The organism is Mycobacterium sp. (assembly GCF_049683935.1).
Taxonomy (GTDB): domain Bacteria; phylum Actinomycetota; class Actinomycetes; order Mycobacteriales; family Mycobacteriaceae; genus Mycobacterium.
This window is the reverse complement of record NZ_JBAUJR010000489.1, coordinates 1-40,445: the sequence shown is the minus strand read 5'-3', so window position 1 is coordinate 40,445 and position 40,445 is coordinate 1. Positions and strand designations below refer to the sequence as shown.

42 protein-coding genes, 1 tRNA gene and 1 pseudogene are annotated in these 40,445 nt (G+C 67.4%); 20 read left to right on the top strand and 24 right to left on the bottom strand.

The window, feature by feature from the left end; genetic code table 11:
- Window positions 1–295 (bottom strand): acyl-CoA dehydrogenase family protein (locus tag WA965_RS28095; protein ID WP_526448257.1); only part of this gene is annotated, 295 nt, incomplete at its 3' end.
- The gene (locus WA965_RS28090; RefSeq protein ID WP_526296765.1) at window positions 292–1,308 is read right to left on the bottom strand and encodes an NAD-dependent epimerase/dehydratase family protein; all 1,017 of its coding nucleotides are present in this window, start codon (window positions 1,306–1,308) and stop codon (window positions 292–294) included. The genes WA965_RS28095 and WA965_RS28090, both read right to left, overlap by 4 nt.
- Before the next feature lie 105 nt (window positions 1,309–1,413).
- Between WA965_RS28090 and WA965_RS28085 the strand changes: the two genes are divergently transcribed.
- Genes WA965_RS28085 through WA965_RS28075 form a run of 3 tightly spaced genes read left to right on the top strand, consistent with a single transcriptional unit; the run spans window position 1,414 to window position 4,296 of the window.
- The gene (locus WA965_RS28085) at window positions 1,414–1,989 is read left to right on the top strand and encodes a TetR/AcrR family transcriptional regulator (protein WP_526296763.1); all 576 of its coding nucleotides are present in this window, start codon (window positions 1,414–1,416) and stop codon (window positions 1,987–1,989) included.
- A 37-nt stretch (window positions 1,990–2,026) separates the two neighbouring features.
- Window positions 2,027–2,473 carry an SRPBCC family protein gene (locus tag WA965_RS28080; protein WP_526296761.1) on the top strand — a complete coding sequence of 149 codons (447 nt, stop codon included), beginning with the start codon at window positions 2,027–2,029 and terminating at the stop codon, window positions 2,471–2,473.
- Window positions 2,470–4,296 (top strand): sulfatase-like hydrolase/transferase, encoded by a 1,827-nt coding sequence (locus WA965_RS28075; protein ID WP_526448256.1) that lies wholly within the window; start codon window positions 2,470–2,472, stop codon window positions 4,294–4,296. The genes WA965_RS28080 and WA965_RS28075 overlap by 4 nt, the downstream gene beginning before the upstream one ends.
- Before the next feature lies 1 nt (window position 4,297).
- Here the strand turns inward: WA965_RS28075 and WA965_RS28070 are convergent, their stop codons facing one another.
- A complete protein-coding gene (locus tag WA965_RS28070; RefSeq protein WP_178357171.1) occupies window positions 4,298–5,560 on the bottom strand; it encodes an amidohydrolase family protein in 1,263 nt (420 codons plus the stop codon).
- A gap of 25 nt (window positions 5,561–5,585) precedes the next feature.
- Between WA965_RS28070 and WA965_RS28065 the strand changes: the two genes are divergently transcribed.
- Window positions 5,586–6,446 carry an AraC family transcriptional regulator gene (locus tag WA965_RS28065; RefSeq protein ID WP_526302863.1) on the top strand — a complete coding sequence of 287 codons (861 nt, stop codon included), beginning with the start codon at window positions 5,586–5,588 and terminating at the stop codon, window positions 6,444–6,446.
- Window position 6,447: 1 nt separating this feature from the next.
- Here WA965_RS28065 and WA965_RS28060 read toward each other — a convergent pair whose 3' ends face one another.
- Window positions 6,448–7,083, bottom strand: a complete 636-nt coding sequence (locus WA965_RS28060; RefSeq protein ID WP_526302862.1) for a TetR/AcrR family transcriptional regulator — start codon at window positions 7,081–7,083, stop codon at window positions 6,448–6,450.
- A gap of 92 nt (window positions 7,084–7,175) precedes the next feature.
- On the opposite strand from WA965_RS28060, the gene WA965_RS28055 reads away from it, so the two are divergent.
- On the top strand, window positions 7,176–7,448 hold the full coding sequence (locus WA965_RS28055; RefSeq protein ID WP_526302861.1) for a WhiB family transcriptional regulator: 273 nt from the start codon (window positions 7,176–7,178) through the stop codon (window positions 7,446–7,448).
- Between the two features lie 47 nt (window positions 7,449–7,495).
- Window positions 7,496–7,786: a hypothetical protein gene (locus tag WA965_RS28050; RefSeq protein WP_526302860.1), complete on the top strand. Its 291-nt coding sequence runs from the start codon at window positions 7,496–7,498 to the stop codon at window positions 7,784–7,786.
- Between the two features lie 60 nt (window positions 7,787–7,846).
- Here WA965_RS28050 and WA965_RS28045 read toward each other — a convergent pair.
- Window positions 7,847–7,932: transfer RNA gene (locus tag WA965_RS28045), tRNA-Leu, on the bottom strand.
- 124 nt (window positions 7,933–8,056) lie between these two features.
- Between WA965_RS28045 and WA965_RS28040 the strand changes: the two genes are divergently transcribed.
- The 3 genes and pseudogenes from WA965_RS28040 to WA965_RS28030 all read left to right on the top strand — a co-directional run.
- Window positions 8,057–8,473, top strand: a complete 417-nt coding sequence (locus WA965_RS28040) for a hypothetical protein (protein ID WP_526302859.1) — start codon at window positions 8,057–8,059, stop codon at window positions 8,471–8,473.
- Between the two features lie 13 nt (window positions 8,474–8,486).
- Window positions 8,487–8,831: a DUF3817 domain-containing protein gene (locus WA965_RS28035; RefSeq protein WP_526302858.1), complete on the top strand. Its 345-nt coding sequence runs from the start codon at window positions 8,487–8,489 to the stop codon at window positions 8,829–8,831.
- 37 nt (window positions 8,832–8,868) lie between these two features.
- Window positions 8,869–10,023 (top strand): annotated as a pseudogene (locus WA965_RS28030) (acyltransferase family protein); the annotation flags it as partial.
- Here WA965_RS28030 and rdgB read toward each other — a convergent pair.
- From rdgB to clpS, 11 genes are read right to left on the bottom strand one after another with little or no spacing between them, the layout of a single operon-like run.
- Complete coding sequence (gene rdgB / locus WA965_RS28025; protein ID WP_526302866.1) at window positions 9,984–10,601, bottom strand: RdgB/HAM1 family non-canonical purine NTP pyrophosphatase; 618 nt, start codon at window positions 10,599–10,601, stop codon at window positions 9,984–9,986. The pseudogene WA965_RS28030 and the gene rdgB sit on opposite strands and share 40 nt — an antisense overlap.
- Window positions 10,598–11,380, bottom strand: coding sequence for a ribonuclease PH (rph, locus tag WA965_RS28020; RefSeq protein WP_526302857.1), 783 nt, complete (start codon window positions 11,378–11,380; stop codon window positions 10,598–10,600). Before rph ends, rdgB begins: the two co-directional genes overlap by 4 nt.
- A gap of 50 nt (window positions 11,381–11,430) precedes the next feature.
- On the bottom strand, window positions 11,431–12,204 hold the full coding sequence (locus WA965_RS28015; RefSeq protein ID WP_526302856.1) for a cyclic nucleotide-degrading phosphodiesterase: 774 nt from the start codon (window positions 12,202–12,204) through the stop codon (window positions 11,431–11,433).
- Window positions 12,205–12,262: 58 nt separating this feature from the next.
- Window positions 12,263–13,099 (bottom strand): glutamate racemase, encoded by an 837-nt coding sequence (murI, locus tag WA965_RS28010; protein WP_526302855.1) that lies wholly within the window; start codon window positions 13,097–13,099, stop codon window positions 12,263–12,265.
- Window positions 13,096–13,788 carry a rhomboid family intramembrane serine protease gene (locus WA965_RS28005; RefSeq protein ID WP_526302854.1) on the bottom strand — a complete coding sequence of 231 codons (693 nt, stop codon included), beginning with the start codon at window positions 13,786–13,788 and terminating at the stop codon, window positions 13,096–13,098. The genes murI and WA965_RS28005 overlap by 4 nt, the downstream gene beginning before the upstream one ends.
- Window positions 13,779–14,753 carry a cysteine synthase gene (locus WA965_RS28000; protein ID WP_526302853.1) on the bottom strand — a complete coding sequence of 325 codons (975 nt, stop codon included), beginning with the start codon at window positions 14,751–14,753 and terminating at the stop codon, window positions 13,779–13,781. Before WA965_RS28000 ends, WA965_RS28005 begins: the two co-directional genes overlap by 10 nt.
- Window positions 14,754–14,763: 10 nt before the next feature.
- Window positions 14,764–15,048 carry a MoaD/ThiS family protein gene (locus WA965_RS27995; RefSeq protein WP_178357183.1) on the bottom strand — a complete coding sequence of 95 codons (285 nt, stop codon included), beginning with the start codon at window positions 15,046–15,048 and terminating at the stop codon, window positions 14,764–14,766.
- Window positions 15,049–15,062: 14 nt separating this feature from the next.
- The gene (locus tag WA965_RS27990; RefSeq protein WP_178357184.1) at window positions 15,063–15,476 is read right to left on the bottom strand and encodes a M67 family metallopeptidase; all 414 of its coding nucleotides are present in this window, start codon (window positions 15,474–15,476) and stop codon (window positions 15,063–15,065) included.
- Between the two features lie 25 nt (window positions 15,477–15,501).
- On the bottom strand, window positions 15,502–16,524 hold the full coding sequence (locus tag WA965_RS27985; protein WP_526302852.1) for a P1 family peptidase: 1,023 nt from the start codon (window positions 16,522–16,524) through the stop codon (window positions 15,502–15,504).
- On the bottom strand, window positions 16,524–17,108 hold the full coding sequence (gene aosR / locus WA965_RS27980; RefSeq protein WP_526302851.1) for an oxidative stress transcriptional regulator AosR: 585 nt from the start codon (window positions 17,106–17,108) through the stop codon (window positions 16,524–16,526). Before aosR ends, WA965_RS27985 begins: the two co-directional genes overlap by 1 nt.
- A gap of 7 nt (window positions 17,109–17,115) precedes the next feature.
- Window positions 17,116–17,430 carry an ATP-dependent Clp protease adapter ClpS gene (clpS, locus tag WA965_RS27975; protein ID WP_178357187.1) on the bottom strand — a complete coding sequence of 105 codons (315 nt, stop codon included), beginning with the start codon at window positions 17,428–17,430 and terminating at the stop codon, window positions 17,116–17,118.
- Between the two features lie 135 nt (window positions 17,431–17,565).
- On the opposite strand from clpS, the gene WA965_RS27970 reads away from it, so the two are divergent.
- From WA965_RS27970 to WA965_RS27960, 3 genes are all read left to right on the top strand, one after another.
- Complete coding sequence (locus WA965_RS27970; protein ID WP_526302865.1) at window positions 17,566–18,843, top strand: nicotinate phosphoribosyltransferase; 1,278 nt, start codon at window positions 17,566–17,568, stop codon at window positions 18,841–18,843.
- Between the two features lie 6 nt (window positions 18,844–18,849).
- Complete coding sequence (locus WA965_RS27965; protein ID WP_526302850.1) at window positions 18,850–20,859, top strand: ATP-dependent DNA helicase; 2,010 nt, start codon at window positions 18,850–18,852, stop codon at window positions 20,857–20,859.
- A 112-nt stretch (window positions 20,860–20,971) separates the two neighbouring features.
- Window positions 20,972–22,417, top strand: a complete 1,446-nt coding sequence (locus tag WA965_RS27960; protein ID WP_526302849.1) for a neutral zinc metallopeptidase — start codon at window positions 20,972–20,974, stop codon at window positions 22,415–22,417.
- Between the two features lie 3 nt (window positions 22,418–22,420).
- On the opposite strand, the gene glgP is transcribed toward WA965_RS27960, so the two are convergent.
- Window positions 22,421–25,066 carry an alpha-glucan family phosphorylase gene (glgP, locus tag WA965_RS27955; RefSeq protein ID WP_526302848.1) on the bottom strand — a complete coding sequence of 882 codons (2,646 nt, stop codon included), beginning with the start codon at window positions 25,064–25,066 and terminating at the stop codon, window positions 22,421–22,423.
- Window positions 25,067–25,272: 206 nt separating this feature from the next.
- Between glgP and WA965_RS27950 the strand changes: the two genes are divergently transcribed.
- Entirely contained in the window at window positions 25,273–27,366 is a 2,094-nt protein-coding gene (locus WA965_RS27950; protein ID WP_526302847.1) for a maltotransferase domain-containing protein, read from the top strand.
- Window positions 27,367–27,385: 19 nt separating this feature from the next.
- Window positions 27,386–29,593, top strand: coding sequence for a 1,4-alpha-glucan branching protein GlgB (gene glgB / locus WA965_RS27945; protein WP_526302864.1), 2,208 nt, complete (start codon window positions 27,386–27,388; stop codon window positions 29,591–29,593).
- A gap of 82 nt (window positions 29,594–29,675) precedes the next feature.
- Here glgB and WA965_RS27940 read toward each other — a convergent pair whose 3' ends face one another.
- From WA965_RS27940 to WA965_RS27930, 3 genes are read right to left on the bottom strand one after another with little or no spacing between them, the layout of a single operon-like run.
- A complete protein-coding gene (locus WA965_RS27940; RefSeq protein WP_526302846.1) occupies window positions 29,676–30,587 on the bottom strand; it encodes a tetratricopeptide repeat protein in 912 nt (303 codons plus the stop codon).
- A gap of 13 nt (window positions 30,588–30,600) precedes the next feature.
- The gene (locus WA965_RS27935; RefSeq protein WP_526302845.1) at window positions 30,601–30,996 is read right to left on the bottom strand and encodes a DUF3817 domain-containing protein; all 396 of its coding nucleotides are present in this window, start codon (window positions 30,994–30,996) and stop codon (window positions 30,601–30,603) included.
- 55 nt (window positions 30,997–31,051) lie between these two features.
- Entirely contained in the window at window positions 31,052–32,233 is a 1,182-nt protein-coding gene (locus WA965_RS27930; protein ID WP_178357194.1) for an acetyl-CoA C-acetyltransferase, read from the bottom strand.
- Between the two features lie 93 nt (window positions 32,234–32,326).
- Here WA965_RS27930 and mce point away from each other — a divergent pair, with 93 nt between their 5' ends.
- Window positions 32,327–32,806: a methylmalonyl-CoA epimerase gene (mce, locus tag WA965_RS27925; RefSeq protein WP_526302844.1), complete on the top strand. Its 480-nt coding sequence runs from the start codon at window positions 32,327–32,329 to the stop codon at window positions 32,804–32,806.
- A gap of 3 nt (window positions 32,807–32,809) precedes the next feature.
- On the opposite strand, the gene WA965_RS27920 is transcribed toward mce, so the two are convergent.
- Window positions 32,810–33,103: an Rv1322 family protein gene (locus tag WA965_RS27920; protein WP_526302843.1), complete on the bottom strand. Its 294-nt coding sequence runs from the start codon at window positions 33,101–33,103 to the stop codon at window positions 32,810–32,812.
- On the bottom strand, window positions 33,103–33,774 hold the full coding sequence (gene nucS, locus WA965_RS27915; protein ID WP_526302842.1) for an endonuclease NucS: 672 nt from the start codon (window positions 33,772–33,774) through the stop codon (window positions 33,103–33,105). Before nucS ends, WA965_RS27920 begins: the two co-directional genes overlap by 1 nt.
- 63 nt (window positions 33,775–33,837) lie before the next feature.
- Between nucS and WA965_RS27910 the strand changes: the two genes are divergently transcribed.
- Entirely contained in the window at window positions 33,838–35,451 is a 1,614-nt protein-coding gene (locus WA965_RS27910; protein ID WP_526302841.1) for an adenylate/guanylate cyclase domain-containing protein, read from the top strand.
- Here WA965_RS27910 and glsA read toward each other — a convergent pair.
- A complete protein-coding gene (glsA, locus tag WA965_RS27905) occupies window positions 35,438–36,736 on the bottom strand; it encodes a glutaminase A (protein WP_526302840.1) in 1,299 nt (432 codons plus the stop codon). The two genes, WA965_RS27910 and glsA, sit on opposite strands and share 14 nt — an antisense overlap.
- Window positions 36,737–36,788: 52 nt before the next feature.
- Entirely contained in the window at window positions 36,789–37,532 is a 744-nt protein-coding gene (locus tag WA965_RS27900; RefSeq protein WP_526302839.1) for an IclR family transcriptional regulator, read from the bottom strand.
- A gap of 155 nt (window positions 37,533–37,687) precedes the next feature.
- Here WA965_RS27900 and WA965_RS27895 point away from each other — a divergent pair, with 155 nt between their 5' ends.
- From WA965_RS27895 to dhaM, 4 genes are all read left to right on the top strand, one after another.
- Entirely contained in the window at window positions 37,688–38,464 is a 777-nt protein-coding gene (locus tag WA965_RS27895; protein WP_526302838.1) for an MIP/aquaporin family protein, read from the top strand.
- A 12-nt stretch (window positions 38,465–38,476) separates the two neighbouring features.
- Window positions 38,477–39,475 (top strand): dihydroxyacetone kinase subunit DhaK, encoded by a 999-nt coding sequence (dhaK, locus tag WA965_RS27890; RefSeq protein WP_526302837.1) that lies wholly within the window; start codon window positions 38,477–38,479, stop codon window positions 39,473–39,475.
- Between the two features lies 1 nt (window position 39,476).
- Window positions 39,477–40,124, top strand: coding sequence for a dihydroxyacetone kinase subunit DhaL (gene dhaL / locus WA965_RS27885; protein WP_526448255.1), 648 nt, complete (start codon window positions 39,477–39,479; stop codon window positions 40,122–40,124).
- Window positions 40,121–40,445, top strand: a 325-nt coding sequence (dhaM, locus tag WA965_RS27880) for a dihydroxyacetone kinase phosphoryl donor subunit DhaM (protein WP_526448254.1), incomplete at its 3' end; no start/stop codon positions are given. The genes dhaL and dhaM, both read left to right, overlap by 4 nt.

Genomic DNA, 40,445 nt, shown 5'->3' with positions numbered 1-40,445 from the left:
GCACAGCCGCGACGGCCAGCACGGTCGGCAGCACCGGCCCCGGCAGCAGCGCGGTCGCGGCTGCCTCCACCACACAGGCCGTGTCCATCAGCGTGCCACCCTGTCCCCCGACTTCCTCGGGAAGGTGCACCGCGTGAAACCCGTTGACGACGAAGTCATCCCACCACTGCGGGAGTTCGCCGGCAGCGAGCGTCTCGAATGAGCTTCGCGTTTTCTCGATCGGCGCATGCCGTGCCGCGAACTGGCCTACGGCGTCGGCCAACTGCTGCTGTTCGGGGGTGAGTCCGATGGTCATCGCGGGTCCTCAGCGGTTACGGCCCCGCGGCGCCCGTTGCGAAAGAAGTGTGCGGCGGCCACGATCGACTCTGATGTCGGCCGCGGTCGCCACCCCAGTTCGCGGACGGCCTTGGAGTGATCCAGTGGTGTCATGATGTGCATCAGGCGGATGTTCAGGGGCGTCAGTTTGGTGTCCTTGCCCCGCAGGCGGGCGACCAAACTGCTGACATGACCCGCCGCAGACATCACCTTGATCGGCACCCCGCGCTTCGGAGGCGTGACACCGACAGCGTCACAGGCGATCTGATGGATCTCGCGGGTGCTCATGAATCGCTCCGAGACGATGTAGCGTTCGCCGGTGCGTCCACGCTCACCAGCGAGGATCAATGCCGCTGCGGCGTCCTCGATGCCGACCACCTCCGCTTCGTACCCGTCGATGTTGAACGGCAGCTTGCCACCGACCGCAGCGGCGAGCAGACCCCCGTGCGGTGTCGGCAACCAGTCCCCCGGGCCGAAGGTGTTCGCCACACACATCGCCACCGCGGGCAGGCCCTTCTCGGCGCTGTACCGCAGCACCATGTCCTCGGCCGCCACCCGGGATCGGATGTAATCGCCGCCGACGTCGAGCCAGTTGTGGGCGGTGCCCTCGTCTGCCACGCCACCATCCGAGCGGCCGATGGTGCCGATCGAACTGGTGAACACGAAACGCGTCAGGTCCGCTTCGAGCGCGACGTCGAGCACGTTGCGCAGACCGTCCACGTTCGTCCGCCACAACGGTGCGGTGTCGCGTAACCACGGGCGCGCGTCGACGACGCAGTAGTAGACGACGTCGCATCCGTCCATCGCGGCGCGCAGCGACTCGGTGTCGAAGACGTCCCCGCGACGCACGTCGACGGGAAGCCCATCGATGCCGCGCGTCGAACTCGTGTCGCGGATCATCACGCGCACGTCGTCACCACGGTCCACCAGTTGACTGGTGACGTGCGAACCGAGGAATCCGCTGGCCCCGATCACCAGCTTCGTTGCCGCCATCACCAGAACACCAGCTTTGATCCTCCGCGAATTCACGAGACGCAACGTCTCGTCTTGTGGCAGACTACGGGCGATGTCCCAGCGTGTAAAGCCGGTGGACCGCTGATGGCCACCCACCTCGCTGCGCCCCGTCGGCGCAGCGAGAAGTCACGCACAGCCATCGTCGTCGCCACCCGGGAGCTACTGCTGGAACGCGGCTTCGACAAGCTCAGCATCGAGGCGGTGGCGGCCCGTGCCGGCGTGGGGAAGCAGACGATCTACCGCTGGTGGCCCAGCAGGCATGCGCTGGTCGCCGACGTCATCCTCGAAGACGCCGACAAGATCCTGCGACCGATCGCCCCGACCGGCGACGTCACGCGCGACATCTGCACGTGGGCGGTGAACCTCGCCGCGACGCTGACGACCGCCCGCGGCAATGCCATGCTTCGGATCCTGACCACGGCCGGCATGGAGCACGCCGACACCGCGGACCGCCTGCGCGCGGGCTTCAGCACCCCGCTGCACGACACCGTACGGAGCCGGCTGTCTGCCGAAGGACTCGACCCGGCGGCCGCTCAGGATGCCTCGGACGCCATCGTCGGGGGCATCGTCTACGCCATCCTCAGTGAAGGCCGGTCATTCCCGCGCGGCCGCGCCGAGTCGATCACCCGTACCGTGCTGGGCGGCATCCGGACGACATGATGTGGCGCGGCGGCCCCCGGCCGCGTTGGATGGGGTGATGGCCGACGTCAGCCGCTCCCGAACGATCGCAGCCGAACCCGAGGCCATCTGGGAGGTGCTGGCGGACTTCGGCGCGCTCAGCGTATGGGCAGACGGTGTCGACCACTCCTGCGTGATCAACTCCGGCGAGGACGCCGACCCTCTCGGCCTGACCCGTCGGGTACAGGTCGGCCGGGACACGCTTGTCGAGACGATCACCGCGTTCGCCCCACCCCGGCTGCTCGCCTACGACATCGGGGGCGTCCCGCGGTCGATGTCGGCGGCGAACCGCTGGAATCTGGCGCCCGACGGGGAGAGCCGGACTACCGTGACGCTCACCAGCACCGTCCGGATGAATTCCCGTTTACTGCGCCCACTGCTCGAGCGTGCCGGCGCCCGACTGGTCGCACGGAGATCCGAGGCATTGCTGGGCTCGCTGGCCAGGCACTGTGAGGAGAAGACATGAGCGCCGAGAAACCGGACATCGTGATCGTGATGACCGACGAGGAGCGTGCGGCGCCGCCGTACGAAACCGATTCGGTCCGCGCCTGGCGTGACCGAACGCTGCCCGGCAGAAGGTGGTTCGACGAGCACGGGGTCAGCTTTGTTCGCCACTACACCGGTTCACTGGCCTGCGTGCCGAGCCGCCCGACGATCTTCACCGGCCACTACCCGGACCTGCACGGTGTCACCCAGACCGACGGCCTCGGCAAGTCCCACGACGACTCCCGGTTGCGCTGGCTGCGCCGCGGCGAGGTCCCCACTCTGGGCAACTGGTTCCGGGCGGCGGGCTACGACACCCACTACGACGGCAAGTGGCACATCTCCCATGCCGACCTGATCGACCCCGCCACCGGCCAGGCACTGGCCAGCAACGATGACAACGGGGTCATCGATCCCGATGCGGTGAAGCGCTACCTGGACGCTGATCCCCTTGCACCGTACGGCTTTTCGGGGTGGGTTGGCCCGGAACCACACGGCGCCAGCCTCTCCAATGCCGGCATCCGCCGCGACCCACTGATCGCTGATCGTGTGGTCGCTTGGCTCGAGGACCGCTACGCGCGGCGCCGCGCCGGAGACACCGCTGCGCTTCGCCCATTCCTTCTGGTCGCCAGCTTCGTCAACCCACACGACATCGTGCTGTTCCCTGGCTGGGTCCGCCGCAACCCGGTGAAATCGTCACCGCTCGACCCGCCCCATGTCCCGCCCGCGCCCACTGCTGACGAGGACCTGTCCACAAAACCGGCCGCCCAGATCGCCTTTCGCGAGTCCTACTATTCCGGCTACGGTCCGGCACGCGTCGTCGAGCGGACCTATCGACACAATGCTCAGCAATACCGAGACCTCTACTACCGGTTGCACGCCGAGGTCGACACTCCGATCGACCGGGTGCGCCGTGCCGTCACCGAGGGCGGATCTTCCGACGGCGCCGACGACACGGTGCTGGTGCGCACCGCCGACCACGGCGACCTGCTCGGTGCGCACGGCGGACTGCACCAGAAGTGGTTCAACCTCTACGACGAGGCGACCCGGGTGCCGTTCGTCATCGCCAGGATCGGTTCCCATCCGACCCGGGCGGGCACGGTCAGCGCGCCGACCTCCCACGTCGACCTAGTGCCCACGCTGCTCGCAGCGGCCGGTGTCGACATCGCTGCGGTGTCGACCGCGCTGGCGGAGTCGTTCTCCGAAGTGCACCCCCTGCCGGGGCGCGATCTCATGCCGGTCGTCGACGGTGCAGCGGCCGACGAGGATCGCGCTGTCTATCTGATGACCCGCGACAACGTACTCGAAGGTGACACCGGCGCCTCGGGAGCCGCCCGTGCGTTGAAGCTGACAGCCAATCCTCCTGCCCCACTACGCATCCGGATTCCGGCGCACACCGCGGCCAACTTCGAAGGGCTGGTGGTGCGGGTCGACGACTCGGCCGCACCCGGTGCCGCGGGACATCTGTGGAAGCTGGTCCGGTCATTCGACGACCCGGGCACCTGGACCGAACCGGGCGTGCGCCATCTCGCCGCCGACGGGATGGGCGGGCCGGTGTACCGCAGCGACCCGCTCGACGACCAGTGGGAGCTCTACGATCTGACCGCCGACCCCGTCGAAGCACGGAACCGCTGGGATGACCCCGAACTGCACGAGCTACGCGCCCACCTGCGCGCTCAACTCAAGTACGTTCGTACCGAATCGGTTCCCGAGCGCAACGCGCCGTGGCCGTACGCGACCCGGCGGCCACCGGGTGCGTCGTCCCGGCGCTCGCCGCTGCGCGCCCTGCGGGCCCGCTTCAGCTGACTCAGGTGCGGGCGAACTGCTTCTCGTCGTAGAGGCGCGCCCACTCCGCGCGCGGCCGGATCGACACGTCGACGTCGGTGGCCTTGGCGCGCAGCGCACCGACGGTCGCCTGGTCGCGCGCGGTGCGGGCGAACGGGTCCCAGCCGAAGAAGCGGGACGAGTTCTGCCAGGTGATCTTGTTGATGTCACTGTCGTCGGCACCGGCGGCGTCGAGTTCGGCGAGCACCTTCTCCGGCGCATCGGGCCAGAAGCAGTCCGAGTGCGGGTAGTCGCACTCCCAGGCGATGATGTCGATGCCGATCTCGTGGCGCAGCTTCAGCGAGGTCTTGTCGGTGACATAACAGGCCAGCGAGTGCTCGCGGAAGACGTCGCTGGGCAACTTGTCGCCGAAATCGCGGCGCAGCCATTTCTGGTTCGTGTAGTGCCGGTCGCTGCGATCGAGATAGAACGGGATCCACCCGATGCCGCCCTCGGAGAAGGCGAACTTCAGGTCGGGATAGTTGCGCATCGCCGGGCCCCACAGCAGATCCTGGGCACACATCGCCGACACCTGGGTGGCCAGGATGATGAGGTTGTCGATAGGTGCGTTGGGCGCCATGCTGATCGCGCCGAAACCGGTGCCGATGTGCAGGCACATCACCACATTCTCCTCCGACAGCGTCCGGAACACCGGGCCCCAGTACTCGTCGTCGTGGTAGCTCGGCAGGCCCTCGAGGTGTGGCAGTTCCGGCATCGTCACCGCGTGGCACCCCTTGGCCGCAACACGGCGGATCTCCGCGCACATCGCCTCGACGTTCCAGGTCGGAAGCACGGCGATCGGGATGAAGCGGTCCGGGTAGGACCCGGCCCACTCGTCGATGTGCCAGTCGTTGTAGGCCGACACCATGACCAGCGTGACGTCCTCCCGGTGCATGTTGAGGTGGCGCGCCGAGAAACCAGTGAAGGTCGGGAAGCACATCGACGCGAGGATGCCGTTGCGATTCATGTCCCGGACGCGCTCGTGGACGTCGTAGACGCCCGGACGCATCTCGGCGAAACCGGCAGGGTCACGGCCCCACTCCTCCGGCGGCCACGACACCACCGCGTTCAGCCCACTGACGCCCTGCGGCCTGCCCTGATACATCCACTGGTCGACGCCCTTGTCGTCGGTGACGACGATCGGCGCCTCCGACTTGTACTTGGCCGGCACGTGATTGAGGAACATGTCCGGCGGCTCCACCACGTGGTCGTCGATGCTCACCAGAATCAGGTCGTCGGTTTTCATATCTCCACTAGTACCGTGTGTAGACGTGACCGCCTCTGCGTCTTCGGACAAACTCTTGTCCGAATCGGCCAACCTGCTGTCCACGCCTGCGCAGGGACATCGTCGGGTCATCGAGCTGCGGCGGGGCGGGTCCGCGCTGGGTGGCAGCTATCTCTACGAAGGTGATGCGTTGATCACCGGCTGGCACTCCCACGAGGTGCATCAGATCGAGTACGCGCTGCACGGGGTGGTCGAGGTGGAGACCGATTCGGCGCACTACCTGCTGCCGCCCCAGCAGGCGGCGTGGATCCCGGCGGGCCTGGAGCACCAGGCGGTGATGAACCCCGACGTGAAAACCGTCGCGGTGATGTTCGACCGGACGCTGATCGCCGACGGTGGCGACCGCGCCCGAATCCTGGCGGTGTCCCCGCTGATCCGGGAGATGATGATCTACGCGCTGCGCTGGCCGATCGATCGCGCCCGCGGTGACGAGCTCTCCGATGGGTTCTTCCGCACCCTGGCCGCCCTGGTCTGTGAAGCACTCGAGCACGAGGCGCCGCTGAGCCTTCCGACCTCAGCGCACCCGATCGTCGCAGCGGCGATGGACTACACGAAACAACATCTCGACACCGTGTCCTGCGAGCAGGTCAGCCGCGCGGTGTCGGTCTCGGAGCGAACGCTGCGGCGACTGTTCGCCGAACAGCTCGGCCTCTCCTGGCGAACGTATCTGCTGCACGCGCGCATGCTGCGCGCCATGGCCCTACTCGCGGCACCCAGGCAGTCGGTGCAGGAGACCGCGACCGCCGTCGGATTCGACAGCATCAGCTCCTTCACCCGGGCGTTCACCCAGTTCTGCGGCGAGACACCGTCGGCGTACCGCAGAAGGGTTGCCGGACAACCGGATTGACTCATCCGCCGTCTGGTCGCCGGAACAGCCCTTCGCGCAGTAGCGAATCCACGGCGGCCTGCCATCGTTGCAGTTGCGCGGGTGTGGTGAACGGCTCGGGTAGGTGCCGGTTGATATGGGTGCGCAAGCTGACGACACCGAGCGCGAGCACGATGCCGTTGAGAGGCGCCCACGTCAGATCGATGTCCGGCCGGGTTTCGCCGCGGTCGGCGCGCTGCTGCCACCGTGCCTGGCCCAGCGCGAACAAGGTGTCGAAGATCGTCGCACCCAGCGGACTGCCGTCCACGAGGGCACGACCGATGTAAGCCGCGACATCAGGCTGTTCGAGGAAAATCTGAGTCACCCGCTGGCCGATCTCGGCGATCGAATCCTCGGCATCATCCGGGATCGGCTGGGCGAAAGGGGTGATCACCAGCCGCACGACGTCCTCGTCGACAGCCTCGATCAGCCCCGCCTTCGTCGCGAAGTGGTGTTGCACCAGACCGAGCGACACCCCCGCGGCCGCCGCGACGCCCCGCAATGTCGTGCCCGACGTTCCGTTCTCCGCAAAACACCGCATGGCCGCGGTGCGAATCCGTTCGACGTTGCGCGGTTCTTCCGCACCGGTCCGAACCGGTTTCGCCCTCACACTGGCCACCGTAGTCACCGTCACCCCCGTCGCGATTCGACAGTACAGTTGTATCGTAAGTACGATACAACTGTATTGCCAACGACGGGAGGAGGGTGTCTGTGCATCCACTGGCGATCGAAGAGCAAGCGTGGACGGCACCGTGCACGCGTGATCCCGACCGATGGATCACCACCGCCGACGAGGGCGCGAAGGCGCTGTGCCGCGCGTGTCCCCGACGCTGGCAGTGCGCCCGGGAAGCATGCGTAACACCTGGTGCGGAGGGGCTCTGGGCCGGGATCGTGCTGCCGCAGGGCGGTCGGAACCGCCAGTTTGCGCTCAGGCAACTGAGGTCGCTCGCCGAGCGCAACGGTCTGTCGGTGCGCAAACGCTGAGTGATTTCCGCAACCGGAGACCATGGGTGGTTTTCAGCGGCGTACCGGTGGGTAACAAACCCGCATCACGCTGCTACGCCCACGAGGAGATTCCGATGGCCGACATGGCCGAAGGCACCACCAGCCCTGACGATCCGTTCAACGAGACCGTCGCCACCACCGGCCTCTTCCTCATCTTCACCGCGATCATCGCGCTGGCGTTCGCGCTCGCGAGCTGGGGGATGGCCGAAACCCTGATCGCGATCTTCGCCGGAGTGTTCGCAGTGGTCAGTTTCACCGCGAGCATTCTGTGCTTCTTTTCTCAATCCACCGAGATCCCGGTCGAGGCTCCTGCCTGATCGCTGCTCACGCCGACCGGGCGACGGCCGAGCGGAGTTGCCGGCCGCAGTGCCGACCGGTGGTGCGGGCGGGGGGATTCGAACCCCCACGCTCTTTCGAACACGGACACCTAAAGACCGCGCGTCTTCCCTTCCGCCACGCCCGCAACGGGAGTGATCGTACCAATCCCGGCAAGGCGACCTCAGCTCGAAGATCGACCTCGATGACACGGTGCCGAGGAGTTCGTCCTCGGCTCATGCGGCCAATCGCCTGCGCGGTACCGTTGGCTGGTGTCCACTACGCGGCGTAGGAGGCCGGCGCTCATCCTGCTGGTGATCGCCGCTGCAGGCGGTTGCCTGGGCCTCGCGTGGTGGCAGTGGACCCGGTTCGAATCGGTGTCGGGCAATTTCCAGAATCTCGGTTACGCCCTGCAGTGGCCGCTGTTCGCCGGATTCTGCGTCTACGCCTACTTCAAGTTCGTCCGGTACGAGCAGGCGCCTCCGGAAGCCCATCCGCGCGATGCCGTCACCGAGATCCCCGCCGGGTTGCTGCCCGAGCGACCCAAGCCGACCACCGATGCCGACGGCGACGGCGACGGCGACAGGACACTGCGTGAGTACAACGCCTACCTGGCCGAACTGGCGGCAGCCGATAGCACCACCAGCGACGACAACAGCAACGATGACTCGAGAATGAGCCGAGAATGACAGGAACCCGTAGGTGACCGCACCCGACACCCCCTCGCCCATCACCCCCGTCGAGACCATCCGCAAAGCATTGCTCGGCTACCGGGTCCTCGCCTGGGCGACAGGCATCTGGCTGATCGCCCTCTGCTACGAAATGGTGTTGAAGTACGGGTTCGGCGACGACTCGCTCGGCTGGATCGCGGTGGTGCACGGCTGGGTCTACTTCGTCTATCTGTTGTTCACCGCCAACCTCGCCGTGAAGGTCCGGTGGCCGATCGCCAAGACCGTCGGTGTGCTGCTCGCCGGAACGATCCCGCTGGTCGGCATCGTCGTCGAGCACTTCCAGACCCAGAAGATCAAGGCGCAGTTCGGCGTCTGAGGTCGGTAAACTCGGAGCGGTGTCAGCCACCCCCGGGATGCGCCACGGCGCTGCCCCGGCGGTCAGCCCCGACGCCACCGCTTCCCGCCTTCCCGCCCTCACCGGCCTTCGGGCTGTCGCCGCGCTTCTGGTCGTCTTCACCCACGCGGCGTTCGCCACCGGGTATCTCAACCACGGCTATCTCGGAGCGGTCTACGCACGCATGGAGATCGGCGTCGCGATTTTCTTCGTGCTGTCAGGATTCCTGTTGTTCCGGCCATGGGTGCGGGCGGCAGCACAGGGTCGAGCAGCGCCGTCGCTGAGCCGTTACGGCCGCCGCCGCGTGCGTCGAGTGGTTCCCGCCTACGTGGTGGTGGTCCTGGTCACGTTCTCCGTGTACACCGTCTTCACCCCGGGCCCCACCCCCGGCCAGACCTGGCACGGCCTGCTCAGATATCTGACCTTCTCGCAGATCTACACCGATGACTACCTGACGACGATGCTGCATCCCGGGCTGTCTCAGATGTGGAGCATGGCGGTGGAGGTCGCGTTCTACGCCGTGCTCCCCGGACTGGCCTTTCTGATCCTGCGGGTGCTGTGCGGGGGCCGATGGCGGCCCGGCCGGGCACTGATCGGCCTTGCCGCGCTCGCTGCGATCGGCCCGGCCTGGCTCCTGCTCGTCACCACCACCGACATGCTGCCCAACTCTGCGGGCATGTGGTTGCCAGCCCACATCGGTTGGTTCGTCGGCGGCATGGCACTCGCCGTGCTGCAGGCCGTCGGCGCGAGATGCCATGCGGGCCTCGCGATCCCGCTGGCGGTGGCCCTGTACCTGCTGGTGTCGACGCCGATCGGCGGCGCGATTCTCGGTCCCGACCCGGTGTGGGTGCCGTTGGCGAAGTCGCTGCTCTACGGCACGATCGCCACCTTGGCGGTCGCTCCGCTGGCGCTCGGCAGCCGTGGCGGATACCAACAATTCCTCGGTAGCCGGCCGATGGTGTGGCTCGGCGAGATCTCCTACGAGATCTTCTTGCTGCACTCGCTGGCCATGGCACTGGTGATGCACCTCGTGCTGGGATGGCCGCTGTTCACCGGATCGATGCCGGGGCTGATCACAGCGACTCTGGCACTGACGATCCCGGCCGCGTGGGCGCTACATCGTTTGACCAGACCTCACCGGGCGGAGGTGAGCCCCCGCAGCGCCGGAAGCAACGCCGCCAGCGCACGACCCCGGTGCGACGCTGCGTCCTTCTCCCCCGGACTGAGTTCGGCGGCGGTCCTCTCCGAACCGTCGGGCAGAAATATCGGGTCGTAGCCGAAGCCCCCGTCGCCACGGGGTTCGCGCACGATGCTGCCGGTCCATTCACCCCGCACCACCGCGCTGTCCGAGCCGGCGAGGCTGAACACCAGGGCACATGCCGATACGAACGCTGCACCGCGCCGCTCGTCCGGGACGTCTGCGAGCTGCCCCAGAAGCAACATGGTGTTGGCGGCATCGTCGCCGTGGCGTCCCGACCACCGCGCGCTGAGCACCCCCGGCATTCCGTTGAGGGCGTCGACCTCCAACCCGGAATCGTCGGCCACCGCGGGAATCCCGGTGGCCGCAAAGGCGTCGCGGGCCTTGGCCAGAGCGTTCTCCTCGAAGGTCGCCCCCGTCTCCGGCGCCTCGTCGAACGGCGCGACATCGTCGAGGGACAGCAGCGTCAGGCCGGACACTCCCGCGGTGTCGAGCACCCGGCGCAGTTCGGCCAACTTCTTCGGGTTGCGTGAGGCAACCAGTAGTTCGGTCAGCTTCCGAACGCCTTCTTCGCGGGTTCACCCGACTCGGGCAGCGCCCCGGGATACGGCAGTTCCAGTGCCTGCCGCTGAACGTCGAACAACTGATCGCAGGACGCCATCGCGAGGTCGAGCATCTTGTCCAGGGTCGACCGCGGGAACGTCGCACCCTCTCCGGTGCCCTGGATCTCGACGAGCGTGCCGGTGTCGGTGGCCACGACGTTCATGTCCACCTCGGCGCGGGAGTCCTCGGTGTAGGGCAGGTCGACACGTATCCGGCCGTCGACCACACCGACGCTCACCGCCGCGATCGCGCAGGACAGCGGACGCGGGTCCGACAGCTTTCCCGCCGCGGCAAGGTAGGTCACGGCGTCGGACAGCGCCACATAGGCGCCGGTGATCGCCGCGGTGCGGGTCCCACCGTCGGCCTGCAGTACGTCGCAGTCGATCGCGATGGTGTTCTCCCCCAGCGCGGCGAGGTCGATGCAGGCGCGCAGAGATCGGCCGACGAGTCGGCTGATCTCCTGGGTACGACCGCCGACTCGCCCTTTCACCGACTCCCGACCCGAACGTTCGTGGGTCGCGGCGGGCAGCATCGCGTACTCGGCGGTCAGCCAGCCCTGGCCGGAACCCTTGCGCCACCGGGGCACTCCCTCGGTGACGCTCGCGGTGCACATGACCCGGGTCTGGCCGAACTCCACCAGCACCGAACCTGCGGGGTGGGAGGTGAAGCCGCGGGTGATCGTGACCGGGCGCAGTTCGTCGTCGAGTCTGCCGTCTTCTCGTCTGGACACGGGCCAACACTAGCGGGTGCCCCAGACACCACCTCGAGCAGCGTTCGAGGTCAGCGGCGCGTGACGTCGAATGCCTCGTTGCACACCACCGCGTGCACCGGGCCGTCGAACTCGGCCTTGGCCTCGCTGATCACGTCCTCGCGGGAAGTCCACGGCGGGATGTGGGTCAGTAGCAGTTCGGCGACACCGGCGCGGGCGGCGGCGCGCCCCGCCTCGGTGCCCGACAGGTGCAGCCTCGGCGGCCGGGACGGCGAGTGGGTCCAGGATGCCTCGCACAGGAAGACATCGGCGCCTCGAGCCAGATCGATGAGAGCGTCGCAGTAGCCGGTGTCGCCGCTGTAGACGAGAGTCGCGCCCGACGGATCGGTGATGCGCATGCCGTAGGACTCCGTCGGGTGGCACACCAGCCGCGGCAACACCGTCAGCGACCCGATTTCCACGAGCTGATTGTCCACCCAGTGCCGGATGTCGAAGATGTCGGTGAAGTCGTCGATCTCGCCACCTTCGGGCGAGGATGCCGAGCCCAGCCGCGCCCAGGTATTGGCGGGTCCGTAGAGCACCCCGCGCTCCGGCGCCGGCGACGGGTGGTAACGCCGCCACACAAAAAGCCCCGGTAGATCCAGGCAGTGATCGGCGTGCAGATGGGAGAGCAGCACGTGCACGGAGTTGGGATCCGCGAACCGCTGGAGCGCGCCGAGCACCCCGCCGCCGAAGTCCAGGACCAGCGGTGGGGTATCGGGGGCTGTCACCAGATATCCCGATGCGGGCGAATCCGGCCCGACCACACTGCCGGAGCAACCCAGTACGGTGATTCGCACGCTCACTAGCTTGCCATGCCCACGATGGGCATGACGAAAACATCGCCGCTTTGGCCGGCGAAGATCAAGATCGTGTGCCCAGGTGTTGCTGAACAGGCCGGACCCCGTCGAGGGTGGGGCCGAGAAACCGCGCGGCGAGAGCGATGAACGCCTCGGGGTCGCCGGTGGCCTCGAACACCCGCTTCGGCGGCGGTGCCGAGGCGTCGGGATGCGGCCTCAGCAACTCGTTCTCCGTCAGCACCCGCAGTAGGTCCTTTGCGGTTTCCTCGGCACTGGACACCAGGCTCACGTTGTCGCCCATCGCCAATTGGATGAGGCCGGACAGCATCGGATAGTGCGTGCAGCCGAGCACCAGCGTGTCCACCTCGGCGCGCTGCAGGGGTTCCAGATACCCCTCGGCCAGACCCAGCACCTGCCGCCCGCTGGTGACCCCCCGTTCGACGAAGTCGACGAACCGGGGGCACGCCACCGCGAACACCTCGATGTCGCGTGCCGCGGCGAACGCGTCCTGATAGGCGCCGGAGGCGATCGTGGCGGCGGTGCCGATGACCCCGACGCGGCCGTTGCGGGTGGATCGCACCGCGCGCCGCACCGCGGGCAGGATCACCTCGATGACAGGCACGGGCGCGTAGCGCTCCCGCGCGTCGCGAAGGCAGGCCGACGACGCCGTGTTGCATGCGATCACCAGCGCCTTGACCCCCCGCGCTGCGAGGTCGTCGCCGATCGTCAGGGCATGGGCCCGGATCTCGGGAACGGTCAGCGGCCCATAGGGTCCGTTGCCGGTGTCACCGACGTAGATGATCTCCTCGTCGGGCAATTGGTCGATCACGGCCCGCGCGACCGTGAGCCCGCCGACACCGGAGTCGAAGATTCCGACAGGCCGCAGCGCGTCGGGATTCATGCACCCAGGGAGGGCGGCCGGACCGGGCGCCGCAACGCCCGGGTCTTTCGCTCCGGCCCGGAGAGCAGGTGCGCGGCGAGCACACCGGCGACGGCCCCGCACAGGTGGCCCTGCCACGAGACGCCGAACGTCCCCGGTAGTACGCCGAGCAGGATGCTGCCGTAGATGAAGAGCACGACGACACCGACGACGATCTCCCAGATCTTGCGGGTGAAGAACCCGAAGACGATCAGGAAGGTCAACCAGCCGAAGATCAGACCGGACGCGCCGATGTGGTTGGTCTCCACCACCACACCGTTGTAGGTCGGTGCGCCCACGTTGCCGATGAGCCAGGTCCCGACGCCACCGAGAACCCAGATGATCGCGGTGGCGAAGAGGAACCGGGACAAGCCCGCCAGGGTCATAAGGAACCCGAGCACGAGCGCCGGGCCCGTGTTGGCGATCAGGTGCTCCCAGTTCGAGTGCAGCAGCGGCGCGACCAGGATTCCTGTCAGACCATCGGTTTCCAAGGGACGAATTCCGTTGCTGTCCAGACGATGTCCGGTCAGCGAGTCGAAGAGCTCGATCACCCAGAGCAATACGACGAACGACACGATGGTCAGACCGCCGACCAGCCAGACCGGGCGCTTCTGAGACCCCGCGGGTGGTCCGGCCATACCCGGATATCCGCCGGTGCCCGTCAAGCCCATAGTTGCCCTTCCAATGCGTCCTCTGCATCATCCAGGCTACCGGTGTACGCACCGGTCGACAGATACTTCCATCCGGCATCACACACGGTGAACGCGATGTCTGCCCGCTCACCGGCTTTCATCGCCTTCGCGGCCATACCGAGTGCGGCGTGCAGGATCGCCCCGGTGGAGACGCCCGCGAAGATCCCTTCGGTCTGGACCAGCTCGCGGGTGCGCCGGATCGCGTCGTAGGAGCCGACGGCGAACCGGGTGGTCAGCACGTCGGGGTCGTAGAGCTCGGGGATGAAGCCCTCGTCGATGTTGCGCAGCGCGTAGACGCCCTCGCCGTAGCGGGGTTCGGCCGCGACGATCTGGACGCCGGGCACCTTCTCACGCAGATACCGCCCGGTGCCCATCAACGTGCCCGTGGTGCCGAGGCCGGCGACGAAGTGGGTGATCTCGGGCAGGTCTGCGAGTAGCTCGGGTCCGGTGCCGTCGTAGTGCGCCGCGGCGTTGGAGGGGTTGCCGTACTGGTAGAGCATCACCCACGAGGGATTCTCGGCGGCAAGCTCTTTGGCCCGCGCCACCGCGGTGTTGGAGCCACCTTCGGCCGGCGAATAGATGATCCGGGCACCGTAGAGCTCCAGCAGCTGACGCCTCTCGATCGAGGTGTTCTCCGGCATCACACAGATCATCCGGTAGCCCTTGAGCAGCGCGGCCATCGCCAGCGAGATCCCGGTGTTGCCGCTCGTCGGTTCCAGGATCGTGGCGCCGGGCTGCAGCAGGCCGCCATGTTCGGCGTCCTCGATCATCCGCAGAGCGGGCCGGTCCTTGATGGACCCGGTCGGGTTGCGGTCCTCGAGCTTGGCCCACAACCGGACGTGGGGCGACCCGTCCTCACCCCCGTTCCACGACGGGGACAGCCGCTGGAGACCGACCAGTGGGGTGTCACCGAGGGCCTTCAGCAGCGAGTCGTAGCGGGTCATCGGGCTCCACTCACCCGCCGGCGACCGCGGGCAGGATCGTGACCGAGTCCCCGTCGGAGATCTCGGTGTCCATGCCGCCGGAGAAGCGGACGTCCTCGTCGTTGACGTAGATGTTGACGAACCGGTGCAACTTCTCGCCGTCGACGATGCGCTCGGTGATTCCCGAGTAGTTGGCTTCGAGGTCGCTGATCACCGCGGCCAGCGTGCTGCCGGAGGCGCTGACACGCTTCTCGCCGCCGGTGTGGGTGCGCAGGATGGTCGGGATCGAGACGGTGACGTTGGCTGAATCGGGCACAGGTTTTCTCCTACTCAGTACTGCTCGACGATGGTGACGGGTTCTTCGGTGACGACGCCGTCCACGATGCGGTAGCTGCGCAACTCGTGCTCGTCGGGGTCACGGGTGGACACCAGCACGTAGTGGGCGTCCGGTTCGGAGGCGTAGGAGATGTCGGTACGACTCGGGTAGGCCTCGGTGCCGGTGTGGGAGTGGTAGATGACGACCGGAACCTCGTCCGCCTCGTCCATCGAGCGCCACACCCGCAGCTGCTCGCCTGAATCGAACCGGTAGAAGGTCGGCGAGCGCTCGGCGTTGAGCATCGCGACAAACCTCTCGGGGCGGTCGGCTCCCTCGGGCCCGGCGATGATGCCGCACGCCTCATCGGGATGGTCGGCGCGGGCATGGCTGACCATCGCGTCGACCAGGTCGGCACGAATCGTCAACAACGCTTGTTCCCTTCCCGAAAATCGTTCACACGAACGCTCCCGGCAACATCGAACGGTATGTCGGTATTCCAGCCACCGCTTCTGCGGCGAGCACGCCGACGAGCACTGCACGGGCCAGACAGTCCGCTGCGGCCGCACCGACAGCGGTGATCAGAGGCACTTCCGGCGACATCGACGCCGGTGTGGTCGGGTCCGGATCGACCTCGATGGCACCGGTGGCGAGTGCGAACACCGTGTCGCCGTCGAGCGGGGTGTGGCACGGCAGGATGGTGCGCGCAAGACCGTCCTGCGCGGCGACGGCCATTCGCCGACAGCCTGCGGGGCCGAGCGCGGCGTCGGTGGCCACCACCGCGATGGTGGTGTTCAGCGGGCTCAGCTCGCCACGCCGATCGGCGTAGGCGGCGAGCTGGTCGGCAGGCGGGCGCTGCAGCCCGAACTCATCGATCTGATACGCCAGCCAGGGCAGTCCGGTGTTGGGGTCGACGACGTCCCCGGCGGAGTTCACCACGACCAGCGCCCCCACCGTCACCCCCGACTCGAGCGTCACCGAAGCCGTCCCGACACCGCCTTTGAGCACCCCGGCCCGCGCGCCCACCCCGGCGCCGATGGTGCCCACTGGAACATCGGTCCCCGCGCCCGACGCCGCCAGATATCCGAACTCCGCGTTCGGCCGGCACTGCCAACCCCCGACGGGCAGGTCGAAGATCACCGCGGCGGGAACGATGGGGACCACGCCGCCGTCCATGGCGACGCCGCGTTCCTGCTCCTCGAGCCAGGTCATCACCCCGTCGGCTGCGGCGAGACCGAAAGCGCTGCCGCCGGAGAGCACCACCGCGTCCACATGGCGCACCGAGTTGCTCGGATCCAGCAGATCGGTCTCCCGGGTGCCCGGCGCACCGCCGCGGCCGTCGACAGCACCGACGGTGCCGGGAGGCGTCAGCACGACCGTGGTGCCGGTCGCCCAGCCGGTGCCGAGTTGCGCGTCGATGTCGAGTTTGTGGTGGTGCCCCACACGGATACCGGCCACATCGGTGATGGCGCCGACCACTACCGCGAACCACCCATCAAGCTCAGCACCAGGTACTCCTGCAGGAACGTCAGCCACTGGTAGACGTCGAGATGTCCGGCCATCGGATGGTCGGACGGCAGTCGTTCGGGGATGTCGGCCCCGACATCGAGCATGGTGCCCAGTGCCAGGCGCACGTCGTTGACGGCAGACGCCCAGGCATGCGCGTCGTCCTCGGTCAACTCGAACTTTCCCCCACCACGTGGGATTGTATCCAAAAGTCGTTGTGCGGCTTGACTTTTGGCATCGATGATGGCGGGTTCATGCATACCGCGGAGCGCACTGTTGAGACTTTCCGCGGGACCCGATCCGGCAGGGTGCTCTGTTGCCGGCCGGTAGAAGTCGGGCAGCAGTCGCTTCATCGTATCGTCTTGTGGCGGAACCGAATTGCCGGTTCGTATGCCGGTCATCTCGGCGAGTTCGTCGACCGGCGCTGACGACTGACGGTCTTCGAGCATCCCGACCAGCGAAGTCACCAGGCTGCTCAACAAATCCGCCTCGTGCGCGTCCAGGGCCGACCGGAACCGCGGACCGTCGGCGCCCTCCACCCGTTTCCATTTCCGCACAGCCGGCTCAGCGGTCCTGTTGCAGCGTCGCCCACAGACCCGCGGCGTGGAGCTTGGACACATCGACCTCCATCGACTCCCGACTGCCCGCCGAGACCACTGCCTTGCCCTCGTTGTGGACCTGCAGCATCAGCTTTGTCGCGTGCGGTTCGCTGTAGCCGAACAATTTCTGTAGTACGTACGTCACGTAGGTCATCAGATTCACCGGATCATCCCAGACCAGGGTGACCCACGGAGAGTCCGTGGCGACGTCTTCTTCGGGAACGGTGGCGACGTCGTGATCCTCGCGGGTTCCCGGACGGGCCTTCGCCGGCGTGACCATGGGCCAAGAATACCGGGGACGTCATGCTGCTTCGAAGGCGCTCCGAACCGATACGGTTGGACGGTGACTGGATCGCCCCGGGCTTCGTCCCCGGGTCTGCCTGTATCCCTGCTGACCGACAAGTACGAACTGACGATGCTCGCCGCGGCCCTGCGGGACGGTACCGCGCATCGTCGGGCTACGTTCGAGGTCTTCGCCCGCCGGCTACCCGAGGGGCGGCGCTACGGTGTCACCGCCGGCACCGCCCGGTTCGCGGAAGCGTTGCAGGCGTTCGTGTTCGATACCGCCGCGCTCGACTCGCTGAAAGACTTCCTGGACGCCGATACGCTGGAGTACCTGGCCGGATACCGGTTCGCCGGCGACATCGACGGCTACCCGGAGGGTGAGCTGTACTTCCCCGGCTCCCCCGTGCTGTCGGTGCACGGCACATTCGCCGAATGCGTGCTGCTCGAGACGCTGGCACTGTCGATCTTCAATCACGACACCGCGATCGCCTCGGCCGCCGCCCGCATGGTCAGCGCCGCGGACGGACGCCCGCTGATCGAGATGGGCTCGCGGCGCACCCACGAATGGGCGGCGGTGGCCGCGGCGCGGGCCGCCTACCTCGCCGGGTTCACCGGCACGTCGAACCTCGAGGCCCATCGCCGCTACGGCGTACCCGCGCTGGGCACGAGCGCGCATGCGTTCACGCTGCTGCACACGGTCACCGGCAGCACACAGTCGGACTGGGAGAAATCGGCGTTCACGGCCCAGGTCGACGCACTGGGTGTGGGCACCACGTTGCTCGTGGACACCTACGACATCACCGCGGGCGTCGCCAACGCCGTCGAGGTCGCGGGCCCGCAGCTGGGGGCTGTGCGCATCGACTCCGGCGACCTCGGCGAGCTGACCCGACAGGTACGCGAGCAACTCGACCGTCTCGGAGCCACCGACACCCGCATCGTGGTCTCCGGTGATCTGGACGAATTCGCCATCGCAGCGCTGCGCGCCGAACCCGTCGACATCTACGGCGTCGGGACCTCGGTGGTCACCGGATCGGGCGCGCCCACGGCGAGCATGGTCTACAAACTCGTCGAGGTCGACGGCATCCCCGTCGAGAAGCGCAGCAGCCACAAGGAGTCCCACGGTGGCCGTAAGCGCGCGCTACGGCTGGCCAAGGCGTCGGGCACCGTCGTCGAGGAGGTCGTCTACCCGGCTCTGCAGCCGCCACCCACCAGCTCCGAGCTCACCTCCCGGCAGCTGACGATCCCGCTGATGCGCGGCGGCGAGCCGATCGCCGACCTCGATCTGGGACCAGCACGCGAGCGCGTCGCGCAGGCACTGCACAGCCTGCCGTGGGACGGCCTGAAGCTGTCCAAAGGCGATCCGGCGATTCCGACGCGGATGATCGCGCCGACGCGCGGCGGCGGGTGAGCACGAGTGGCTGACCGAGCGGCCGAGGTGACCGAACTGCTGGCGACGGCGGTGACCGCGCTGGGCGGTGCCGAGCGCAGCGGCCAGATCGTGATGGCGCAGGCGGTGGCGGACGCGTTCGAGCGCGGCGAACACCTCGCCGTACAGGCCGGCACCGGCACCGGCAAATCGCTGGCCTATCTGGTGCCCGCGATCGCCCATTCCGTGAGCGACGACCGCCCGGTCGTGGTGTCCACGGCCACGATCGCGCTGCAACGACAACTGGTCGACCGTGACCTGCCCCGGCTCGCCGACTCCCTGGTGGGACAACTCCCCCGCCGCCCCGAGTTCGCGCTTCTGAAGGGGCGCGGAAACTATCTGTGCCTCAACAAAATCCACAATGGCTCGCAGTCGGGTGCCACCGAGCCGGACGATATGCCGCAGGACGAACTCTTCTCGCCGGTCGCAGCCAGCGCTCTGGGACGTGACGTGAAGCGGCTCATCGAGTGGTCGTCGGACACCGAGACCGGCGACCGTGACGAGCTCGCCCCCGGGGTTCCGGACCGATCCTGGTCGCAGGTCAGCGTGTCGTCGCGGGAGTGCATCGGGGTGTCGCGCTGCCCGTTCGGCACCGACTGTTTCGCCGAGCGCGCCCGCGATCGTGCCGGCCACGCCGATGTCGTCGTCACCAATCACGCCCTGCTGGCCATCGACGCCATCGGCGAGGCCAATGTGCTGCCCGAACACGACCTGCTGATCATCGACGAGGCGCACGAACTCGTGGACAGGGTCACCGGCGTGGCGACCGCCGAGTTGTCCGCGGCGTCACTGGGCATCGCGCTGCGGCGCGCCGCCCGGGTGGTCGAACCCGACGTCGCCCAACGACTCGAGGGCGCGGCCGCGACGTTCTCCTCGGCGCTCTTCGACGCCCGCGCCGGTCGCATCGATGTGCTCGGTGAGGAGATGGCGAGTTATCTGACGGTGTTGCGCGATGCGGCCGCCGGTGCCCGAACCGGGATCGACACAGCGCCCAACGACCCGAAGACCGCCGCGGCACGCACCGAAGCGGTCACGTCGCTCTCCGATGTCAGCGACACCGCAGCACGAATACTGGACTCCTTCGTACCCGCCATCCCCGACCGCGGGGACGTGGTGTGGGTCGAGCACACTGAGGACAGTCGTTCCGGCGCCCGCGCGATGCTCCGCGTGGCTCCACTTTCGGTGGCAAATTTGTTGCGCGTCAGCTTATTCGGGCGCTCGACAGCGGTGCTGACATCAGCGACGCTGACGATCGGCGGCAGCTTCGACGCGATGGCCACGGCGTGGGGCCTGGACCGCGGCGAAGGATCCGATCAGACGTGGCGCGGGCTCGACGTGGGTTCGCCCTTCGACCACGCGAAATCGGGCATCCTCTACGTCGCAGCCCACCTGCCGCCACCCGGGCGCGACGGCACCGGTTCCGCCGAACAACTCGACGAGATCGCCTCCCTGATCACCGCGGCCGACGGACGGACGCTCGGATTGTTCTCCTCGATGCGCGCGGCCAAGGCGGCTGCGGAGATCATGCGCGAGCGCCTCGACACGCCGGTGCTGTGTCAGGGCGACGACAACACCTCGACGCTCGTGGCGCGCTTCGCCGACGACGAACAGACCTCGCTGTTCGGCACGCTGTCCCTGTGGCAGGGCGTCGACGTGCCGGGTCCGTCGTTGTCGCTCGTCCTGATCGACCGCATTCCGTTCCCGCGCCCCGACGACCCGCTGTTGACCGCACGTCAGCGCGCCGTCGCCGCAAGGGGCGGAAACGGATTCATGGCCGTGGCTGCCGGTCACGCCGCACTGCTGCTCGCCCAGGGCACCGGTCGGTTGCTGCGTCGAATCGACGACCGGGGCGTCGTGGCCGTGCTGGACTCGCGGATGGTCACGGCGCGCTACAGCGGTTTCCTGCGTGCCTCGCTACCCCCGTTCTGGGCGACCACCGATGGGGCGTCGGTACGGGCGGCGCTGAAGCGGCTCCGCGCTGCGGACCCGCCGTCCTGAGGGACGTTCGGCGTGCGAGACGCGCGATTCCCGCGGTGGGTTCACTATCCTGAGGGCGACGTTCCGGTACGGGCCGCCCAGGCCGCCGAGTGACCTCCGAAAGGCGGCGTCCATGAGTCGACGACACCTCGTGGGCGCCGCGATCGCGGCGTGTTCGGTGCTGATCGGCACTGCGTGTTCGGCCACGTTGCAGGGCAAACCCGTGTCGGTGTTCGACGATCCGTTCAAGGTCGCCGGAATGCCTGCCACCGACGGGCCCACGGGCTTGCGGGCCAACGCCGAGGGTCCGTCCCGCGATGTCGAGGGCACCGACGGCGGGGCGATGGACCAACTGGCCGGCAGCTCGATCAGCGACATCGAGCAGTACTGGGAGGGCGCCTACCCGGATGCGTTCGACGATGACTTCATTCCGGCGAAGGCGTTGGTCTCCTGGGACGCGAGCGGCTTCGACGGCGAGTTCTGCGGGGATGGCACCTACGGGTTGGTCAACGCGGGGTTCTGCTACACCGACCGCACCATCGGCTGGGACCGCGGTGAGCTACTGCCCAGCTTGCAGCGCGCCCACGGCGACATCGGGGTGGTGATGGTGCTGGCCCACGAGTACGGCCACGCGGTCGCGCGCCAGGCCGGGATCTCCAAGCAGGGCACACCGACATTGGTCGGCGAGCAGCAGGCCGACTGTCTCTCCGGGGCCTATATGCGGTGGGTCGCCGAGGACAGTTCACCGCGCTTCAGCCTGAGCACCGGCGAGGGGCTCAACAACGTGTTGGCAGGTGTCATCTCGTTCCGGGACCCGCTGCTCAACGAGGATGATCCCGACGCAGGCTACGACGAGCACGGCTCGGCCTTCGAACGGGTCTCGGCGTTCCAGTTCGGCTTCACCGACGGCCCGTCGGCGTGCGCGGCGATCGACCTGCGCGAGATCGGCCAGCGCCGCGGCAACCTGCCCGTGCTGCTCCCCACCGACCAGACCGGAGAGCTCCCCGTGACCGAGGATTCGGTGCGCTCGATCGTGGACGCCATGGGCATCCTGTTCGAGCCTTCCGGTCCCCCGGCCCTGAGCTTCGAGGCCGCCGACGCCGAGGACTGCGCCGACGCGCGCCCCAGCCCGCCCGCATCGTTCTGCCCCGCCACCAACACCATCGTCGTCGACCTGCCGGGTCTGGAGGAGTTGGGCGCTCAGGACGAGCAGCGTGACGGTGCGGACCTGGCCACCGGCGACAACGTCGCCTACTCGGTGCTCGTCTCGCGGTACATGCTCGCGATCCAGCACGAACGGGGTGGCGTCCAACTCGACACCGCCGCGGCGGCGCTGCGGACCGCCTGCCTCACCGGGGTGGCCACGGTCAAGATGAGCAAGGACGTCACCACCCCCGACGGGAACACCATCGCGTTGACCGCCGGCGACATCGACGAAGCGGTGTCCGGAATTCTCACCAACGGGCTGGTGGCCGGTGATGTCAACGGCGAGTCGGTGCCGTCGGGCTTCTCCAGGATCGATGCGTTCCGGGTCGGTGTCGTCGGCGACACGGAACGCTGCTTCAAGCGGTTCCGGTGATCCTCACGCGAGCGTGACGAGACCGAGCTCGTTGTCGCCGGCGAGCAGCCGGTGATGGGGCAGCACCCTGATCGTGTAGCCGACCGGACCGGTGATGGACAGCGGTGTGGTCGTTGTGAAGATCGTATTGCCGCTGTCGGCGGTGCCCGCGTACGCCATCGGCACGGTCACGGGCTCGAACAGCACATCTCCCGAGTCGACGCGCCCGAGCACCGCCTGAACGGTCACCTCGTCGGGCCGCAGCTCGGCCAGGTGGATCTGCGCGGCCAGAGTCAGCTCCGATCCCAGCAACGGCGTGTCGGGGAGCCCGGAACTGTCCACATCGGTGATCTGGATCTGAGGCCAGGCGCGCTCGGCACGGTGGCGGTAGTCGGCGAGTTCACGGGCTGAGCCGAATGGATCGTCGAACTCCTCGGCTCCCGAGTGCCCCGGCTCGATCGTCTTCCGCAGCGACCGCGCCGCCGGCACGTAGTACTGCTCGGTGTAGTCGCGCACCATCCGCGACGCCAGCACCTTCGGACCCAGGACCTGCAGGGTGTGGCGCACCATCTCGACCCACCGGGTCGGGACACCGCGGTGGTCGCGGTCGTAGAACGTCGGCACCACCGAATGCTCGAGCAACTCGTAGAGTGCGGATGCCTCGAGGTCATCGCGCCGCTCCTCGTCGGCCAGCCCGTCGGCGGTCGGGATCTCCCAGCCGTTCTGGCCGTCGTACCACTCGTCCCACCAGCCGTCGCGGATCGACAGGTTCAGCCCACCGTTGAGAGCACTCTTCATGCCGGATGTGCCGCAGGCCTCCAGCGGACGCAATGGGTTGTTGAGCCACACATCGCAGCCGTAGTAGAGCTCTCGGGCCATCGACATGTCGTAGTCGGGCAGGAACGCGATGCGATGACGCACCTCGTGGTGGTCTGCGAAACGCACCACCTGTTGGATGAGCGCCTTGCCGCCGTCGTCGGCGGGATGGGACTTGCCCGCGACAATCAGCTGCAGGGGCCGGTCGTCGTCGAGGAGCAGCTTCGTCAACCGCTCCGGATCCCGCAGCATCAACGTCAGACGTTTGTAGGTCGGCACTCGGCGTGCGAATCCGATCGTCAACACGCCCGGGTCGAAAGCCGCTGCGATCCAGCCGAGTTCGGCCTCGGCCGCACCCCGTTCCAGCCACGAGCGGCGCACCCGGGCCCGTACGTCCTCGATCAACGCCTCACGCAGTCGCGAGCGGATCGACCAGATGCGAGCGGGGTCGACCTCCTGCATTGCCTGCCACGTCCCGGGTTCACGCAACGAGGTCAGGTCAGCGCTGCCCAGCACCTCGCGTCCCAGCTCCATCCACTGCGGCGCCGCCCAGGTCGGCGCGTGCACGCCGTTGGTGATCGAGCCGATCGGCACCTCCGATCGATCGAATCCGGGCCACAGATCGTTGAACATGCCGCGACTGACCTGCCCGTGCAGCAGGGAGACACCGTTGGCGCGCTGCGCCAGCCGCAGCCCCATGTGGGCCATGTTGAATTTGGCCGGGTCGTCCTCGGCGCCGAACGCCACGATGCGGTCCACAGGCACGCCGGGCAACAGCCGCGAACCCGCGCCTCCCGGCTCCGGACCGAAGTATCGCTCCACCATCTCGACCGGGAACCGGTCGATACCTGCGGGGACCGGGGTGTGGGTGGTGAACACCGTCGAGGAGCGGACGACGGTCAGCGCGGTGTCGAACTCCAGCCCTGCCTCGATCAGCTCACGGATGCGCTCCGCGCCCAGGAATCCGGCGTGCCCCTCGTTCATGTGGAAGACCTCGGGCGCCGGAAGTCCCGCGACCTCGGTGAACGCCCGGATCGCCCGCACCCCGCCGATGCCGGCGAGGATCTCCTGCCGGATCCGGTGCTCCTGGTCGCCGCCGTACAAACGGTCGGTGACCCCCCGCAGCTCGTGTTCGTTCTCCGGGATGTCGGAATCGAGCAGCAGCAACGGAATTCGCCCCACCTGCGCAATCCAGATGCGCGCCGAGAGCTGCGCGCCGTCGGGCAGGGCCAGTTCGACCAGGATCGCCTTCCCCGCGGCATCGGTGAGCAGCCGCAGCGGCAGACCCTGGGGATCCAGCGACGGGTAACTCTCGTGCTGCCACCCGTCGGCGGTCAGGGACTGGCGAAAGTATCCCGATCGGTAGTGCAGCCCAACGGCGATCAACGGCAGTCCCAGATCAGAAGCCGACTTCAGATGATCGCCGGCCAGAATCCCCAGGCCCCCGGAATAGTTCGGCAACACCTCGGCCACACCGAACTCCATCGAGAAATACGCGACGCCCCTGGGGAGCACCGAGGGATCGTGTCCGTCGCCCGGCGCGCCGTTCCCCTCCGCCAGCTGCTGGTACCACAGGGGCCTGTCGAGATAGTCCTGCAGTTCGGCCTCGAGATCGTCGAGTCGCCGGACGAACGACTCGTCGGCGGCCAACTCCTCGACCCTCGCCGGGCTGACCTGCCCGAGCATCGCCACGGGATCGCATCCGACCCGTTTCCACAGCTCCGGATCGATGGCCTCGAAGAGCTCCTGGGTCGGTCTGTCCCAGGACCACCGCAGGTTGACGGACAGCGTCTCGAGCGCGGACAGCCGCTCGGGAAGGTGAGCGCGGACGGTGAACCGGCGGAGAGCTTTCACGCGAGCCCACCTTACTGACGTTCGACGTGGTGCAGCTCGGTTCGCACCAGCAGCGCGGTGTGCTGCGCTTTGTCCCGCGCGTGATTGAGCCTCGCACTACGGTGGGTATAGGCGCAAAGACTGCGTGTGCCGCAGCCGACGAGACCAGACAACAACACGTGCGTCCTGTGCCGCGCGGGATGTTCTGAGTGCTAGGGAGAAGCCAAGTGACCGCCGGTCGTATCGAGATCGATGACGTTCAGCCGGTGGTGTCCGGTGGACGGTTTCCCGCCAAGGCGGTCGTCGGCGAGGTCGTGCCCGTCACCGCCACGGTCTGGCGGGAGGGCCACGACGCGGTGTCGGCCACCCTGGTGGTGCGCTATCACGGGGCCGGATATCCGCCGCTGGCCGACGACCCGCCGGGGCGGGTGCGCGCACCTGAGCCGGTGCCGATCCAGGATGTGGTCAAGCCCACCCCTCGAGTCCGCCCGATCACCGCACCGATGGTTCAGGGCCGCACCCCCGATGTCTTCCACGGTCAGTTCGCCCCGGACGCCGTCGGGCTGTGGACCTACCGGGTCGATGGCTGGGGCGATCCGATCGCCACGTGGCGCAAGAACGTGATCGCAAAACTCGAAGCCGGTCAGAGCGAAGGCGAGTTGTCCAACGACCTCTTGGTCGGGGCCGAACTGCTGGAGCGCGCCGCGACCGGTGTCCCCCGTCAGATGCGGTACCCGGTGATCGCGGCCTCGGAAAGGCTGCGCGAGCCGGGCGATCCGTTCTGGCGCGCCGGCGCAGCACTGGCACCCGATGTCACCGAGCTGCTGGATCAGTACCCGCTGCGGGAATTGATCACCCGCGGCGACCAGCACGGTGTGTGGGTGGACCGTCCGCTGGCCCGCTTCAGCTCGTGGTACGAGTTCTTCCCACGATCCACCGGCGGCTGGGACAGCGCCGGCAATCCCGTGCACGGCACATTCGCCACAGCCACCAAGGCGCTGCCCAGGGTTGCCAGGATGGGCTTCGACATCGCTTACCTGCCACCGATACATCCGATCGGCAAGGTGCACCGCAAGGGACGCAACAACAGTGTCACCGCGGGACCCAACGACGTCGGCTCCCCGTGGGCGATCGGCAGCGACGAGGGCGGCCACGATGCGGTGCACCCCGCGCTGGGCACCATCGAGGACTTCGACGAGTTCGTCTCAGCTGCCCGCGACAACGGCCTCGAGGTGGCACTGGATCTGGCGCTGCAATGCGCTCCGGACCACCCGTGGGCTCGGGATCACCCCGAGTGGTTCACCGTGCTGCCCGACGGCACGATCGCCTACGCCGAGAATCCGCCCAAGAAGTACCAGGACATCTACCCGGTCAACTTCGACAACGACCCCGCGGGCATCTACGAGGAAGTGCTGCGTGTCGTCTCGTTCTGGATGTCGCACGGCGTCAAGGTCTTCCGGGTCGACAACCCGCACACGAAGCCGCCGAACTTCTGGGCCTGGCTGATCGGCGAGGCCAAGAACATCGACCCCGATGTGCTGTTCCTGGCCGAGGCGTTCACCCGTCCCGCACGGTTGTTCGGTCTGGCGAAGCTGGGCTACACGCAGTCCTACACCTACTTCACCTGGCGGACGGCCAAGTGGGAGTTGACCGAGTTCGGCCAGTCGATCGCCGAGCACGCCGACTACTCGCGTCAGAGCCTGTGGGTGAACACCCCGGACATCCTCCACGAAAGCCTCCAGCACGGCGGTCCGGGCATGTTCGCGATCCGCGCCGTCATGGCCGCCACCATGAGTCCCACCTGGGGGGTGTACTCCGGATACGAACTCTTCGAGCACCGGGCGGTCCGCGAGGGAAGCGAGGAGTACCTCGACTCCGAGAAGTACGAACTCCGGCCCCGCGATTTCGACGCCGCGCTGGCCGATGGTGAATCCCTCGAGCCGTTCCTCACCCGGCTCAACGAGATCCGGCATCTGCACCCCGCGCTGCAACAGTTGCGCACCATCACCTTCCACCACATCGACAACGACGCACTGCTGGCGTTCAGCAAGTTCGATCCGGTCACCGGTGACCAGGTGCTCGTGGTGGTGACCCTGAACCCGTTCGGACCCGAGGAAGGCACGCTGTGGCTGGACATGGCGGCGCTGGGGATGGAGCAGCAGGACCGGTTCTGGGTGCGCGACGAGATCACCGGAGACGAATATCACTGGGGCCAAGGCAATTACGTGCGCCTCGAGCCCTCCCGGGCGGTGGCCCATGTGCTCAACATGCCCCAGGTCCCCGCCGACCAACGACTGACACTTCTGCGTAGGGAGGGATGACGTGACCAAAGCGTCCAACCTGACGAACCGGATCGAGAGCCCACATCTGCGGCCCCACACCGCCGACATCAACCGACTCCTGTCCGGTGACCACCATGATCCGCACTCGGTGCTGGGCGCACACGAGTACGACGACCACACGGTCATCCGCGCCTACCGCCCGCACGCCGTCGCGGTCGATGCGGTGATCGGCGGGCAACGCCATCGTTTCGACCACATCGAGTCGGGGCTGTTCGCCATCGCGGTGCCGTACACCAAGCTGATCGACTACCGCCTCGAGATCAGCTACGACACCGGCGGCGACACGCCGCACGTGCACACCGTGGCCGATGCCTACCGGTTCCTGCCCACCCTCGGGGAGATCGACCTGCACCTGTTCTCCGAGGGGCGCCACGAACGCCTCTGGGAGATTCTCGGCGCCCACCCCCGGAGTTTCACCACCGCCGACGGTGTGGTCGACGGTGTCTCCTTCGCCGTGTGGGCACCCAACGCCAAGGGCGTCACCCTGATCGGCGAGTTCAACCACTGGGACGGCAACGAGGCGCAACTGCGTGCGCTCGGCTCGACGGGCGTGTGGGAGCTGTTCTGGCCGGGATTCCCGGTCGGCGGACTGTACAAGTTCAAGGTGCACGGCGCCGACGGCGTCGTCACCGAACGGGCCGACCCGATGGCGTTCGCCACCGAGGTGCCGCCGCAGACGGCCTCCCGGGTCACCCACAGCGAGTACACCTGGAGCGACGACGACTGGATGGCCGGCCGGACGCTGCGCAACCCGGTCTTCGAGCCGATGAGCACCTACGAGGTTCATCTGGGCTCGTGGCGGCCCGGCCTGAGCTACACCGAACTCGCCGAGCAGCTCACCGAGTACCTGGTCTCTCACGGGTTCACCCACGTGCAGATGCTGCCCGTCGCGGAGCATCCGTTCGGCGGTTCGTGGGGTTACCAGGTCACCTCCTACTACGCACCGTCCTCGCGGTTCGGCACACCCGACGAGTTCCGGCACCTCGTCGACTCGCTGCACCGGGCCGGCATCGGCGTTCTGGTGGACTGGGTGCCTGCGCACTTCCCGAAGGACGCCTGGGCGCTCGGGCGCTTCGACGGCACCGCGCTCTACGAGCATGCCGATCCGCGTCGCGGGGAGCAGCTCGACTGGGGCACCTACGTTTTCGACTTCGGCCGCGCCGAGGTCCGGAACTTCCTGGTGGCCAACGCGCTGTACTGGTTGCAGGAATTCCACATCGACGGCCTGCGTGTGGACGCCGTCGCATCGATGCTCTACCTGGATTACTCGCGCCCCGTCGACGGCTGGACACCGAACATCCACGGCGGTCGGGAGAATCTCGAGGCGGTGCAGTTCCTGCAGGAGATGAACGCCACCGTCCACAAGATCAACCCGGGCATCGTCACCATCGCCGAGGAATCCACGTCTTGGCCCGGCGTCACCCGCCCGACCAACCTCGGCGGACTCGGCTTCTCGATGAAGTGGAACATGGGCTGGATGAACGACACGCTCGAGTTCATCAAGCGTGACCCCATCCACCGCAGCTACCACCACCACGAGCTGACGTTCTCACTGCTGTACGCCTTCAGCGAGAACTTCGTGCTCCCGATCAGTCACGACGAGGTCGTGCACGGCAAGGGCACGCTGTGGGGCCGGATGCCCGGCAACGACCACATGAAAGCGGCCGGCATCCGAAGCCTGCTCGCCTACCAGTGGGCACACCCCGGCAAGCAGTTGCTGTTCATGGGCCAGGAATTCGGCCAGCGTGCCGAGTGGTCGGAGGAACGCGGGGTCGACTGGTTCCAACTCGACGAGAATGGGTTCTCCGACGGCATCCTGCGGATGATGACCGACGCCAACGGTGTCTACCGCGGTAGCCGCGCGCTGTGGTCGCGGGACAGTCAGCCCGAGGGCTACTCCTGGATCGACGCCAACGATTCGGCCAACAATGTGCTGAGCTTCCTGCGATTCGGCGACGACGGCTCGATGATGGCGTGTGTGTTCAACTTCTCGGGCTCCGAGCACTCGCGATACCGACTCGGTCTGCCGCACACGGGCAGTTGGCGCGAAGTCCTCAACACCGACTCCGACAGCTACCACGGATCAGGCATCGGCAACTACGGTGCCGTCGAGGCGACCGACGAACCGTGGCACGGCCGACCCGCATCGGCCGTCATGGTGCTGCCGCCCCTGTCCGCACTCTGGTTCGCGCCCGAACAGCCCTAGCGTCCCTGTCGCCGGAATTGCATTCCAGCCGCGGAATCCCGAGCGTAGTTCTGCGGGAATGCAATTCCGGCAGGGCAAGCAATCAGTACAGGGCGTTGGCCAGGTTGCGGCGGCCTGCGATCACCTCGGGATCGGCGGGATCGAACAGGTCGAACAGTTCGATCAGCCGGGTCCGCACGGTGGTGCGCTCGTCGCCCGCCGTGCGCTTGACCAAGGCGGTCAACCGCTGGAATGCAGCCGCGACATCACGTTGCAGGATCTCCACATCGGCGGCCGCGAACGCGGCATCGATGTCCTCGGGCGAGGCGTCGGCGAGGGCCACCGCATCCCGCGGATGCGAGGTCGCCCGCTGCAGGAAACTGATCTGGCGCACCGCGCCCTTGGCCTCGACGTGGTTCGGGTCCGCTTCCAGGATCGCCTGATACGCAGCCGCCGCGGCGTCGAAGTCGCCGTTGTCGAGGTGCATCCGCGCCTGCTCGACCTCAGGGTCGATCTGCTCGGGCTCATCGGCATCACCTGAGCCACTGAGCTTTCCAGCCGTGGCGTCGAGTAGCGAGTCGATCCAGCGCCGCAGCTGCTCAGGTGGCTGCATCCCCTGGAAGCTCGACAGCGGCTGACCGGCCGCCAGCGCGACCACAGTCGGAACCGCCTGCACGCCGAACATCTGGGCTACCCGCTGCACCGTGTCGACGTTCACCGTCGCCAGCGACCACTTCGGTCCGTCGGTGGCAGCCAGGCCGGCAAGCGCCTCGCCGAGCTGGACGCTGGAGTCACTGCGCGGCGACCACAGCAGCACCACCACCGGCACCTCGTTGGAGCGGACCAGCACCTCGGCCTCGAGGTTGGCTTCCGTGATCTCCAACGCGCCCGGTGCGCCCGATGACGCTCCCGGCGCCGTGGCGTCGCCGGCCGGGGCGGTGGCCCGTTGCTTGAGTGCTGACAGATCGACGGCACCGGCCATGGCAGGCGCGATCGGGGGTCGAGGACGTGTCACGCGACCAAGTCTGTCACGTCGTTTCGGGTGCCGGGCTCCCTGGTTGACCACCGGAGGCCACCGCGCCCGTCGAAGCTGTCGTCGGCCCCATCCGACCCGTCCGATCAGCCCATATGAGGAAGATCACACTGCCCAGCGGCACGATGCTGCCCAGCAATGCCAGCAACCATGTGACCAGACCCCACTTGTGGGCGATACCGACGAGTAGCGCCGCTCCGACGAAGGCGACGAAGATCGCTCCGTGCACGGGACCGAAGATTTTCACCCCGACCTCGGTGCGCGGGGATCCCAGGTACTTGAAGTACATGCCGAGCAGCAGTCCGATCCAACTGACCGCCTCCGCGAATGCGATCAACCGGAACCAGCCGGTAGCACTGCGAACGTCGATTACGCCTGTCATGACCGCCATTGTGCCGGAAATCGACAGCAGCTACTACGTTGCGTCGTTGGGACGATGCCCTGGGTCAGGGACGCCGCAGGACCAGGGCGTCGCCCTGGCCACCCGCGCCGCACAGCGCGGCCACCGCGTAGCCGGAGCCGCGACGCGCCAGATCCAGTGCCGCGTGCAGCGTGATCCTGGCGCCGGACATGCCGATCGGGTGCCCGATGGCGATGGCGCCCCCGTCGGTGTTGACCCGGTCGGGGTCGAGGCCGAGTTCTTTTGTCGACGCGAGCGCTACAGCGGAGAACGCCTCGTTGATCTCGATGACGTCGAGGTCGTCGAGACTGATGCCTTCCTTGGCGATCGCTTTGCGGATCGCGTTGGCGGGCTGACTCTGCAGTGTCGAATCCGGTCCGGCAACCACACCGTGGGCACCGATCTCGCACAACCAGGTCAGACCCATCTCTTCGGCCTTCGCCTTGTTCATCACCACGACCGCACAGGCGCCGTCGGAGATCTGGGACGCCGAACCTGCGGTGATCGTGCCGTCCTTGCGGAAGGCGGGCCGCAGTCCGGCCAGCGACTCGGCGGTGGTGTCGGCCCGGATTCCCTCGTCCTCGCTGAACTCGACGGGGTCGCCTTTGCGCTGCGGGATCTTCACCGGCACAACCTCGTCGGCGTAGACGCCGTCCTTCCACGCGATGGCCGCCTTGCGGTGCGACTCCGCGGCGAATTCATCCTGCTCGGCGCGGGTGAACTGGTCGACGTCGTTGCGCTGTTCGGTGAGCGCACCCATCGGCTGGTCGGTGAACACATCGTGCAGGCCGTCGTAGGCCATGTGGTCGAGCACCGTGACGTCGCCGTATTTGTAGCCCGAGCGGCTGTTCATCAAAAGGTGCGGGGCCCGCGACATCGACTCCTGGCCGCCCGCGACGACGACGTCGAATTCGCCGGCGCGGATCATCTGGTCGGCAAGCGCGATGGCGTCGATACCCGACAGACACATCTTGTTGATCGTCAGCGAGGGCACGTCCCACCCGATTCCGGCGGCTACGGAAGCCTGCCGCGCGGGCATCTGCCCGGCGCCGGCCGAGAGCACCTGGCCCATGATCACGTAGTCGACGGCCGAGGCCGGAATCTTGGCCTTCTCGAGCGCGCCGGCGATCGCCACCGCACCGAGGTCACTGCCGGAGAAGTCCTTCAGCGAACCCATCAACTTGCCGACCGGGGTCCGGGCTCCAGCAACAATCACCGACGTCGTCATAGCTACCTCCAAAGCGGTTTCCAGCGGCTCCGGTCAGGCTATACATATGTACCGACCTATTCGAAACCGATGTCATTAGGTTACCTTTGCGATATGACCGCCGAGCAGACTGACGCCCGTCCGGCACTGGCCACCGCGCTGGTCACCGCCATCGACCACGTCGGCATCGCAGTGCCCGACCTGGATGTGGCCATCAAGTGGTATCACGACCATCTCGGCATGATCGTGCTGCACGAAGAGGTCAACGAGGACCAGGGCGTCCGCGAAGCGATGCTCTCGGTCCGAGGCGCACCCATGGGCAGTGCCCAGGTGCAGTTGATGGCACCGATCGACGACACCTGCACGATCGCCAAGTTCATCGACAAGCGTGGGCCCGGCCTGCAGCAACTCGCCTACCGCGTCAGCGACATCGACGCACTCACCGAGCGACTGCGCGAACAGGGTGTCCGGTTGCTCTACGACGCGCCCCGACGGGGAACCGCCGACTCGCGGATCAACTTCGTGCACCCCAAGGACGCCGGTGGTGTCCTGATCGAACTCGTCGAGCCCGCTTCCGAGGGCGCCGACCACTGACGGTCACGACCACTTCCGGGTGGGGCTCCGCGTAGCCCGGTTCGCCCAGCACGCAGTGTGCCAGTGCCTGCGGTCATCAACGGTTTCCGATGCACCGACGCCATCCGTCGGCCACACCACCACATGCGCTGTACCAGGCCTGATCTCGTGGTCACAGCCAGGACAGCGATAGACCTTCGTCGCCCTCGCCGCCGCCACCGGTCGGACCTCGTAGTCGTTGCCGTCGGCGCCCACCTCGACGCGCCGCGGCGCGGGCAGCGGATTCTGAGGACGTTTCGCCGCCCGCCTCCGCGCCATCAGAACAGCCGGAACTCGTCGCTGTCCATACCGCGCATCTTGTCGTAATCCAAGATGAGACACCGGATCCCGCGGTCCAGTGCCAGGGTGCGCGCCTGCGGCTTGATCTGCTGGGCGGCGAACACGCCGGCCACCGGGGCCAGCAGCGTGTCACGATTGAGCAGCTCGAGGTAGCGGGTGAGTTGTTCGACCCCGTCGATCTCGCCGCGGCGTTTGATCTCCACGGCCACCGAACGACCCTGCTCGTCGCGGCAGAGGAGGTCCACCGGTCCTATCGGGGTCATGAACTCGCGACGGACCAACGTGTATCCCGCCCCCAACAACTCGACGTGTTCGGCGAGGAGCACCTGCAGGTGCGCCTCGACACCGTCCTTCACCAGCCCTGGATCGACACCCAACTCGTGACTCGAATCGTGCTCGATGTCCTCGACGGTGATGCGGAGTTGTTCGCCGGCCTTGTTCTCCACCACCCACACCGGGGAGGCGCCACCTGGCTCCTCGACCAGCCAGCACGGTGGGCTCATCCAGTTCAGCGGTTTGTAGGCACGGTCGTCGGCATGCACGCTCACGGAGCCGTCGGCCTTGAACAGCAGCAGCCGTCGGGCCGAGGGCAGATGGGCGGTGAGCCGGCCGACATAGTCGACGGTGCACTGGGCGATCACGAGACGCACCCGCACCACCTTAAACGTCGAACAAGCTTGCAAACCCGCCCCTGTCATTAGGCTGACGCAACGATGACCGCGAACAGGACGACGGCTCAGCGCTTGGGCCGCGTGTTGGAACGAGTGACCAAGCAGAGCGGCCGGGTCGCGGCGACCCCGGAGTTCGGGTCCTGGATCCTGGGCCGGGTTTCAGAGAGCCAGGCGCGACGGCGGGTCCGCATCCAGGTCATCCTCACGACCTTCGTGGTGGTCGCGAACCTGATCGGAATCGGCGTCGCGACGCTGGTCGTCACCGTCGCGTTCCCCACGCCCAGCGTGTTCGAGCCCGGGGTTCGCTGGATCACCGCCATCGCGGTGCCGATCTACCTGGTGACCGCTCTGGTGGTCGGGGTGTTCTGGGCGACCCGCCGGGTGATCAAGAACGTGCGGTGGGCGATCGAGGAGCGCCCTCCCACTCGCGAGGACCAGCGCAACACGTTCCTGGCACCGTGGCGGCTGACCCGAGTCCTGTTGGCGCTGTGGGGACTCGGCACGATCCTGCTCACCACGCTCTACGGGTTGCATGACAGCGAGTTCATCGCGAAGTGGTTACTGGGGGTCAGTTTTCCCGGCATCGTCGTGTCGGCCAGCTGTTACCTGTTCACCGAGTTCGCGTTGCGCCCGGTCGCCGCGCAGGCGCTGGAGGCAGGTAAGCCGCCGCGCCGCTTCGCCGAAGGACTGATGGGCCGCACGATGCTGGTGTGGGCGTTGGGGTCGGGTGTCCCCGTTCTCGGCATCTTCCTGGCCGCCGCCATCACGTTGATCCAGCGCAACCTGACGCCCACCCAGTTCACCGTCGCGGTGATGATCCTGGCGTTGTTCGCCCTGCTCTTCGGGGCCATTCTGATGTGGATTCTGGCCTGGCTCACGGTGACCCCGGTGCGGGTGGTGCGCAATGCCCTCAACCGTGTCGAGCAGGGCGACCTGGACACCAACCTGGTGGTCTTCGACGGCACCGAACTGGGCCAGCTGCAGCGCGGATTCAACTCGATGGTGCATGGTCTGCGGGAACGCGAGCGGGTGCGCGATCTGTTCGGCCGCCATGTCGGACGCGAGGTCGCCGCGCTCGCCGAGCAGGAGCAACCCGAGCTCGGCGGCGAAGAACGTTACGCCGCAGTCATTTTTGTCGACGTCATCGGCTCCACGAAGTTGGTCACCAGCCTGCCGGCCGCCGAGGTGGTCGAGTTGCTGAACCGGTTCTTCGCGGTGATCGTCGAGGAGGTCGACCGCTACCACGGGCTGGTGAACAAGTTCGAAGGCGACGCGGTGCTGGCGGTCTTCGGAGCGCCGGTGTCGCTGGAGCATCCCGAGGACGAGTCGCTCGCCACGGCCCGGGCGATCGGCCGGCGCCTGCGCGAGGAGGTAGCCGAATGTGAGGCGGGGATCGGCGTCGCGGCGGGCACTGTGGTCGCCGGCAATGTGGGCGCCCGGGAACGGTTCGAGTACACGGTCATCGGGGAGCCGGTCAACGAAGCGGCGCGACTGTGCGAGCTCGCGAAGAACGAGACATCGCGACTGGTGGCATCAGAAGCTGTGGTGAGCAAAGCGACCGAAAAGGAGCGTGCGCACTGGACACTGGGCGATACGGTGACGTTGCGGGGCTACGACGAGCCGATCCGGCTCGCCACCCCGGTCAGCGAGGACTGACGGGCCGGTTCTGCTCGAGCCATCCCTGTGCCTCCTCGACGGCGTCGGCCACGGTGCGGAACCGGACAGCCTCCAACTCCATCTCGGAGCGGATCACCACACCGTCGGGGTCCACGAGATAACCCGCCTTGCCCTCCGCCCGCAATGCCGCGCTCATTCCCGACAGCAGAGCCCGTGCGGCATCGTCGATGTCATCGACGCGGGACACATCCAGGATCGCGACCTCGAAATCGTCCCGCTCGCGGTCGGCGACGCGCACCACCTGTTCGGCACCGCAGAACAGCAGGTCTCCGTGGGTCTCGTAGACACGGATGCCCTCACGCGGCTCGTATACGGCCCGCAAGGTGGCGCGCGAATCACGTGCCACCGTCAGGAAGTGCAGGCCCAGTTGCTCAGAGAGGCTGCGGCACACCTGGACTCCGCGAACGCTGTTGCCTTTGTCGTCGAGCAGAGGGGAGTACACGCCGATGCCGAGTTGCCCGGGCAACACGGCGACGATGCCGCCGCCCACACCGCTCTTGGCCGGCATGCCGACTGCGCTGACCCAGTCGCCGGCGGCGTCGTACATGCCGCACGTGACCATCACCGAGAGCGTGCGCCTGACCACGTCAGGGGTGCTCACCCGGCGGCCGGTCTGCGGATTGACACCGCCCCGGGCGAGGGTCGCACCCATCTTGGCGAGGTCGGTCGACGTGACGCGCAGTGAGCACTGTCGGTAGTACACGTCGAGCACCTCGTCGGGATCGTCGTCGAGCATCCCGAAGCTCTGCAGCATGTAGCCGATCGCGCGGTTCCGACTGCCGGTGGCTTTCTCCGACGCGTACACCTGTTCGTCCAACTCGAGTCTGCGACCGGCGAACGACGAGTAGAAATCCTGGATCAGCGCGAATCGTTCGTCGGGGCCGGCCGCCGGGATCAGCGACACCGCCGCGATGGCCCCCGCGTTGATCATCGGGTTCTTGGGCTTCTTCGTGGCACGGTCCACACTGATCTCGTTGAAGGCCTCACCGGACGGTTCGACGCCGATCTTCGCGTCCACGGCAGACACGCCGAGCCGATCCAGCGCCAGCGCGTAGGTGAAGGGTTTGGAGATCGACTGAATCGTGAATTCCAGTGCTGCATCGCCAGATTCGTAGATGAAGCCATCGGCCGAAGACAATGACATTCCGAAGCCGTCGGGGTCGACACATGCCAACTCGGGGATGTAGTCGGCCAGCGCTCCCCCGGTGTCACCGACATGCTCCTCGCGGATGCGATCGAGGTATCGCTGCACCAGTTTCGCCACGCGTTGGAGTATGGAGGGTCTACCCCCCGGTTGTCATCATCCGGCCGCTTCTCTAACGCCGGGCCGGCCACACCGGGGCGCCGAGTTCGCGCGAGACCGTGCGCGCGGCGTCGCGCAGCGCATCGATGTCCGCGGGCGCCATCGGCCATCGGGCAGCGGGAACGACCAGGCCGATCGCTCCGACGGCCTCGCCGGACGAGTCGAATACAGCTGCAGCACTGGCACATTCACCGATCACGGCTTCCTCGACCTCGTCGGCGATACCCGTGGCACGCACCGTGTCGAGTTGGGTGGCCAGCACCGCGGCGTCGACGATCGTCTCACCGGTCATGCTGCGCAACGGCCCCTGCGGAAGTTCGCCGGAGGCGAACGCCAGCAGAGCCTTGCCCAGCGCACTCGCATGGGCGGGGATCACGATGCCGACCTCGGGCATCTGCCGGGTACCGTCGGGGCGGGGTTCGTGGCCGACGACGACGATCTCGTCGAACAACAACACCGCCGTCCGCACCGCACACCCGGTGCGACGGGCCAGGCTTTCGGCCCAGATAGCCACCCGCGCACGCAGTTCCAGTGTCTCCAGATACACGTTGCCCAGGCGCAACGTCGCCGGCCCGAGACGGTAGCGCCCTGAATCGAGTTCCTGCTGCACCATGCCGTGCGCGAGCAGAGTGCGAATCAGACCGTGCACGGTCGACGGAGCCAGGTCGATCGCGGCCGCGATCTCCCCGAGGCTCATCCGCCGCCCACCCTGGAGCACGGTGAGGATGCGCAAAGCCCGATCGACCGCCTGGATCATCTGCTCCCACTTCCCTCGGGCACCCCTTGTGCCACTCGCAGCATAAGCGTATGGTCCAGATCACATTCGACATTATCGAATGCAATCCGATATCGCCGACAGGTGAACGGTAGTGATCACAATCCGGCGACCGTGCTTACTCAGAGGAGAGCAGTATGGATGAGCCTTCACTTCCCCAGAAGCTTGTGGCAGAAGCGCTCGGCACTGCGTTTCTGGTGTTCGTCGGCGTCGGCGCCGTTCCGGCCACGCTGATCGTCAACGGGGACGCACCCTTCACGATGGCGGACCTCGGGATGATCTCGCTTGCGTTCGCCACCATCGTGGTCGCGACCATCTACGCGCTGGGCCACATCTCGGGCAATCACATCAACCCTGCGGTCACGCTCGGGCTGGCCGTCACCGGAAACTTCCCGTGGTCACGGGTGCCCGCCTACATCGGTGCGCAGGTCCTCGGCGCGATCGCCGGCGCCGCCGCGATCATCGGTGTGCTGGGGATGGCCGCCAGCGATGTGGGACTCGGCATTGCCAGCTATTCTGCCGAAACCCCGCCGATACAGGCCTTTTTCGCCGAGTTCGTGGGTACGTTCATTCTTGTGTTCACCGTTTTCGGTGTGATCCACCGCAAGGCGTCGGCGGGGTTCGCCGGTGTGGCGATCGGCCTGGTCGTGTTCGCCGCCATCATCCCCGTCGCACCCACCACGGGCGCGTCGATCAACCCGGCCCGCACCATCGGACCGATGTTCATCCAACAGCTCGCGGGCGGGGACGTGTCGTGGGGCCAGCTTCCGGTGTACCTCGGCGCGGAGTTCCTCGCCGGCGTCCTGGCCGCGGTGACCTACGTGGCGATCTCGCGCACCCGGGCCGACTCCGCATCCGAGAACCCGGTCGCCGTCAACGCTGAACCCACCCCGCAGACCACCAGCGCAGCCTGAGGAGGCACCGCCATGAAGAAGCTCATCAACGATCCCAACGACGTCGTCGCAGAAGCACTGCGCGGCATGGCACTCGCCCATCCGGAACTGCGCATCGACCAGACCAATCGGATCATCTACCGCGGCGACGCACCGGTGGCCGGCAAGGTGGCGCTCATCTCCGGCGGCGGCTCGGGGCACGAACCACTGCACGGAGGTTTCGTCGGAGCGGGCATGCTGGACGCGGCCTGCGCGGGTGAGATCTTCACCTCGCCGGTGCCCGATCAGATGCTCGAAGCCACCAAGACCGTCAACGGCGGTGCCGGCGTCCTGCACATCGTCAAGAACTACACCGGCGACGTGATGAACTTCGAGATGGCCGCCGAACTGGCACAGGCCGAGGGCATCGACGTCGAATCCGTCATCGTCGACGACGACGTCGCGGTGCAGGACAGCACGTACACCGCCGGCCGCCGCGGCGTCGGCGCCACGGTGCTGCTGGAGAAGCTGGCCGGCGCGGCAGCCGATCAGGGCCGTGGCCTCGCCGACGTGGTCGGCGTGGCACGCCGGGTCAACGAGGCGGCCCGCAGCATGGGAGTGGCACTCACGTCGTGCACGGTGCCCGCCGTGGGGCATCCGACCTTCGAGCTGCCCGAGGACGAGATCGAACTCGGCATCGGCATCCACGGCGAGCCCGGTCGGCAGCGAGTGCCGCTGCAGTCGGCGAAAGCGATCGCCGAGATGATGGTCGAGCCCATCCTGGCCGATCTCGACTTCTCCTCCAGCGCAGGGGTCATCCTCTTCGTCAACAGCATGGGCGCAACCCCGCCGCTCGAGCTGTACGTCATGTATTCCGAGATCGCGGCGATCCTCGAGAAGGCCGGGGTGACCGTGGCCCGCTCCCTCGTCGGGCCTTACATCACCAGCCTGGACATGGCGGGCTGTTCGGTGACGCTGCTGCGCGCCGACGAGGATCTGCTGCGTCTGTGGGATCACCCGGTCAACACACCCGCACTGCGAAAGGGTTGCTGAAATGAGCACCGACCGCACCATCAACACCACAAGCGCCACCGGATGGTTACGCGAGTTCGCCAGGGTCATCGGCGAAAATGCCCAGTACCTCACCGATCTCGACGCTGCGGTCGGCGATGCCGACCACGGCATCAACATGGACCGCGGGATGAAGGCCGTGATCGCCGCGCTCGACGACACCGCGCCGGCAGATCTACCGGCACTGTTCAAAAAGGTCGGTATGACGTTGGTCAGTTCCGTCGGCGGTGCGAGCGGGCCGCTCTACGGCACGCTCTTTTTGAGGATGGCACCGGCTTTCGGCGCCGACGGCGCGGACCCGGCCGAGTTCGCCAAGGCGCTACGCGCCGGTGTCGACGGGGTGGTCGCCCGCGGCCGCGCCGAGGCTGGCGACAAGACGATGTTCGACGCGTTGGCCCCTGCGCTGGACGCGCTCGACGGCGCGCTGGCCGCAGGCAAAGACCTCGCGTCCGCGCTGACCGATGCGTCCGCGGCCGCCGACAAGGGCCGCGACGGCACCGAGTCGATGGTCGCGCGCAAGGGCAGAGCGAGCTACCTCGGGCAGCGCAGCGTCGGCCACATCGACCCCGGCGCCACCTCCTCGGCGATGCTGATCGCGGCTGCGGCAACCGCTTTCGGAGCCAGCGGATGAGCGACCCCGGGCTGGTCGGACTCGTCGTGGTCTCGCACAGCCGGGCTCTGGCCCGCGCGGCGGTCGCACTCGCGCAGGAGATGGTGCACGGCAGGCAGGTGAAGATCGCCATCGCCGCCGGGCTCGACGACACCACGTTCGGGACCGACGCGACACAGATCGTCGAGGCCATCACCATCGCCGAACAGGGCGCGGGTGTGGTGGTGTTGATGGATCTCGGCAGTGCCGTCCTCTCCGCCGAACTCGCACTCGACCTGCTCGATGACGAGCTGCGTGCCGGAGTGGTGTTGTGCCCGGCGCCGCTCGTCGAGGGTCTTGTGG

Bases quoted from the DNA above. Each gene is read 5' to 3' on its own strand.
- dhaL (WP_526448255.1), top strand. From the start codon at position 39,477: ATGAGCACCGACCGCACCATCAACACCACAAGCGCCACCGGATGGTTA.
- WA965_RS28080 (WP_526296761.1), top strand. From the start codon at position 2,027: ATGGCCGACGTCAGCCGCTCCCGAACGATCGCAGCCGAACCCGAGGCC.
- WA965_RS27960 (WP_526302849.1), top strand. From the start codon at position 20,972: ATGAGTCGACGACACCTCGTGGGCGCCGCGATCGCGGCGTGTTCGGTG.
- WA965_RS27970 (WP_526302865.1), top strand. From the start codon at position 17,566: ATGCTCGCCGCGGCCCTGCGGGACGGTACCGCGCATCGTCGGGCTACG.
- WA965_RS27900 (WP_526302839.1), bottom strand. From the start codon at position 37,532: ATGATCCAGGCGGTCGATCGGGCTTTGCGCATCCTCACCGTGCTCCAG.
- clpS (WP_178357187.1), bottom strand. From the start codon at position 17,430: ATGGTCACGCCGGCGAAGGCCCGTCCGGGAACCCGCGAGGATCACGAC.
- mce (WP_526302844.1), top strand. From the start codon at position 32,327: ATGACCGCCGAGCAGACTGACGCCCGTCCGGCACTGGCCACCGCGCTG.
- WA965_RS27895 (WP_526302838.1), top strand. From the start codon at position 37,688: ATGGATGAGCCTTCACTTCCCCAGAAGCTTGTGGCAGAAGCGCTCGGC.
- WA965_RS28005 (WP_526302854.1), bottom strand. From the start codon at position 13,788: ATGGGCTTGACGGGCACCGGCGGATATCCGGGTATGGCCGGACCACCC.
- murI (WP_526302855.1), bottom strand. From the start codon at position 13,099: ATGAATCCCGACGCGCTGCGGCCTGTCGGAATCTTCGACTCCGGTGTC.
- WA965_RS27930 (WP_178357194.1), bottom strand. From the start codon at position 32,233: ATGACGACGTCGGTGATTGTTGCTGGAGCCCGGACCCCGGTCGGCAAG.
- WA965_RS27910 (WP_526302841.1), top strand. From the start codon at position 33,838: ATGACCGCGAACAGGACGACGGCTCAGCGCTTGGGCCGCGTGTTGGAA.
- WA965_RS28070 (WP_178357171.1), bottom strand. From the start codon at position 5,560: ATGAAAACCGACGACCTGATTCTGGTGAGCATCGACGACCACGTGGTG.
- WA965_RS28075 (WP_526448256.1), top strand. From the start codon at position 2,470: ATGAGCGCCGAGAAACCGGACATCGTGATCGTGATGACCGACGAGGAG.
- dhaK (WP_526302837.1), top strand. From the start codon at position 38,477: ATGAAGAAGCTCATCAACGATCCCAACGACGTCGTCGCAGAAGCACTG.
- WA965_RS28000 (WP_526302853.1), bottom strand. From the start codon at position 14,753: ATGACCCGCTACGACTCGCTGCTGAAGGCCCTCGGTGACACCCCACTG.
- WA965_RS28085 (WP_526296763.1), top strand. From the start codon at position 1,414: ATGGCCACCCACCTCGCTGCGCCCCGTCGGCGCAGCGAGAAGTCACGC.
- WA965_RS27920 (WP_526302843.1), bottom strand. From the start codon at position 33,103: ATGGCGCGGAGGCGGGCGGCGAAACGTCCTCAGAATCCGCTGCCCGCG.
- WA965_RS27935 (WP_526302845.1), bottom strand. From the start codon at position 30,996: ATGGCGGTCATGACAGGCGTAATCGACGTTCGCAGTGCTACCGGCTGG.
- WA965_RS28090 (WP_526296765.1), bottom strand. From the start codon at position 1,308: ATGGCGGCAACGAAGCTGGTGATCGGGGCCAGCGGATTCCTCGGTTCG.